The 43,920-nt window shown below is 42.1% G+C and carries 40 protein-coding genes and 4 pseudogenes; 30 read left to right on the top strand and 14 right to left on the bottom strand.

From position 1 onward, the window contains the following. The 4 genes and pseudogenes from ACGF5R_RS18490 to ACGF5R_RS18475 form a co-directional block, all read left to right on the top strand. Window positions 1–487: Rpn family recombination-promoting nuclease/putative transposase (locus tag ACGF5R_RS18490; protein WP_387692129.1), on the top strand; the 487-nt coding region annotated here is incomplete at its 5' end. Window positions 488–628: 141 nt separating this feature from the next. Beyond that, window positions 629–853 (top strand): annotated as a pseudogene (locus ACGF5R_RS18485) (ISNCY family transposase); the annotation flags it as partial. Between the two features lie 400 nt (window positions 854–1,253). Next, window positions 1,254–1,481 (top strand): hypothetical protein, encoded by a 228-nt coding sequence (locus ACGF5R_RS18480; protein ID WP_387692127.1) that lies wholly within the window; start codon window positions 1,254–1,256, stop codon window positions 1,479–1,481. A 52-nt stretch (window positions 1,482–1,533) separates the two neighbouring features. Continuing rightward, window positions 1,534–1,767: a hypothetical protein gene (locus tag ACGF5R_RS18475; protein ID WP_112876640.1), complete on the top strand. Its 234-nt coding sequence runs from the start codon at window positions 1,534–1,536 to the stop codon at window positions 1,765–1,767. 393 nt (window positions 1,768–2,160) lie between these two features. Here the strand turns inward: ACGF5R_RS18475 and pflA are convergent, their stop codons facing one another. The 4 genes from pflA to ycaO all read right to left on the bottom strand — a co-directional run bounded on the left by pflA (window position 2,161) and on the right by ycaO (window position 8,253). Beyond that, on the bottom strand, window positions 2,161–2,901 hold the full coding sequence (gene pflA, locus ACGF5R_RS18470) for a pyruvate formate lyase 1-activating protein (protein WP_387692125.1): 741 nt from the start codon (window positions 2,899–2,901) through the stop codon (window positions 2,161–2,163). Between the two features lie 73 nt (window positions 2,902–2,974). After that, window positions 2,975–5,257, bottom strand: coding sequence for a formate C-acetyltransferase (pflB, locus tag ACGF5R_RS18465; protein WP_112876638.1), 2,283 nt, complete (start codon window positions 5,255–5,257; stop codon window positions 2,975–2,977). Between the two features lie 55 nt (window positions 5,258–5,312). Beyond that, entirely contained in the window at window positions 5,313–6,170 is an 858-nt protein-coding gene (focA, locus tag ACGF5R_RS18460) for a formate transporter FocA (RefSeq protein WP_387692123.1), read from the bottom strand. A 319-nt stretch (window positions 6,171–6,489) separates the two neighbouring features. Then, on the bottom strand, window positions 6,490–8,253 hold the full coding sequence (gene ycaO, locus ACGF5R_RS18455; RefSeq protein ID WP_262981481.1) for a 30S ribosomal protein S12 methylthiotransferase accessory factor YcaO: 1,764 nt from the start codon (window positions 8,251–8,253) through the stop codon (window positions 6,490–6,492). Window positions 8,254–8,391: 138 nt separating this feature from the next. Between ycaO and ansB the strand changes: the two genes are divergently transcribed. From ansB to ACGF5R_RS18395, 12 genes and pseudogenes are all read left to right on the top strand, one after another. After that, complete coding sequence (gene ansB, locus ACGF5R_RS18450) at window positions 8,392–9,435, top strand: L-asparaginase 2 (protein ID WP_112876635.1); 1,044 nt, start codon at window positions 8,392–8,394, stop codon at window positions 9,433–9,435. Next, the gene (locus ACGF5R_RS18445) at window positions 9,432–9,830 is read left to right on the top strand and encodes a GNAT family N-acetyltransferase (protein WP_240000690.1); all 399 of its coding nucleotides are present in this window, start codon (window positions 9,432–9,434) and stop codon (window positions 9,828–9,830) included. Before ansB ends, ACGF5R_RS18445 begins: the two co-directional genes overlap by 4 nt. A 187-nt stretch (window positions 9,831–10,017) precedes the next feature. Further along, window positions 10,018–11,106, top strand: coding sequence for a 3-phosphoserine/phosphohydroxythreonine transaminase (serC, locus tag ACGF5R_RS18440; protein ID WP_112876634.1), 1,089 nt, complete (start codon window positions 10,018–10,020; stop codon window positions 11,104–11,106). Window positions 11,107–11,235: 129 nt separating this feature from the next. Continuing rightward, the gene (gene aroA, locus ACGF5R_RS18435; protein WP_112876633.1) at window positions 11,236–12,522 is read left to right on the top strand and encodes a 3-phosphoshikimate 1-carboxyvinyltransferase; all 1,287 of its coding nucleotides are present in this window, start codon (window positions 11,236–11,238) and stop codon (window positions 12,520–12,522) included. A gap of 179 nt (window positions 12,523–12,701) precedes the next feature. After that, the gene (gene cmk, locus ACGF5R_RS18430) at window positions 12,702–13,385 is read left to right on the top strand and encodes a (d)CMP kinase (protein ID WP_112876632.1); all 684 of its coding nucleotides are present in this window, start codon (window positions 12,702–12,704) and stop codon (window positions 13,383–13,385) included. A gap of 180 nt (window positions 13,386–13,565) precedes the next feature. Further along, a complete protein-coding gene (gene rpsA, locus ACGF5R_RS18425; protein WP_065390862.1) occupies window positions 13,566–15,239 on the top strand; it encodes a 30S ribosomal protein S1 in 1,674 nt (557 codons plus the stop codon). 65 nt (window positions 15,240–15,304) lie between these two features. Then, window positions 15,305–15,589, top strand: coding sequence for an integration host factor subunit beta (gene ihfB, locus ACGF5R_RS18420; protein WP_011145915.1), 285 nt, complete (start codon window positions 15,305–15,307; stop codon window positions 15,587–15,589). Window positions 15,590–16,045: 456 nt separating this feature from the next. Further along, window positions 16,046–17,706, top strand: a pseudogene (locus tag ACGF5R_RS18415) (S-type pyocin domain-containing protein). 1 nt (window position 17,707) lies between these two features. Then, the gene (locus ACGF5R_RS18410) at window positions 17,708–17,962 is read left to right on the top strand and encodes a bacteriocin immunity protein (protein WP_112876631.1); all 255 of its coding nucleotides are present in this window, start codon (window positions 17,708–17,710) and stop codon (window positions 17,960–17,962) included. A 157-nt stretch (window positions 17,963–18,119) separates the two neighbouring features. Continuing rightward, a complete protein-coding gene (locus ACGF5R_RS18405) occupies window positions 18,120–18,227 on the top strand; it encodes a hypothetical protein (RefSeq protein ID WP_387692132.1) in 108 nt (35 codons plus the stop codon). Further along, window positions 18,224–18,382 carry a bacteriocin immunity protein gene (locus ACGF5R_RS18400; RefSeq protein WP_112876630.1) on the top strand — a complete coding sequence of 53 codons (159 nt, stop codon included), beginning with the start codon at window positions 18,224–18,226 and terminating at the stop codon, window positions 18,380–18,382. The genes ACGF5R_RS18405 and ACGF5R_RS18400 overlap by 4 nt, the downstream gene beginning before the upstream one ends. Window positions 18,383–18,453: 71 nt before the next feature. Further along, window positions 18,454–18,600, top strand: a pseudogene (locus tag ACGF5R_RS18395) (bacteriocin immunity protein); the annotation flags it as partial. 39 nt (window positions 18,601–18,639) lie between these two features. On the opposite strand, the gene ACGF5R_RS18390 reads toward ACGF5R_RS18395, so the two are convergent. From ACGF5R_RS18390 to ACGF5R_RS18375, 4 genes and pseudogenes are all read right to left on the bottom strand, one after another. Beyond that, window positions 18,640–19,539 carry a hypothetical protein gene (locus ACGF5R_RS18390; protein WP_387692120.1) on the bottom strand — a complete coding sequence of 300 codons (900 nt, stop codon included), beginning with the start codon at window positions 19,537–19,539 and terminating at the stop codon, window positions 18,640–18,642. 62 nt (window positions 19,540–19,601) lie between these two features. After that, a complete protein-coding gene (locus tag ACGF5R_RS18385; RefSeq protein WP_387692118.1) occupies window positions 19,602–19,760 on the bottom strand; it encodes a hypothetical protein in 159 nt (52 codons plus the stop codon). Window positions 19,761–20,077: 317 nt separating this feature from the next. After that, window positions 20,078–20,242, bottom strand: a pseudogene (locus ACGF5R_RS18380) (IS630 family transposase); the annotation flags it as partial. Between the two features lie 22 nt (window positions 20,243–20,264). Next, the gene (locus ACGF5R_RS18375) at window positions 20,265–20,402 is read right to left on the bottom strand and encodes a hypothetical protein (protein WP_387692116.1); all 138 of its coding nucleotides are present in this window, start codon (window positions 20,400–20,402) and stop codon (window positions 20,265–20,267) included. 37 nt (window positions 20,403–20,439) lie between these two features. On the opposite strand from ACGF5R_RS18375, the gene ACGF5R_RS18370 reads away from it, so the two are divergent. Both ACGF5R_RS18370 and ACGF5R_RS18365 read left to right on the top strand, forming a co-directional pair. After that, a complete protein-coding gene (locus ACGF5R_RS18370; RefSeq protein WP_387692114.1) occupies window positions 20,440–20,730 on the top strand; it encodes a nucleotidyltransferase family protein in 291 nt (96 codons plus the stop codon). Between the two features lie 3 nt (window positions 20,731–20,733). Further along, on the top strand, window positions 20,734–20,982 hold the full coding sequence (locus tag ACGF5R_RS18365) for a DUF86 domain-containing protein (protein WP_387692112.1): 249 nt from the start codon (window positions 20,734–20,736) through the stop codon (window positions 20,980–20,982). Window positions 20,983–21,019: 37 nt separating this feature from the next. On the opposite strand, the gene ACGF5R_RS18360 is transcribed toward ACGF5R_RS18365, so the two are convergent. Then, a complete protein-coding gene (locus ACGF5R_RS18360) occupies window positions 21,020–21,655 on the bottom strand; it encodes a LysE family translocator (RefSeq protein WP_162120402.1) in 636 nt (211 codons plus the stop codon). A gap of 4 nt (window positions 21,656–21,659) precedes the next feature. Then, window positions 21,660–22,472 (bottom strand): 2OG-Fe(II) oxygenase, encoded by an 813-nt coding sequence (locus ACGF5R_RS18355; protein ID WP_387692110.1) that lies wholly within the window; start codon window positions 22,470–22,472, stop codon window positions 21,660–21,662. 602 nt (window positions 22,473–23,074) lie between these two features. On the opposite strand from ACGF5R_RS18355, the gene ACGF5R_RS18350 reads away from it, so the two are divergent. The 5 genes from ACGF5R_RS18350 (at window position 23,075) to kdsB (ending at window position 29,314) form a co-directional block, all read left to right on the top strand. Next, window positions 23,075–25,402 carry a ComEC family protein gene (locus ACGF5R_RS18350; protein ID WP_387692108.1) on the top strand — a complete coding sequence of 776 codons (2,328 nt, stop codon included), beginning with the start codon at window positions 23,075–23,077 and terminating at the stop codon, window positions 25,400–25,402. Between the two features lie 35 nt (window positions 25,403–25,437). After that, on the top strand, window positions 25,438–27,186 hold the full coding sequence (msbA, locus tag ACGF5R_RS18345) for a lipid A ABC transporter ATP-binding protein/permease MsbA (protein ID WP_112894785.1): 1,749 nt from the start codon (window positions 25,438–25,440) through the stop codon (window positions 27,184–27,186). Continuing rightward, window positions 27,183–28,178 (top strand): tetraacyldisaccharide 4'-kinase, encoded by a 996-nt coding sequence (gene lpxK / locus ACGF5R_RS18340; RefSeq protein ID WP_387692106.1) that lies wholly within the window; start codon window positions 27,183–27,185, stop codon window positions 28,176–28,178. Before msbA ends, lpxK begins: the two co-directional genes overlap by 4 nt. A gap of 203 nt (window positions 28,179–28,381) precedes the next feature. Continuing rightward, complete coding sequence (locus ACGF5R_RS18335) at window positions 28,382–28,561, top strand: Trm112 family protein (RefSeq protein ID WP_011145924.1); 180 nt, start codon at window positions 28,382–28,384, stop codon at window positions 28,559–28,561. Between the two features lie 3 nt (window positions 28,562–28,564). Then, window positions 28,565–29,314, top strand: coding sequence for a 3-deoxy-manno-octulosonate cytidylyltransferase (kdsB, locus tag ACGF5R_RS18330; RefSeq protein WP_387692104.1), 750 nt, complete (start codon window positions 28,565–28,567; stop codon window positions 29,312–29,314). 104 nt (window positions 29,315–29,418) lie between these two features. On the opposite strand, the gene elyC is transcribed toward kdsB, so the two are convergent. Further along, window positions 29,419–30,255: an envelope biogenesis factor ElyC gene (gene elyC / locus ACGF5R_RS18325; RefSeq protein ID WP_387692102.1), complete on the bottom strand. Its 837-nt coding sequence runs from the start codon at window positions 30,253–30,255 to the stop codon at window positions 29,419–29,421. A gap of 153 nt (window positions 30,256–30,408) precedes the next feature. Between elyC and cmoM the strand changes: the two genes are divergently transcribed. The 5 genes from cmoM to ACGF5R_RS18300 all read left to right on the top strand — a co-directional run bounded on the left by cmoM (window position 30,409) and on the right by ACGF5R_RS18300 (window position 38,193). Further along, complete coding sequence (cmoM, locus tag ACGF5R_RS18320; RefSeq protein ID WP_112876617.1) at window positions 30,409–31,188, top strand: tRNA uridine 5-oxyacetic acid(34) methyltransferase CmoM; 780 nt, start codon at window positions 30,409–30,411, stop codon at window positions 31,186–31,188. Window positions 31,189–31,198: 10 nt separating this feature from the next. Beyond that, window positions 31,199–32,521 carry a chromosome partition protein MukF gene (gene mukF / locus ACGF5R_RS18315; protein ID WP_112876616.1) on the top strand — a complete coding sequence of 441 codons (1,323 nt, stop codon included), beginning with the start codon at window positions 31,199–31,201 and terminating at the stop codon, window positions 32,519–32,521. Beyond that, window positions 32,502–33,224, top strand: coding sequence for a chromosome partition protein MukE (gene mukE, locus ACGF5R_RS18310; protein WP_112876615.1), 723 nt, complete (start codon window positions 32,502–32,504; stop codon window positions 33,222–33,224). Before mukF ends, mukE begins: the two co-directional genes overlap by 20 nt. Next, complete coding sequence (gene mukB / locus ACGF5R_RS18305; RefSeq protein WP_387692100.1) at window positions 33,221–37,669, top strand: chromosome partition protein MukB; 4,449 nt, start codon at window positions 33,221–33,223, stop codon at window positions 37,667–37,669. The genes mukE and mukB overlap by 4 nt, the downstream gene beginning before the upstream one ends. 272 nt (window positions 37,670–37,941) lie before the next feature. Further along, window positions 37,942–38,193, top strand: coding sequence for a type II toxin-antitoxin system prevent-host-death family antitoxin (locus ACGF5R_RS18300; RefSeq protein ID WP_262980963.1), 252 nt, complete (start codon window positions 37,942–37,944; stop codon window positions 38,191–38,193). A 68-nt stretch (window positions 38,194–38,261) separates the two neighbouring features. Here ACGF5R_RS18300 and ACGF5R_RS18295 read toward each other — a convergent pair whose 3' ends face one another. From ACGF5R_RS18295 to ACGF5R_RS18285, 3 genes are all read right to left on the bottom strand, one after another. Next, window positions 38,262–39,305: a fucose-binding lectin II gene (locus ACGF5R_RS18295; RefSeq protein WP_387692098.1), complete on the bottom strand. Its 1,044-nt coding sequence runs from the start codon at window positions 39,303–39,305 to the stop codon at window positions 38,262–38,264. Window positions 39,306–39,367: 62 nt separating this feature from the next. After that, window positions 39,368–40,150: a hypothetical protein gene (locus tag ACGF5R_RS18290; protein WP_387692096.1), complete on the bottom strand. Its 783-nt coding sequence runs from the start codon at window positions 40,148–40,150 to the stop codon at window positions 39,368–39,370. A 647-nt stretch (window positions 40,151–40,797) separates the two neighbouring features. Next, on the bottom strand, window positions 40,798–41,688 hold the full coding sequence (locus ACGF5R_RS18285; protein ID WP_387692094.1) for an N-acyl homoserine lactonase: 891 nt from the start codon (window positions 41,686–41,688) through the stop codon (window positions 40,798–40,800). A 183-nt stretch (window positions 41,689–41,871) separates the two neighbouring features. Between ACGF5R_RS18285 and ACGF5R_RS18280 the strand changes: the two genes are divergently transcribed. Both ACGF5R_RS18280 and ACGF5R_RS18275 read left to right on the top strand, forming a co-directional pair. Next, window positions 41,872–42,576: a LuxR C-terminal-related transcriptional regulator gene (locus tag ACGF5R_RS18280; RefSeq protein ID WP_387692092.1), complete on the top strand. Its 705-nt coding sequence runs from the start codon at window positions 41,872–41,874 to the stop codon at window positions 42,574–42,576. Between the two features lie 123 nt (window positions 42,577–42,699). Next, the gene (locus ACGF5R_RS18275) at window positions 42,700–43,569 is read left to right on the top strand and encodes a hypothetical protein (protein ID WP_387692090.1); all 870 of its coding nucleotides are present in this window, start codon (window positions 42,700–42,702) and stop codon (window positions 43,567–43,569) included. The last annotated feature ends 351 nt before the right edge of the window (window positions 43,570–43,920 follow it).

The raw sequence follows: 43,920 nt of genomic DNA, 5'->3' as shown, positions 1-43,920 counted from the left end.
GTTAGTGGACGTCAGTGTGCTCAGCGATGAAGAAATCCTGACACATAAAGGCGTTGCCCTGATGGAGCTGGTGCAAAAACACATTCGCTGCCGGGATATGCAGGAATGGGTCCCCCAATTGGTGGAACTCTTGAATGCGGGGTATAATACAGCCGAGCAGCGCAATGTTGTGTTAAGCTATATTTTACTGAATGGACATACGCTGGATCTCTCCCACTTTGTCCATCAACTGATTGAACAATCTCCGGAGCATGAAACGATGTTGATGACTATTGCAGAAGAGCTTGAACAAAGAGGGCGCGAGCAAGGTATCAAGCAAGGTATCAAGCAAGGTATTGAGCAAGGCCGAACAGAAGGCCGAACAGAAGGTAGAGAGGAAGGTAAACTGGAAACGGCTCGTGCCTTATTACGGCATGGCGTGAGTTTGGATATTATTGTCACCAGTACCGGACTGAGCCGGGATAAAATTGAAGCGTTAAAGCATTAAATTAATCTTCTGTTTCACAGTAAAATGCCGATATTCAAGATCGGCATTTTTGTTCTTATTCAAGGTGATGGCTGTACAGGGGACTTTTACGTTTGCCCGGCGAAGCTGAAACTGGTCAGACTGAAGCAACTATCTCCGAAGCATGAAACGATGTTGATGACTATTGCAGAAGAGCTTGAACAAAGAGGGCGCGAGCAAGGTATCAAGCAAGGTATTGAGCAAGGCCGAACAGAAGGCCGAACAGAAGGTAGAGAGGAAGGTAAACTGGAAACGGCTCGTGCCTTATTACGGCATGGCGTGAGTTTGGATATTATTGTCACTAGTACCGGACTGAGCCGGGATAAAATTGAAGCGTTAAAGCATTAAATTAATCTTCTCTTTCACAGCAAAATGCCGATATTCAAGATCGGCATTTTTGTTCTTACAGGATGATGACTATACAAGGGACTTTTACGTTTGCCTGGCGAAGCTGAAACCTATCAGACGGAAGCAACTTTATCGGGGCCCTAAGAGCGTGGGGAACGCGATTAAGTGAGTTGTTTGCGGAAACAAATGACTCATTCTGTTTCGTTAAAACCTCAATGTTCATGTGCCTGATGTGACCGTTTATTACTGATTTTGGTATCCAAACAGAGTTCATGAATTCCTTTGTTGTAAGGTATCAAAATTTACAAATTCTGGTACCGGGGAATTTGCTACATAATGCAATATTAAAAGCCATGATATTCTGAAGTTGTTATTGCGACTTTAAAATGTCACTTCTGGAATGAAAGAGTGGGGTGATTGGCTTTATCTTCTGAGGCGACCCCTTGTTGTTTTAATGGAGACTGTAATTAATCTTTATGGAGTTTTATTTGCTGTGGTTATTTCAATGCCTATTGCACTTTTCTTGATGTCAGTTAACTTATTTATATTTATGAAGAAATATAAAAATATAGCACATCGTGATAAATATTTTTCTGATTATGTGGATTGTTTTCTTTTTATATTATGATGAAATTTAGTGTATATTAATCAGATTGCTTACTTATTGGGATGTTTAGATAATGACAAAACAGAAAATAGAGGCATTATTAATGATAAAGAGTGGATTTAATTCTCGTGAGATAAACTTAATAAAATCAGTTGAAAAAAGAGATGGAATACCGATAGCAGATGAAATTAATTTGTTAGGGAATAGGTTTTATACCCTATGGATTTCAAGATGGATCGCGACGGCAAGGGAGTGCAGCCAACAAAGAGGCAATTTGAAAGATAACGGATATATAAGTCGTTTATAAATAAGGTTTCATAATTCCGCTACACGTAGCTTCCTTCAACCCATTGTTATACATAGGGTTGTTAGTAGATAAGGTGTAGCACCATTTTGGAAAGTTATTTATTTATGAAAAGATATAAACGACTTATACCTTAATCTTTTATTCGTTATATGAATCATATGCTGACTCGCTTATTGGCTTGACCGCAAGGTACCCCCATTTTGAAATAATAATCACTGCTTCTATTACGATCTCTGTTTAATATGAAGTCCATCTTTAATAAGCCATTTCATCCCAAATACTATATCCACTTGTGCGTGTAGTTTGATCCTGGCAAGCCAGAGTTTGATATTTAAAATGGTTTTTCCTACTGTTTTTAAACGTCATTTCAGAGATGGAAGTTAACTAATTTAATTAATAGACAACCTTATGACCATAACTTTCCAAAATGTTTTTCACTCTCTCCATTGTCTCTTTTGCTGGCGGTTTTACACCTTCCAACTGATATTTTTCCCCCATAGTTGTCCATTTATGTTTACCCAGTTCGTGATAAGGCAGAAGCTCGATTTTTTCAATATTTTTCATATCTTTGGTAAATTCACCTAGCTTATGAACGGATTCATTATCATCGGACCAACCCGGAACCACAACGTAACGAATCCAGGTTTTCTGGTTACGTTTAGCCAGATAGCGGACAAACTCCAAGGTGCGATGATTGGAGACACCGACTAATTTCTGATGAATCTCATCATTAAGTTGCTTCAAATCGAGCATAACGAGATCTGTGGCATCCATTAATTCATCAATAACCGGACCATAGCGGCGGACAAATCCATTAGTGTCAAGACAAGTATGAATACCTTCGGCACGACAGGCTCGGAACCAGTCACGTACAAATTCAGTTTGAAGAACGGCTTCACCACCCGATGCAGTAACCCCGCCACCGGATGCGTTCATAAAATGACGATAGGTTGTCGCTTCTTTTATCAATTCTTCAACAGTCACGTCTTTGCCGCCGTGGGTATCCCATGTGTCGCGGTTATGGCAATAGAGACAACGCATCAGGCAACCTTGAAAGAAAACAATAAACCGGATACCGGGGCCATCAACGGTGCCACAGGATTCGAAAGAGTGGATACGACCAAGTACGGACATAACAGGTTTACTCCAAAACTGGCAGGATAAACGAATAGAGGCCCTAAAATTCAGGGCCTTTGCTAACAAATTATTACATAGATTGGGTAAAAGTACGGGTAATTACATCCTGTTGTTGCTCTTTAGTCAGTGAGTTGAAACGTACGGCATAACCTGATACCCGGATGGTGAGCTGAGGGTATTTCTCAGGGTCTTCCATGGCATCGAGCAGCATGTCACGGTTCATCACATTGACGTTCAAATGCTGACCACCTTCAATTTCTGCTTCATGGTGGAAATAACCATCCAGCAAACCAGCCAGATTAGTTTTGCGTGTTTCATCATCTTTGCCTAACGCGTTTGGTACGATAGAGAAGGTATAAGAGATACCATCTTTTGCATAGGCGAAAGGCAATTTAGCCACAGAGGTCAAAGAGGCGACGGCACCTTTTTGATCACGACCATGCATTGGATTGGCACCGGGTCCAAATGGTGCGCCAGCACGACGTCCGTCAGGGGTGTTACCGGTTTTCTTACCATATACCACGTTAGAAGTGATAGTCAGAACGGATTGTGTCGGTACCGCGTTGCGATAAGTATTCAGTTTCTGGATTTTTTTCATGAAACGTTCAACCAAATCACAGGCGATATCATCAACACGTGAGTCGTTGTTACCGAATTGTGGATATTCACCTTCAATCTTGAAATCAACCGCTAAACCATTTTCATCACGAATCGGTGTCACTTTGGCATATTTGATGGCAGACAATGAGTCAGCGGCGACAGATAGACCGGCAATGCCACAGGCCATAGTACGGTAAACATCACGGTCGTGCAGTGCCATCAGTGCCGCTTCATAGCTATACTTATCATGCATATAGTGAATGATGTTTAGTGCAGTAACATACTGTTTTGCCAGCCAATCCATAAAGTGATCCATGCGGGCCATAACCTTGTCGTAATCCAGCACTTCATCTTTTATTGGCTCTTCTTTCGGGCCAACCTGCATTTTCAGCTTTTCATCTACACCGCCGTTAATAGCGTACAGCATCGTTTTAGCCAGATTTGCGCGGGCGCCGAAGAATTGCATCTGTTTACCCACAATCATAGGGCTGACGCAACAAGCAATAGCGTAATCATCGTTGTTGAAGTCAGGGCGCATCAAATCATCGTTCTCATATTGCAAAGATGAGGTATCGATGGAAACTTTTGCCGCGAATTTTTTGAAATTTGTCGGCAGTTTTTCGGACCATAGGATGGTCATGTTGGGTTCTGGTGATGGGCCCATTGTGTATAGGGTGTTCAGGAAGCGGAAACTATTTTTAGTCACCAGCGTGCGACCATCTATTCCCATACCTGCCAGAGATTCTGTTGCCCAGATTGGGTCACCGGAAAACAGTTCGTCGTATTCAGGTGTCCGCAGGAAACGAACCATACGCAGTTTCATCACCAGATGGTCAATTAATTCCTGAGCTTCAACTTCTGTCAGCTTACCCGCTTTCAGGTCACGTTCGATGTAGATATCCAGGAAACTGGAAACGCGACCGAAGGACATTGCGGCACCATTTTGAGACTTAACCGCTGCCAGATAAGCGAAATAAGTCCACTGTATCGCTTCCTTAGCGTCAGTGGCGGGGCCAGAAATATCATAGCCGTATTTAGCCGCCATCTCTTTAATCTGGCCCAGAGCGCGGTGCTGTTCAGCGATTTCTTCACGCAATTGAATAATCATTGCCAGATCTTCACCGTTTTCCAGTTTTTCCTGCAATGAATTGAACTGAGCTAATTTATCATCACGCAAGAAATCGATACCGTATACTGCAACACGACGGTAGTCACCAATAATGCGACCACGGCCATAGGCATCAGGCAGACCTGTCAGAACACCAGATTTTCGGCATTTAAGAATATCTGGTGTGTAAACATCGAAAACGCCTTGATTATGCGTTTTGCGGTATTCAGTGAAAATCTGTTTCAATTTAGGATCGAGTTCACGGCCATAAACTTTACATGATCCTTCTACCATTTTGATGCCGCCAAATGGGATTAGGGCACGTTTTAATGGGGCTTCCGTTTGCAGGCCAACAATGGTTTCCAGATCTTTTTCGATATAACCTGCGTCGTGGGAGGTAATAGTAGCAGCAACATCAGTATCAAAATCAACCGGCGCATGAGTGCGGTTTTCGATTTTGATACCTTCCATGACTTTTTCCCATAAGGTATCGGTCGCTTTTGTCGAACCTGCCAGGAAAGATTCATCACCCTCATATGGCGTATAGTTTTTTTGGATGAAGTCACGAACATTGACTGCGCTTTGCCAATCACCCAGGTTAAAACCTTGCCATGCTACAGAGAACTTTTTATTTAATTCAGTCATGATACTTCTACCTTTGTAATAATCGAACTTTTAAGAAATCAGGCGAGAGAGCTAATTAATGTTTTTGCTCACTACGCAGATAAATTGACCAGTAAGTTAAACCCACCAAAATGGCGCCACCGATAATGTTACCAATAGTGACTGGAATTAAATTGTTAGTAATAAAGTGTGCAATGGTGAGTTGAGAAAATTGTTCAGGCGTTGCCCCTACGTTAATCCAAAATTCAGTTGGTGCGAAATGTTTAATAGCAACACCAAGCGGGATTAAAAATATATTCGCAATACTGTGCTCAAAGCCGCTGGCAACGAACATACTTACTGGCAAAATCATGGCGAATATTTTGTCCATTAAACTACGTCCGGCATAACTCATCCAAACAGCGAGACAAACCATTAAATTGGCGAGAATGCCTAAAAATAGCGCTTCAATAAAAGAGTGATGCATTTTATGGTTTGCTGTTTGCAAGACATTCAAGCCCCATAATCCGTCGGCAACACGGTATTGACCGGCAAACCAGATAATGGCGACGAAAAATAGCGCGCCAATCAAATTACCGAGATAAACGTTAATCCAGTTTTTAATCATTTGATACCAGGTTATACGCCCGGTGGCTTTGGAAATAATCGTCAACACAGTAGAAGTAAATAAATCTGCTCCGCAAACGACTACTAACATTAATCCAAGGGAAAAACAGATACCGCCGACTAATTTAGCTAGCCCATAAGGGACAGATGTGGTTCCTGTAGTCGCGGTAATATAAAAGACGAATGCAATGGAAATAAAAATTCCGGCAGTTATTGCTGACAGATAGGTAATGGCAACAGGTTTAGTAGTTTTATAAACACCAATGTCATTGGCGATTTGTGTCATTATCGCAGGTGGTAATAGGTTAAAGGGGGTGTCAGCTTTCATACCAACATTCTCTTTATCATTAATAAGTTACGGTACGTAATGATAGTAACAAAGGCGTGAAGGGGAGAATTTGATATAGATCATAATTCCCTGAGAGTGGACTCTGTTTTGGGGAGTGAAAATGGTTTAAATTCAACTTAACCTGTTGATTTTAATAAAATAAAAAAATTTTAAAAATTATAATATTTTTTTATTTAACCCATTGGTAGGAAGTTTGGTAAGTAAAATTACAGGCCAAATTGTTATTTACTTGTTGTTGCAAATAAATTTAATTTAACCTGAATTTTACTTTTAATTATAAATTGTCTTTTCTACAATTTTATTTTGCGTTCCAGAAATCGCATTTTGCTTTTTGCAGCTTCTCATAAGCAGCCAATAAAGCCTGATGAGCGGGCAGTGATTTTAAATCTGCATCAACTGACCACAGACCATAAAAACAGTGTTCACCAGAAATAGCTGCTGATGCTGCTTCAACAGCATCTTGCCCATACATTTTTACGAATGCTTGATAATATTGTGTAGGCGCTTTATCCGCTTCCAGAGCAAGTAAAAGTAGTGTTTGCAAACAGCGATAATAATTAGCGCGTTCGGCCGTAAAGATTGAGGCGTTAAAATCTTGAGTCCATTCTACCCAAATTAAAGCCTGTTCCAAATCACCGCCAGCCAGCGCCAACATGGATTTTAGTTCACCAATCCGTAAATTGCTCCAGCCATTATCTTTACCCACCGCAATGCCAAACAACTCACGGATACGGGTAAAATCATCCAAACCTTCTTCATCTAATTGCTCAATCAGTGCCAGATATTCTTCGGCTTGCCACTGGCTATCCGGTAATGCTAATAAAGCTTCCCGCAAATGCGTTCCCATCGTGTTATTAGCAAGATGTAAATCTTCCACAGGATAAATATCAGACATTCCCGGAACCAAAATACGGCAGGCATAAACACCAAGGTGCTCGTAGTCAGCAATATAAACTTCGGCATCCAATTGTTTGAAGATAGCCATCAAAGTGGCGAACTCTTCTTCTGTCGTGCCGCTGAAATTCCAGTCATCGAACGCATAATCAGCATCTTGTTTGAATAAATCCCAACTGATTAAACCGCTCGAATCGATAAAGTGAGTTTCCAGATTGGTATGTTCTGCCACTTCTTCATTATCGAAAGTCGGCGCATTGAACACATCCAGATCTTTCAAACTGCGTCCTTGTAATAATTCGGTCACAGTACGTTCCAGTGCTACACCAAATTCAGGATGTGCACCAAAAGAGGCGAAACAAGTCCCGTTATTGGGATTAAACAGCACTACGCAAATAACCGGGAACTGTCCACCGAGAGAGGCGTCATAACAATAGAGTGGGAAACCTTCATCCTGTAATTTGCTGACTGCGGCGACAACGCCGGGATAACGGTTCATCACTTCCTGGGGAATTTCTGGCAGGCTGATGCCTTCGGCGATAATACGATTTTTCACATAGCGTTCAAAAATTTCAGATAATCCCTGAACTCTGGCTTCATTCATAGTGTTGCCAGCTGACATACCATTGGAAACATAAAGATTGCCAATAATATTCATCGGAATATAGACGGTATGATCATCAGACTGACGAGTAAATGGCAGCGAGCAGATACCACGCTCTTCATTACCTGATTGCAAATCGACTAACTGACTGGCGCATAACTCATTTTCAGGATTATAAAATTGGTGTAACCGGTCATCCAGAATGCCTGCTGGTAGAGAATCATCTTCCGGTAAAGCAAACCATTTTTCATTCGGATAATGGACAAAATCACCGTTAGCGATAGCTTCGCCTAAATAGAAGTCAGCAAAAAAATAGTTAGTTGACAAGCGTTCAAAATACTCCCCTAAAGCAGAAGCTAAAGCGGCTTTCTTGCTGGCACCTTTGCCATTGGTAAAACAGAGAGGGCAATCGCGGTCGCGGATATGAACCGACCAGACATTAGGAACCGGGTTCAGCCATGAAGCTTCTTCGATATTAAAACCAAGGTGTTGCAGTTTTTGCTGAAAACGGTTGATTGAGTCTTCCAGTGCGGCGTCTTTGCCGGGAATAAAGGTTTGCGTCATGGTATTCACTTATGAGTGCTCGTTATGGGGCGCTCATCATACGAGTTTTTTTTCAGTAGCTAAAGTCTGGTATGTATCACAGATTTATTGTTATCATCATCCATAATCTAACAGGATATTTTTTATTAAGGAAGAAGCATGAAAAAGATGAAACACACAGCTTTAGCCAGTTTATTGGCATTAATTAGTGGTTCTGCTTTTGCTTTACCAAATATTACGCTTTTGGCGACAGGAGGGACGATTGCGGGTGGTGGGAAGTCTGCAATCCAATCCAACTATGTTGCTGGAAGAGTTGCTATTGATGAATTAGTCAATGCTATTCCTGAGATCAAAGATATCGCCAACCTAAAAGGTGAGCAGGTGGTGAGTATTGGTTCGCAGGATATGAATGATCAGGTGTGGTTGACGCTAGCGAAAAGAATCAACGCTGATTGTGGCAAGACCGATGGTTTTGTTATCACCCACGGTACTGACACAATGGAAGAAACTGCTTACTTCCTCGATCTAACTACCCACTGCCAGAAACCGATTGTCATGGTTGGTGCGATGCGCCCGTCTACGGCGCTTGGTGCCGATGGCCCGTTAAATCTGTATAACGCTGTGGTGGTTGCCGGTGATCAAGCATCAGCCAAACGTGGTGTGTTGATGGCAATGAATGATGCGGTTATCAGTGGGCGCACTGTGGTGAAAATGAGCACCACCGAAGTTCAGGCATTCCAGCCAGTTAATGCGGGTGCTGAGGGCTTTGTTCATAATGGCAAAGTCAATTATTACGCTGACGCTAAGCCGAGAGCGAGTAAGGCGATTTTTGATGTCAGTAAACTGGATAAACTGCCTAAAGTAGGCATTGTCTATAACTATGCCAATGCGTCTGATCTGCCGGCGAAAGCTCTGTTGAGAGATGGTTACCAAGGTATTGTCAGCGCTGGTGTGGGCAACGGTAATATGTATAAGGCGATTTTCGATACTTTGGCTCAAGCGGCTAAAGATGGGGTTGTGGTCGTCAGATCAAGCCGTGTACCGGTGGGATATGTTACTCAGGATGCGGAAGTGGATGATAGCAAGCATGGCTTTGTCGCTTCTGAACGTCTGAACCCACAAAAGGCCAGAGTGCTTTTACAATTAGCTCTGACTGAAACGCGTGATCCGGTAAAAATTCACGAGATGTTTGTGAAATATTGATTTGTGATTCAGAGATAACAATAGAGCGCACAGGTGCAGCTTGTTTTGTTGCGCTTCATGATCACCGGGTAGTGGGATATTATACTCTGGCTGCTGCCGGTATCCAGTTGACCAACCTCCCTACGGTTACTATTAAGAAACTGCCACGATACCCAACAGTGCCGGCAGTACGGATGGGGAGGTTGGCCGTTGATCAGGCATTTAGAAATCAGGGACTCGGTGGAGCATTGCTAGCTGATGCTATTGAGAGGACCATTCGTGCCGAAATTGCGTCTTATGCGCTGCTTGTTGATGCAAAAGATGATAATGCAGTGCGATTTTACCGACATCATGGCTTTATTGCTTTACCCGATTCGTCATTTCACATTATTCCTTCCTCTCATAGCTGTAGATAAAAAAGGTAAAAAATAAGCGGCTCACCTGTAATAGCGCTGAATGAACAAGTTTATTGGCTATTTTTGCGATAGTTTTGTTCAACGTTTGAATAACCATTGCAGCAATGAAATGGGAATGGTACAACCGATATATCAGATTATTTATTGTTATCAATCATTGTTATTTCGTCAGAATAAGGTGAGGTAAATGAATCAGGTATATAATTTCAGTTCAGGTCCCGCTATGTTACCGGTCGAAGTATTGCGTAGAGCTGAACAAGAGCTCTGTAACTGGCATGGTATTGGGACTTCAATTATGGAAATTAGTCACCGAGGTAAGGAATTTGTCGCAGTGGCAAAGGAAGCTGAAAATGATCTGAGAGATCTATTGTCAGTGCCTGAAAACTATAAAGTATTGTTCTGCCATGGTGGCGCCCGTGGTCAATTTGCCGCTATCCCAATGAACCTGCTGGGTGATAATGTTAAAGCTGATTATATTGATGGTGGTTACTGGGCTGAATGTGCAGTCAAAGAAGCAGAAAAATATTGCACGCCGAATGTAATTAATATCAAAACCGAAATTAATGGCTTGAAAGGCGTTAAGCCAATGAGTGAATGGTTATTAAGTAATGATGCGGCTTATGTCCATTATTGCCCGAATGAAACCATTGATGGTATCGCAATTCATAAAGAGCCAGATTTTGATGATAATAAAATTATTATTGCGGATTACTCTTCCTCTATTCTTTCCGGGCCGTTAGATGTTAGCCGTTATGGTATGATTTATGCTGGAGCGCAGAAAAATATTGGTCCGGCGGGGCTCACACTGGTTATTGTTCGTGAAGATTTATTAGGCAAAGCCCGTAAAGAAACCCCGTCTATTCTTGATTATACGGTGCTGGCAGAGAATGACTCCATGTTCAACACGCCGCCAACGTTTGCCTGGTATCTCTCTGGTTTGGTCTTCAAGTGGATGAAAGAGCAAGGCGGGGTACAAGAGATGGCAAAACGTAACCGTGCTAAGGCTGAGTTACTTTATAATGCCATTGATAACAGTGATTTCTACCATAACCAAGTCGTCCTTGAAAATCGTTCCCTGATGAATGTGCCGTTCAAGACGGCTGATGCCTCACTGGACAGCAAATTTCTGGCAGAAGCAGATGCACAAGGGTTGCAGGCATTGAAAGGTCACCGGGTTTCCGGCGGTATGCGTGCTTCTATTTATAATGCAATGCCTGTCGAAGGGGTTCAGGCTTTAGTTGATTTTATGGCTGATTTTGAGCGTCGTAACGGCTGATTTGTCAACTTTACCGGGAACAATGGTTCCCGGTCTATCTCAGGGTAGAAAAAAATATTTCCTCAAACGTAACAATGACTCACTTATAATTAAAAATAACCTAATTGAGAATCGGAGAGCCTGTTATTTATGCAATCCCTGATGCTACAACCTATTTCTTCCATTAGTGGAACTATTAACCTGCCAGGATCAAAAAGTGTTTCCAACCGTGCGTTATTACTGGCAGCCTTTGCTAAAGGTACTACCTGCTTAACTAACTTGTTGGACAGTGATGATATTCGTCATATGCTCAATGCCTTGGCTGCGTTGGGTGTCAGTTATCGTTTATCTGATGATCGTACCCGTTGTGAAGTTGACGGTATTGGTGGATTGATTACCCATAAAGGGCCGGTAGAACTGTTTCTGGGTAATGCCGGCACAGCAATGCGTCCCCTAACCGCCGCGTTATGCTTGGGAAAAAATGACGTCGTTCTTACCGGCGAACCTCGGATGAAAGAGCGCCCGATTGGTCATCTGGTGGATGCTTTGCGCCAAGGGGGCGCAGAAATTGATTATCTGGAGCAGGAAAATTATCCGCCGTTACACGTCAAAGGGGGTTTTGTTGGCGGCAAAGTGACGGTAGATGGCCGGGTTTCCAGCCAATTTTTGACCGCATTGCTGATGGCTGTACCATTGGCGGAAAATGATTCTGAGATTCATATTCAAGGGGAATTGGTTTCCAAACCTTATATTGATATCACTCTGGCATTGATGAAAAGTTTTGGTATTACCGTAAATCACGATCAATATCAGATTTTCCATATTAAAGGCCAACAGCAATACGTTTCTCCGGGCCACTATTTGGTTGAAGGTGATGCCTCTTCTGCTTCCTATTTTCTGGCGGCCGCAGCAATTAAAGGTGGTACTGTGCGGGTGACCGGAGTTGGTAAAAATAGCCTTCAAGGGGATATCAAATTTGCCAATGTGCTGGAGAAAATGGGGGCGAAAATTCGTTGGGGTGATGACTTTGTTGAATGTGAACGAGGCTCTCTCACTGGCATTGATATGGACATGAATGAGATTCCTGATGCAGCTATGACCATTGCAACCACTGCGTTGTTTGCGGCAGGGGAGACCGTCATTCGCAATATATACAATTGGCGGGTAAAAGAGACGGATCGGCTGCATGCGATGGCAACTGAATTGCGTAAAGTCGGTGCAGAGGTGGAAGAGGGGAGTGATTACATTCGCATCACACCACCACCAAGATTGTTACCTGCTGAAATTGGTACCTATAATGATCATCGAATGGCGATGTGTTTCTCATTGGTGGCGCTGTCCGATACACCGGTTACCATTCTCGATCCAGGTTGTACAGCAAAGACCTTTCCTGATTATTTCAATCAATTGGAGAGATTAAGCCAGCGAAAGTCATAATTATCGATTATTATGATTTAATAAAGCGTATTTCTTTGATCAAAATCTATCTACATGGCATGCGCTTATTTCGTTCACTCTGTGAGTGCGTATAATAAACGGCAGATATTGATTATTTTATTGAGTAAATATTCAGCATCTGGTGAAGTGTTAACTTGCCATGCTAAAGGAGAACAATAATGGTGGCGATAGCCCCAGTAATAACTGTTGATGGGCCAAGTGGTGCAGGTAAAGGAACATTATGCCAGGCACTGGCAGAGGCCTTAGGCTGGCAACTGCTTGATTCAGGTGCTATTTATCGAGTATTGGCACTGGCAGCGATTCATCATCAGGTGGATATCCAGTCTGAAGACGCGTTAGTTCCTCTGGCTGCTAATCTTGATGTGCGCTTTGTCCCTAGAAAAGGGAAGCTCAGTGTGATGCTTGAGGGCGAGGATGTCAGTAATGAGATCCGGACCGAGACGGTCGGCAATACTGCCTCGCAGGCGGCTGCTTTTCCACGAGTTCGTGAAGCCTTGTTACGGCGTCAGCGTGCTTTTCGGGTTGCACCGGGCTTGATTGCAGATGGCCGTGATATGGGAACTGTGGTGTTTTCTGATGCCCCGGTAAAAATATTCCTTGATGCCAGTGCAGAAGAACGTGCGCACAGACGTATGCTACAGTTGCAGGAAAAAGGCTTTAGTGTTAACTTTGAATGTCTTTTGTCCGAGATACAGGAACGTGATTACCGTGACCGTAACCGGGCAGTTGCGCCGTTAGCGCCGGCTGGAGATGCATTAATATTGGATTCAACCAGTATGTCTATCGAAGAAGTTATCGACAAGGCGCTAAATTATGCGAAAAAAATTCTCTCAATTACCTGAGCGATTTTAAGTTTTTAGCTTATAATTGATGACGACCTACTAAAAACTAGGTACGCGGGTAGAGAATTTTTCCGCAAACCAGACAACCTTGTTACAGGGAATCGTAGCAGGGCATGTAAAACAACCCCATTCGGCGGGAAGCTAAATGGACGTTAAATTAAAATCTTGAAGATCATTAACATGACAGAATCTTTTGCTCAACTCTTTGAAGAATCCCTGCAATCTATTGAAACTCGTCCAGGTGCTATCGTTCGCGGCATCGTTGTTGCTATTGATAAAGACGTTGTATTGGTCGATGCAGGTCTGAAATCAGAATCCGCTATTCCTGTAGAACAGTTTAAAAATGTTCAGGGTGAGCTGGAAATCCAGGTCGGTGATGAAATTGATGTTGCTCTAGACGCTGTTGAAGATGGTTTTGGTGAAACTGTTCTGTCTCGTGAGAAAGCAAAACGCCATGAAGCGTGGCTGATGCTGGAAAAAGCTTACGAAGACGCAGAAACAGTTACCGGCATCATCAACGGTAAAGTAAAAGGCGGTTTTACTGTTGAACTGAACGGTATCCGCGCATTCCTGCCTGGTTCTCTGGTTGATGTTCGTCCAGTTCGTGATACAACTCACCTGGAAGGTAAAGAGCTTGAGTTTAAAGTCATCAAACTGGATCAGAAACGCAACAACGTCGTGGTTTCTCGTCGTGCTGTTATCGAATCTGAAAACAGTGCAGAACGTGATCAACTGCTGGAAAACCTGCAAGAAGGTATGGAAGTTAAAGGTATCGTTAAGAACCTGACTGACTACGGCGCATTTGTTGATCTGGGTGGCGTTGATGGCTTGCTACACATTACTGATATGGCTTGGAAACGTGTTAAACATCCAAGTGAAATCGTCAATGTGGGCGATGAAATCGCAGTTAAAGTACTGAAATTTGACCGTGAGCGTACCCGTGTATCTCTGGGCCTGAAACAACTGGGCGAAGATCCTTGGGTAGCAATCGCTAAGCGTTATCCAGAAAGTACTAAACTGACTGGTCGCGTAACTAACCTGACTGATTACGGTTGCTTCGTAGAAATCGAAGAAGGCGTTGAAGGTCTGGTACACGTTTCAGAAATGGACTGGACCAACAAAAACATCCACCCATCTAAAGTGGTTAACGTTGGTGACGTTGTGGAAGTTATGGTTCTGGATATCGACGAAGAACGTCGTCGTATCTCCTTAGGTCTGAAACAGTGTAAAGCTAACCCTTGGCAGCTATTTGCTGAAACTCACAACAAAAATGACCGTGTTGAAGGTAAGATCAAGTCTATTACTGACTTTGGTATCTTCATTGGTCTGGATGGCGGCATTGATGGCTTGGTTCACCTGTCTGACATCTCCTGGAACGTTGCTGGAGAAGAAGCAGTTCGTGAATACAAAAAAGGTGATGAAATCGCGGCTGTTGTTCTGCAAGTTGATGCAGAACGTGAGCGTATCTCTCTGGGCATCAAACAACTGGCGGAAGATCCATTCAATAACTACCTGTCTGTGAACAAGAAAGGTGCTATTGTGACTGGTAAAGTGACCGCGGTTGATGCTAAAGGTGCGACAGTAGAACTGGCTGACGGCGTTGAAGGTTACCTGCGTGCATCAGAAGCTTCTCGTGACCGTGTTGAAGATGCAACGCTGGTTCTGAATGTGGGTGATGCAGTTGAAGCCAAATATACTGGTGTTGATCGCAAAAACCGCGTTATCAACCTGTCTGTTCGCGCTAAAGACGAAGCTGACGAAAAAGACGCTATCGCTTCTGTGAACAAGCAAGAAGACGCAAACTTTGCAAACAATGCAATGGCTGAAGCTTTCAAAGCAGCGAAAGGCGAATAATTCAAGTGAATAACGGTGGATAACACGTAAGTGTTATCCAAGTGCGGTAGTTTAGGGAGGTACTCATGACCAAGTCTGAATTAATTGAAAGACTTGCTGGCCAGCAATCTCATATTTCGGCCAAAACCGTTGAAGATGCAGTGAAAGAAATACTCGACCATATGGCAATAACATTGGCAGATGGTGAACGTATAGAGGTACGCGGATTCGGCAGTTTTTCTCTTCACTACCGTGCTCCGCGCGTAGGTCGTAACCCTAAAACCGGTGATAAAGTGGAGCTGGAAGGTAAATACGTTCCCCATTTTAAACCTGGCAAAGAGTTGCGTGATCGCGTGAATATCTACGATTAAGTTTGAAGATAACAAGTTATTGCTTATTCTAAACAGTGTTTCGATGCTGTTTTAGATTCATCACAAAGTGCTGGCCTTTTGGTCAGCACTTTTTTGATCTAATCAAGACTCATATAAAAAGAGCTGATTTTTATACTGAGAAAACCTACCCCATGAATCCTGCTAATCTGATGTTGTGTCCTTAGAAACCATTTGCATGCAAAACCAATATCGTCATTGGTTGCAAATTTATTCGTGATATTTGCTTTTGATAAAAAATTGTATATAAATTTTTATAAATCATGAGGTATTATTAGCATCAGGCAACTTAATTTCGATAAATTTCGGAATATTCCTATATATCTTTAAGCGAAATCTATTGCATCATTGAACGCTTATTAATCCATAAGTGGTGAAAACATGATGATTTCAGTTAGAACCACTCTTCATACGGTGAATTAATGGAGAAGTGAATAGATGGCAATAGGATATTTCCTGCTGGTTGGTGATAAAACAACTTGTGGCGGCCAGATTATTACTGGTGACCACACTATGACATCTGACGGGTGAGCAACTGCTCGTGAAGGGGATAAGGTTACCTGTGGTAAACATCCCGGCACTTACATCATTAACAGATATGTTTGACATGGGGAGTAAGCTGGCGGGCACATTGGATAGCATTAGTACTTGTCCCTGTCGGGCCCGATTTATTAATTCAGTGATGGACAGTTACGAGAAACAGGAGCAGCTTCGTCAACAAGCACCTGCTCATATGGCAGCGCAAAACTTCTCATCACCGGTGAAGGAAATGGGAAATATCCAATCCTCACCACCGCCTGTAACCCAGGCTCCTCCTCCGATCCCGGTATTTGCCAAATCCCGTCAGCGAGGTAAAGGCTGTACCGATGCCGGTACAGAAACTGAACCGGTAAATAACTTTGGTAGGATGGCGATATGTCAGGTTCCGTTATCTCCTGCTCCGGTAATGGTATCAAAACCTGAACAGCCCCCGCAGAGTAATAAACACCCACCTAAACCGGATAAACCGCAGGATAAAAAATTACCGTGGTATAAACGGTGGCTTAGCGGCAGCAAAGATAAGGCCGAAGCTGCTGCTATCGCGGTGACTGCAACTACCCGTAGCGCTATAGCGGATAGTGAAGCATTGGTGATGCGTTACATTGGCGGTGGTATTACCAGCGCCGGGCGTTGGCTGGCGGTACCAAATCCGTTGACAGTCGGATTAATGGGGCTGTTTTATTCATCCGGGTTAAATGAAGGCGAGGAAGATTACTTAAACCAGCATCATCTTAGTGAGATTGCAGAACAGCTTGGTAAAGCGCCGACCCGTGTTCGTTTTCGCTGGATTAGAGATGGAAAAAGCGGCAGGATGACAGTTCAGGGGTATCACGTCAGCCCGGAGAGTGGTCTGGATAAAGTGCCGGTTCGTATGATGAAACTAAATCCGGCTACCGGTAATTACGAGTTCTGGGAACAAGGAGAAAATCGGCCAACGATTTTATGGACGCCAAACGAACAGGAATTTAAGGTTCCTCCCCATACTGGGAATGAGGAACAGCCGTTTATCTCGTCGCAGATAACGATATTACCGATTCCGGATAAAGTGGGTAGCGATATTGAATCGTTGCCGATACCGGAAGACAAGGATTTTCGCGATTACATTCTGGTATTTCCAGCCAATTTAGGTGTTAAACCGATCTATGTGATGTTTAATACCCCCCGAAATCAACCGGGAGTGGTGACTGGTCGAGGGCAAAAAGTTGAGGGTAATTGGTTAAGTCTTGCAGGACAAGATATGGGAGCGCCGATTCCCAGTCAGATAGCGGATAAGTTGCGAGGGAGGACATTTAATAATTTCGATGATTTTAGAAGAGCGTTTTGGAAAGAGGTTGGTAATGATCCTGAGTTGGTAAAGGATTTTTCTGATGTAAATAAAAAAAGAATTAGAGTATGCGCCATTTTCCATTCCAACTGAACAAATAGGTGGAAAGAAAAAATTCGATATCCACCATGTAAAACCAATTAAAGATGGTGGAGCTGTCTATGATATTGATAATTTACGAGTGGTAACACCGAAAAAACATATTGAACTCCATTCTAACAGAGAGGGTATGTAAGATGGAACTGAAAAATAAACTGGAAGATTATACTGAAGCTGAATTCTTATCCCTATTGAATAAAATATGGGCGGTGGATGTTTCAGAGGAAGAACATGATAATTTAATAGATCATTTTGAAAAACTTGTAGAACATCCAAACGGAAATGGACTAATTTTCTATCCGGAGAATGGAGTTGAAGATAGCCCGGAAGGTGTGCTCAAAGTTATAAAAGAATGGCGAGCCGAAAACGGTAAACCGGGCTTTAAAGAATAGCAGTCGAATAAGTGATGAAAAGGGTTTTTACAATCCTTTTCATCACGCAGATTAATACTTTGTGGATAATATACCAACATTGAATCGCTGCCGGTGTTGGAATTATATCTTAGTATTTCCAGCCGATTTTGGCATTAAATCGATCTAACAATATGAAATACATCATGTTCAGTTTATTAAAGATGATGGTTCTGTTTATGGACTCAATAACCTGCGAGTAGTAACTCCGAAGCGACATATTGAAATTCATAAAAATGGTAAATGAATATGAAAAAGATATCTGATTATACAAAAAAAGAGTTCCTTGATTTTGTCATAGGCATTTGTACCGATACATACTCCATAGAGAAAGATCATATATACCCGTTATCTTTCAAGTTGCCTCTTTGTTGGCTGCACTCGCTCACCCCGGTCACATAGTTTCCTATGCTCCCGGGGATTGACTCCCTTGCCGTCGCGATGCATCTTGAAATCCATAGGGTATAGTTGCTGTCATGGAATTTGAGCGTCTATCAGAACAGCCTGCTGGGTCTGATCTTCTATATTACCCAGAGTATGGGAAAAGTGGTCCTAGTGCCATAGTGCATGAAATAAAAGAATGGAGAGCTAGAAACGGTAAACCGGGCTTTAAAAAATAGCGGTCTGAAACACCCAATAGGGCGTTCGTTCTTATAAAGTTATTGGTCTAACTGTAAGTGAGATCTTAATCTAATATATTGATTTTTATGATGTTCAGCCATTCTTCTTAACTCTTCATCAAGAAACATATCCGGCAACTCGTAATCATCCCTGTGTTCAGAGAGATTAACTTGAAGTGATTCAAGAACTTTATGGAGTTCAATCCAATACTTCACAAGACAGTGATGCTGGGATCGTTCTTGTAGCAGATAACCAAAGTCTTCAACATATTTTCTGGCTGTTCGAAAATCTTCATGCTCAAGTCTTTCTAACAGAAAGTAATAAGCAGGGATCATCAGACTTCTGATGCGCTCTTTCTCGACCTCAATATCGTCTTTGACTTTATTCACAATGTTGGCGAGGCGAGATCGAATACAAGCGATAGGATTCAAAACGCGGACGAACTCATGAGAGCCTGGCGCTGCATTAATCATAAAACGTTCTGTATTTAAGTATAGTTTGTCGCCAGATAAATCGTCGTATTCAAAACCTGCTGGCCGGTCAATGATATCAACAAGGTTACATTCATCATTGTTATCAGGGTTAGAGAACAATCGGCCTTCATGCTCTTTAATCGTCTTTGTGTCCTTATCGGTCAGGAGGCATATTGCAATAGATGGGAGATCAAGTGGGTTGCTATAATGAGGTTCAACGTTGAATGCTCTGGCGATATTTTCAACATTGTTTCGTTTTGTTACATAATCGACATCAACAGAAGTTATGAAAACTTCGTTAGGTAAATTATTTTTCGAGTATTTATGAAGGTATGTATTTACCCAGTAGCGCACGGCTTGACCACCAACAGTGATTGCTGGCCCTGCTAAGCTATCAGCGTTTTGGATTAACTCTTGATTGAGCAAATAAATTTGCTCAGAAGGCGGTATGTGTTCAACAGTCATAAAAAAGAGCTAAATATTATAAACACTTGGCTCAATATATCATGTTCGGTACAGGGGAAGAATCAGAAGTTCGGAGCCATATCTGCAACGGAGCTACCTGATGGCACACTTAAAGCTGGCCTTTGTATAAAGGGCTGTGGAGTTGCATGACCACTCTTCTGCTCTTTTACACGTTGAGCGTAGGCAACATGTTGTGCTTTTTTGATATCAGGTGCATTCATCTTGAAGTTCTCCCTACGAGGGAATTAATTTAAGAGATCTTTGCACAAAATATATGCCAAAGTCACAGCAACTTCAACTAAGTTTGTTGGATCATGTTTTTAATGGCGTAAACGCCTTATCGGATAACACAACGGAACGGGGCAGGAAATTGAGAATATTCTAGCCGTAGTTCTTGAATTTAATGCGTGTGTCGAGAATCGTTACCGCTCCGGTATCCTCTGTTCAGTACGGATAAGATGTCCCATAGCTTGATACAACCCTTCTCGTTTAATTAACAATAAGTAATGAAACCAGAGCAGTTGTTTTGAATAAGGTTTCATAATAGTGCTACACCCATTTTTTGTCTTCCTGGTTTTTGCTGTGATGAAAACGATTTCAACAAGGCATCAACATAATTAAGCAACTGCCACATAAATTGACAACTATGATTTCGCGTTACTGTCTCATGGAGCGATTGCTATAACCGTTCTATCTTATTTAGTACTACAGCCGTACTTCTTTTTTCAACAGAAGAAACGCTGATAGGAAAGCTTCAATTCATGCGATTTTCCTGTGTCATGAACGTCAGAAAAAACACGGATTTTGGCACCGACATTGATGATGGAAAGCGGGCTTTGGTATTGCTTTCCTTTTGGTGCCACATATTATAAAACCAGATTTTGTTGCGGAGTTAATGGCATGAAACCATCAATAGTCTTAGCTGCCAATCGGGCGGCCATCCGTCGCGTAGTGGAATCTCATCGTGCTCGTAATGCCCGTGTTTTCGGGTCTGTTATACACGGTGATGATACCGAAGACAGTGACTTGGACATCCTGATTGACCCGACGCCGGAAACCACCCTCTTTGACATTGGCGCGATCCGGCACGAGTTGTTGCAACTGCTCGGTGTGCCAGTGGATGTGTTGACTCCGAAGGCACTACCAGAGAAATTCAGGGCGGCTATTCTTGCCGAGGCTGTGCCTGTATGAGCTGTGATCCGCAACTTCGAGATCATCGGCGAGGCCAGTAATAACATTGGGAAGCATTATCCCAATTTCGCTGTTGCTAACCCTGAATTGCCATTGTCGTTTGCTTACCAGATGCGTAATGCTTTGGCTCATGGCTACTTCAAGGTGGATTTTGAGATTGTTTGGAAAACGATCCACAGTGCTTTACCGGGGCTTGACCAGCAAGTTCTAGAAGTAATGCCTAAGGATCTCCACGAAATTTCGTTTGATTAAAAACGTTATTCGACCCTCAGGCATAGCATTTCCTGACTTAAGAAAATTTCAGATTAAATAATGTTATTGAATATGAAAAGAAATAGATTCCAAGCATAATAAGAACGACACCGCTGGTGTAATTAATAAACTTGATAACACGGTGACTGAGCATTTTCCTGGAGAAGAATATCACAGTATTAATAAAGGCAACCCAAACAATGACGCCAATAATTGTCCCTGCTGCACCAATAGCTAAACTATATTTACCTGATGCAATATTGTTGAGTTGTGCGCTGACAGACAGCCAAAAAATAACATTGTATGGATTTAATAGTGTCAACAATACACCATCAAAAAATTGTCTATGATAGGGTTTGGAGATGATATTGATATTTTCCTCATTTTTCTTATTTATGAAGCTGGTAATACCAAACCAAATGACCATCAATGCGCCTAAAAACCCAAAAATAGGCATAAAAATAGTATTGGAAAACAATTGTAATATACCAAAACCTAAAAGTAATAAATAAATTATATCGGCAAAACAAGCACCTAAGCCAAAAATTACTGCGTGAAGACAACTGATATTCAAGTGTCTACGCATAATTTCTATATTTATAGGGCCAACGGGAGCCGCAGCTCCCAATCCTAAAAGAAAAAATGTTCCTAATGTACTGATTACACCAACCATATAATTAATTCCATAACATGAGATGTTTATTTAGTGATAATCCAATGAAGCTTTGTAATGATATTCTGCACCCTTCGGAAAAACTACGAATAGCATGGGGTTTCCTGGTGTTTATTATAATCAAATCTCCTTGTTCTGGTTTAATAAGGATGGATGGCGGAAGTGTGCCTCGCCAATCGTTTTCTGCATTATCTTCGATTAACTCGGTAATAGGGATTTCAGGAACATCCCACAGCTCAAGCTCTCCTCCATTTGTAGGCATTTTTATATAGATATTCACTGAGAATTGGCCCAACAAATTGACCGATTGTTGTTGAAGGCCATCAAAATGGGGTTGTTTTTCAACCATAAAAGAGCGTTCCGGCCTGCTCATCACTCTGGCAATACCCGCATGCATCTTTTTACCTTCAAAGTTTGCAATGCTGGCCCCGGCGGACCATATCTCGTCCAGTTCTAAACGAAATTTATCGAAAGGAGCTAACATTGGAGCACAGAAATTTCTGACATTTCTGATGGCAGGTAACGCATTTTCAAAATATTTTTTATAGCTATCGCTATCTTTGGGGTGACCAAAAGTTGTATTGTAAGACGGACCAATTCTATCAACACCATAATCAACTAAAACAACTTCATCTCCTTTTTTCAAATCATGAGGATGGCATTCTAGATTTTCATGGGAGAGAAAAAAATCAGAAAGCTTGTTTGCGATATCGCTATCAACATATTTTTTTATATGGATTGCTAACACTTCGTCATTAAATAATTTAGTAAGATAATTTTCTTGTAGAGAGTCAGACACAATTATTTTGTTTTTCATAAAAACCACCTTATTGTATTTAACATGATTTTTTGATTATTTTCCATATAAAAATAGAATGGAAATATTAATTTAGTATCATTCAAGTTAAATCAATGCGATCTTAATCACAAAACAAAAATTGGATACTCATTTAAGTAGTTTCACTAATGCAGTGTTCAATAATTGAGGTAATCTCTGGTAATAATGATTTTTATTGTTTTACATATGATTAAGTTAATTGTTTTATTAATTTATAGGCTTGGTTAATAATTTCAAAAATGAATTTAGTGTTTAATTATAATAATAAGTGGATAATGTAACTTATCGTGAGTTTATAATGTTTATTTATGTCTGTAATGAGAATGCAGACAAAACATTACGAAATATTTTATTTGATATCAGTATCGCAATGTTGCATTTGCGATCAATATAACATTTGGTGGGTAATTAGCAGGTGGCAGTTTCTGTATTTGCGAAGCTGTTCGCATATATTTTTGAAATGACTGTTAACCTGAAATTAATCTGCGAAGATGTTTGATAATTTTTCTTGTGCTTCTGGCTGCTTTGTAAAAAATAAGGAATACTCTTCTGGAAAAATAAAAGGGTAAGGATGAATAAGGATGTGGTTTTCAGTTGTGATAAATAAGATAACAACAAATTGGAAACAACCTATACCAATCATTAGCGTGAATCAGGCTGCAATAGCTATTATTGTCGGTATTGTACCCTTGCTTTTTTTGCCTGAGTTACCACAGAAATGGCAGGTTATGACATTGCTATTACTGGCGCTATTCTGCTTATTCTTACCATTTTGTCTTTGCCGGATGGTTTCAATTTCGTTACTGGCATTTCTTATTGGGTGCTGGCAGGGAAATCATTTGCTCGAACAGATAATCTATTTTAGTGAAAAAGCGCATTTATCACGGGTTATTATTGAAAGTTTATCATTAGATAATGAAGAGAAAAGCAGGGTTATCCTGCGTATTATTGAGAATGAAAACAAAGTTATTTTTCCGCCACTGTATGTTTCCGCTTATTGGGATATTTCTCCTGAATCTCTGTGTGCTGGTCAAGAATGGCGGCTGAAAATGAAATTACGGCCAGTTCATAGTCAGCTAAATCAAGGTGGATATGATAGCCAGCGTAGGGCATTAGCTATCCGCCGACCTTTAACAGGGAAAGTCATTCATGCTGAATTAATTGACGGGAAATGTAACTTACGTCAGCAATTGGTCAGTCATATTGCACCGGATATTCGTGAATTGAAGCATAGTGGCATTGCGATGGCATTAGCATTCGGAGAGCGTCAGTGGTTAAGTAAGGAGGATAATTTATTATTACAACAAACAGGTACGGCTCACCTTATGGCCATTTCAGGGTTGCATATTACCGTTGCCAGTATGTTTGGTTGGGGGATGGCAAGATTATTGCAATTCTTTTTTCCTATACGTTGGATAGGGCACAGATTTCCATTGATTATCGGTTGGATAGTGGCAATAAATTACGTCTGGTTATCGGGTTGGGGCATTCCGGCTATTCGTGCATTACTGGGTTTAACGCTCTGGCTATATTTACGTTACAGAAATATTCTCTGTTTCCCTTGGCAGTGGGCATTGTGGACAGCCGCAATGATTCTCTTATTTGATCCCCTGACTGTGCTTTCTGATAGCTTCTGGCTCTCCTTCTTTGCTGTGATGGCGATAATGTTCTGGTTCTTTTGGGCGCCGTTGATTGAGCCATTTCGTTATGGTTGGAAATGGCTATGGCTGCGCGGGTTATATATGCAAATGGGTATGATGCTGATGCTTATTCCTCTCCAGCTATTATTATTTCATGGTGTCAATTTTGCCGCTTTATTTGCTAACTTCTGGGCCGTGCCAATCATCTCTTTTATTACTGTTCCGTTGATTATGCTGGCATTAATAAGTAATTTTTGTTCTCTTATTCATGCGTTATTATGGCAATTAGTCGATTACTCTGTAACCTTCTCTTTAATTCCTTTGCCAGTTTTGCAACAGTCATGGAGTGAAACGGGTCGTTTTCCTCTATTAATAACGTTTATTGGCTGGTTTGTTGTCATCATTTGGCGATTTGCTTGGTGGCAATCATATAAGTTACTGATTGGCATTTCTTTAGGGATAATGCTCTGCTATCTGAGGCGCAACGAAGAATATCTGTGGCGATTTTCTATGCTGGATGTTGGGCACGGGCTTGCGGTTATCATTGAAAAAGATGGCAAAGCACTGATTTTTGATACCGCTAATCGTTGGGAAACTGGCAGTATGGCAGAAAGGGTGATAATCCCTTATTTGCGTTGGCATCGATTAACGCCAGAACAGATTATTATCAGTCATGATCATCTTGACCATACCGGTGGGTTAGAATCCTTACAACAAAAATATCCAGGTATTGCTGTGAGAAGTTCTTTAATTAATCAGCAACATCTTCCATGTATACGCGGTGAACAGTGGCTCTGGCAGGGGTTGAGCTTCCGTGTATTATGGCCGCCGGTAAGATCATTACACGCAGGTAATGACGAATCTTGTGTCATTCGGGTAGAAGATGGCAAACATAGCTTGCTTTTAACCGGAGATCTGGAAAAGCAAGGGGAATATAAGCTATTGGGAATAGAAAAAGAGAATTTAAGATCGACCGTATTGCAGGTTCCACATCATGGTAGTAACACGTCATCTACAGCCGCTTTTATTCATACCGTCTCACCACAATATGCACTGGCCTCTGTTGCACGTTATAGCCCGTGGCGACTTCCTTCGGTTAAAGTGCAGCGACGTTATCGTAAAATTGGGGCAGAATGGCGTAGTACCGCAGTATCCGGGCAGATAACGGGTTATTTTTATGGCGATCACGTTGAAATGATGAGCTATAGGCAACAAATTATGTCACGTTGGTATCATCAGTGGTTTGGTATTCGTAGTGATCATGAGTAGAATAACCCGCTATTTCTTTTTGTGTTGGTAACTCAATAATGAATGATAAAGACCTTTCTACCTGGCAGACATTTCGCCGACTATGGCCAATTGTCTCTCCGTTCAGAATTGGGCTGATAGTTGCTGCGGTTGCACTGATCCTTAATGCTGCCGGTGATACGTTAATGCTTTCATTGCTTAAGCCTTTACTTGATGAAGGTTTCGGCAAAGCAAGCAGTGATGTACTGAAATGGATGCCACTGATTGTGATTGCTTTAATGATTATGCGAGGGCTATCCGGGTTTGTATCAAGTTATTGTATCTCTTGGGTCTCCGGTAAAGTGGTAATGCAGATGCGTCGCCGTCTGTTCAGCCATATGATGGGGATGCCGGTGTCATTTTTTGATCAGCAATCTACAGGGACGCTGCTTTCCCGTATCACTTATGATTCTGAGCAAGTGGCTTCCTCCTCTTCCAGTGCACTGATTACTGTGGTCAGGGAAGGGGCATCCATAATCGGCCTGTTTATTTTGATGTTTTACTATAGCTGGCAATTATCTCTGATCCTGATTGTGATTGCGCCGATTGTGTCATTGGTGATTCGTGTGGTATCGAAGCGATTTCGCAGTATTAGTAAAAATATGCAGAATAGCATGGGGCAAGTCACAGCCAGTGCTGAGCAGATGTTGAAAGGGCATAAAGAAGTGCTCATTTTTGGCGGGCAGAAAGTAGAAACTGAGCGCTTTAATAAAGTCAGTAACCATATGCGTCAGCAAGGCATGAAAATGGTTTCTGCTTCATCAATTTCTGATCCCATCATTCAGCTTATTGCCTCGTTTGCTTTGGCCTTTGTCCTGTATGCAGCAAGTTTCCCGGATATTATGGAAACACTGACAGCGGGTAAAATTACGGTCGTATTTTCATCAATGATTGCGTTGATGCGTCCATTGAAATCGTTGACTAATGTTAATGCGCAATTCCAGCGAGGCATGGCCGCTTGTCAGACTCTGTTTTCGATTCTGGATATGGAACAGGAAAAAGATGATGGTAAGCTGGAGCTTAAAAAAGCGAACGGTGATATTGAATTCCGTAATGTGACTTTCTGCTATCCAACCAAGGAATTACCGGCGTTACAAAATATTTCCATGTATATCCCGGCGGGAAAAATTGTTGCTTTGGTAGGGCGTTCTGGTTCTGGTAAATCCACAATAGCGAATTTGCTGACCCGTTTTTATGATGTCAACGAAGGTAATATTTTGCTGGATGGGCATGACTTGCGGGAATATACGCTCTCTTCCTTGCGTGGACAGGTTGCTCTGGTATCGCAGAATGTGCATCTATTTAATGACACGGTAGCGAATAATATTGCTTATGCCAGTGAAAACCGATACAGCCGTGAAGAGATTGAGAAAGCCGCTGAGATGGCTTATGCAATGGACTTCATCAGGAAGTTAGATAACGGCTTGGATACGATGATCGGTGAGAATGGTGTGCTACTTTCTGGCGGCCAACGTCAGCGTATTGCTATTGCACGTGCCTTGTTGCGTGATTCTCCGGTTTTGATTCTTGATGAGGCAACCTCGGCGCTGGACACGGAATCTGAACGGGCAATTCAGGCTGCACTGGATGAATTGCAGAAAAACAGAACCTCGCTGGTTATTGCACATCGTCTATCAACCATTGAAAACGCGGATGAAATTCTGGTGATTGAAGATGGGCATATTGTTGAACGGGGTAACCATCTCTCTCTGTTGGAGCGAAATGGTGTCTACTCACAACTACATCGGATGCAATTTGGTCAATGATTGAGCGCATATGGTCAGGCCGCTCATGGCTTTATTTGCTGTTATTACCTTTTTCAGCCCTTTACGGGCTGATAAGTGGCTTACGGTGGTTGAGTTATAAAACAGGGTTGAGGCAATCCTGGAAAGCGCCTGTGCCTGTTGTGGTGGTGGGTAATCTAACTGCCGGCGGTAATGGTAAAACGCCGGTGGTTATTTGGCTGGTGGAGCAGTTGCAGCAAAAAGGTTATCGGGTTGGTGTTGTTTCCCGCGGTTATGGGGGGAAAGCAGAAAATTATCCTCTGTTGGTGACTGAAAATGTCACCACGGCTCAGGCCGGTGATGAACCAGTATTAATTCATCGTCGTACTGGCGCACCAGTGGCTATTGCGCCAAAACGGGTTGAGGCGGTGAGAGCATTACTGGCAGACACGCCATTGGATATCATCGTGACTGACGATGGTTTACAGCATTATGCTTTGCAGCGGGATTTTGAAATTGCGGTTATTGATGGCATGCGCCGTTTTGGGAATGGTTGGTGGCTTCCGGCTGGCCCAATGCGTGAACTATCTGGGCGGTTGAACAGGGTTAATGCCATTATCACCAACGGTGGTACTCCTCAGCCAGGCGAATTATCCATGACATTAGCTGGCGAGTTAGCTGTGAATATGGTGAGCGGTGAAAAACGAGCCGTGAATCTGATACCTCGTGCTGTTGCGATGGCTGGAATCGGCCATCCACCTCGGTTCTTTGCGACCTTGCAGCAGTTAGGCGCTGACCTACAAAAGGAGTACGCATTTGCCGATCATCAAACGTACACCGAAGATCAACTAAACCACCTGACTGATGCAAACCAGAATTTACTGATGACAGAAAAAGATGCGGTTAAGTGTTTTAGTTTTGCTCAGCCAAATTGGTGGTATTTACCAGTAGATGCTCGGTTACCCCATGAAAAGGGAGAGATAATGCTGAACAAGATTTGTTCGTTATTGGAGATGAATAAAAATATTAAGTAAATATACCCTATGGATTTCAAGATGCATCGCGACGGCAAGGGAGCGAATCCTTGGGAGCATAGCTAACTATGTGACCGGGGTGAGCGAGTGCTGCCAACAAAGAGGCAACTTGAAAGATAACGGGTATAACAAGAGTTAACGATGATACCAAGCTTATGTTATTCTGAGTTGCACTAAATTAAAGCTCCATAATTGGAGGATGTATGGATCACCGTTTACTCGAAATTATTGCCTGCCCTGTATGTAACGGAAAACTCAGTTACGATAAAGAGAATTTTGAACTCATTTGTAAGTTGGATCGACTCGCGTTTCCTGTACGTGATGGCATTCCCGTCCTGTTAGAGCACGAAGCCCGTGAATTACCTCTGGATGAGGAAAAATAAGACATGTTCACCGTTATTATTCCTGCTCGCTTTGCTTCAACCCGTTTACCCGGTAAACCTTTAGCCGATATTCACGGCAAGCCGATGATTGTCCGTGTTATGGAGCGGGCGAAGTGTTCAGGTGCTGCACGCGTCATTGTGGCAACAGATAATCACGACGTTGTTGATGCTGTTGTGGCAGCCGGTGGAGAGGCTTGTCTGACCAACGAAAATCACCATTCTGGTACTGAACGGTTAGCTGAGGTTATCAACAAATATCAATTTTCCGATGATGAAATTATCGTTAATGTTCAGGGGGATGAACCATTAATTCCCGAAGAGATCATTAAACAGGTTGCAGAGAATTTGGCGGGTTGTAAAGCGGGAATGGCAACGTTGGCTGTACAGATTCATGATGCGGAGGAAGCTTTTAACCCTAATGCTGTGAAAGTCGTTATGGATAAACAGGGTTATGCGCTCTATTTCTCCAGAGCAACCATTCCCTGGGAGCGTGACCGTTTTATTCAATCACGAGAAACGATTGGGGATAATTTCCTGCGTCATATTGGTATTTATGCCTATCGTGCGGGTTTTATCCGTCGCTATGTGCAATGGGAGCCGAGCCCGTTGGAGCAAATTGAAATGCTGGAACAATTGCGGGTACTTTGGTATGGCGAAAAAATTCATGTGGGGATTGCATTAAAAGCGCCGGGAGTGGGCGTTGATACGCCGGAAGATTTGGCAGCAATCAGAAAAGTGTTTACTGAAATTTGATTGGTTGTTTGAACTTATTTTTTGATTAACGAAAGCGCGTCATTCATTGTTGTTTATTTCTATATTGTTTCTATCGCGCTTTCGTTTCTCCATCTATTTTTACTTTAAGAAGTCGCTTGAGAGTTGTTTCTCGGCTGAGAATGCTCTGATTTTTGTGGGTGTTCCAGATCCTTCGACGGCTTAATACGTTGCCAGAGGGTGCCTAAAGTTTCATACCACACTCGTTCTGAATGAGATAGAAAATAAGCTGAGGGCAGATATTTTTCCCAAGGATGTAATGGTGAAGTGATCGCTAATTGGTTAGCTGGGCCGGGAATGGGGTTCAACCCATGTTGTTTAAAGAAAGTGATTGCTCGCTGCATATGATTGGCGGAAGTTACTAAAATAAAGGGTTGGTTACCAATCAGTTTCTTAACTTCATTGGCTTCTTGCTCAGTATCCATTGGCTTTGTTAGTGCAATCGTATCTTCTGCTGACACGCCGAGCGATTGGGCTACGATAGCGGCAACTTCAGCGCTACTTTTAACATTCGCCCCTTTGCCGCCGGTAAAGACCATTTTAGAGCCGGGGTTCAGGTGATATAAGCGGATACCTTCTGTCACTCGTGGCAAGCTGTTATTAAGTAAGTTTGAACTGGGTGCCCAATTTGGGTTATAAGTGAATCCACCACCAAGAACGACGATATAATCAACCGGTGGATTGTGACCAGGATCAGATTGATTGCTTTTAGCATAAACCGATTCCAGTGGTAACAGCAGCTTATCGGCAACAGGTTGCAAACTTAGCAGAAGTAGGGCGAGCCAACTGAATGTCAGAATTGTTTTTCCTGTTTTTTGCCAACGGGTAAACCACAGCAGTAATAAAGCAGCAAGTGAAATTAGCAATATTAATGGCAGAGGCATTACCATTGCGCCAAGGTACTTTTTAAATAAAAATTGCATTTATTTGCCTTAATTTGGTTGAATTATAGCCATGTGGTTTACAGATTGTTGTCAAAAGTGGTTATATCAACGAATGCTGTGCCAAAATAGCAGTTAGCGTAATAAAATCTCAACAGATAAATCAGATTTATTCCATTAGTGAGGCAGTTTTTCATGCGGGATCGCAATTTCGATGATATTGCAGACAAATTCTCTCGTAATATTTACGGCACAACCAAAGGTAAAATCAGGCAAGCCGTTGTCTGGCAGGATATCAGCGAATTACTGGCTCAATTACCTCAACGTCCACTACGTATTTTAGATGCGGGTGGTGGTGAGGGAAATATGGCATGTCAATTAGCTGAATTGGGTCATCAAGTGATATTGTGTGATTTATCAGAAGAGATGATCCAGCGGGCAAGGCTGGCCGCGGAAGAAAAGGGGGTCAGCCAAAATATGCAATTTATACAAAGCCCGGTACAAGAAATTAGCCAATATATAGAACAGCCGGTAGATCTGGTATTGTTTCATGCGGTACTGGAATGGATTACCGATCAGAAATATGCAATAGAAATGTTAACGAATATCATTAATCTTGGCGGTGCGTTGTCTTTAATGTTTTACAATGCCAATGGTTTGGTAATGCGTAATGCTATTTTAGGTAATTTTCATTTGGCGACACCCAATATACAACGTCGCAGAAAACGTTCATTATCGCCTCAGAATCCATTGGCGCCGGAGCAGGTATATCAATGGCTTGATGAATTAAATATGACGATTACCGGCAAAACAGGCGTGCGTGTTTTTCACGATTATTTGCAAAATCGCCAATTACAGAGTGAAAACTTTCCAGCATTGTTAGAATTGGAACAGCGTTATTGTCGCCAGGAACCTTATATCAGTCTGGGGCGTTACATTCATGTCATGGCACGCAAGCCAGCTTTAACAGTTTAAAGGACAAATTATGAGTGAATATTCCCAGACTGTCCCGGAACTGGTGTCTTGGGCCAGGAAAAATGATTTTTCCATCTCCTTGCCTGTAGAAAGACTGGCTTTTCTGATGGCAATTGCGGTGTTGAACAGCGAGCGTCTTGATGGCGAGATGAGCGAAGGGGAGCTGGTTGATGCTTTTCGTGAAGTTTGCAAAGGATTTGAGCAGACCACAGAATCTGTCGCTGTGCGGGCCAACAATGCTATCAATGACATGGTGCGTCAGAAACTTCTTAACCGTTTCACCAGTGAATTGGCCGATAACCATGCAATCTATCGCTTAACCCCGCTTGGAATAAGTATCAGTGACTACTACATTCGTCAGCGGGAATTTTCTACCTTACGTCTTTCGATGCAACTTTCGGTGGTGGCGAGTGAGTTACACCGGGCAGCAGAAGCGGCAGAAGAAAGGGGGGATGAATTTCATTGGCACCGTAATGTTTTTGCGCCGCTGAAATATTCTGTGGCGGAAATCTTCGACAGCATCGACATGTCTCAGCGCGTAATGGACGAGCAGCAAAACTCGGTTAAAGAAGATATTGCGGCGTTGCTGAATCAAGATTGGCAGGCAGCCATTGCCAACTGTGAGCAACTGTTATCCGAAACATCGGGTACGTTGCGGGAACTCCAGGACACACTGGAAGCGGCTGGAGATAAATTACAGGCTAATTTGTTGCGTATTCAGGAAGCCAATATGGACAGTGGCGGATCAGAACTGGTTGATAAACTGGTGTTTGATCTGCAAAGCAAACTGGACCGTATTATCAGTTGGGGTCAACAGGCGATTGATTTATGGATCGGCTATGATCGTCACGTTCACAAATTTATCCGTACTGCGATCGACATGGATAAAAATCGTATTTTCTCTCAGCGTTTACGTCAGTCAGTTCAACACTATTTTGATAATCCGTGGACCCTCACCATTGCTAACGCCGAACGGTTGTTAGATATGCGGGATGAAGAATTGGCGTTACGTAATGAAGAAGTAACGGGTGAACTGCCATTAGCGCTGGAATATGAAGAATTCAGTGAAATAAACGAACAACTGGCGGAAATGATTGAAAAAGCGCTGTTGATATATCGGCAGGAACAACGCCCGTTGGATTTGGGCGCCGTATTAAGGGACTACCTTACTCAGCATCCGCTTTCTCGTCACTTTGATGTGGCGCGTATTCTGGTGGATCAGGCTGTACGATTGGGTGTGGCAGAAGCGGATTTCTCTGGGTTGCCAGCGGAATGGTTAACGATTAATGATTACGGAGCCAAGGTACAGGCACATGTCATCGACACATATTGAACAATTTATGCCAGTTAAACTGGCACAGGCGTTAGCCAATTCACTTTTCCCAGAACTGGATAGCCAACTTCGCGCGGGTCGTCATATCGGGATAGATGATCTTGATAACCATGCTTATCTGATGGATTTTCAGGAGCAATTGGAGGAATTTTACGCCCGCTATAATGTGGAGTTGATCCGTGCGCCGGAAGGTTTCTTCTATCTGCGGCCCCGTTCAACCACATTGATCCCGCGCTCGGTATTATCAGAGCTGGATATGATGGTAGGAAAAATTCTTTGTTATCTCTATCTCAGCCCGGAACGTCTGGCTAATCAGGGGATTTTTACTGCTCAGGAGCTGTACGAAGAGCTGATCTCACTGGCCGATGAGGGCAAGTTGATGAAATTTGTCAACCAGCGCTCCTCCGGTTCCGATTTGGATAAACAGAAATTGCAGGAAAAAGTGCGTACGGCACTGAACCGTCTGCGCCGTTTGGGCATGGTCTATTTCCTGCCGAATGACAACAACAAATTTACCATTACTGAGGCGGTATTCCGTTTTGGTGCGGATGTACGCAGTGGCGACGATCCTCGTGAAGTCCAACTGAGGATGATCCGTGATGGTGAAGCAATGCCGGTTGAAGGCGGCTTGTCGCTTGATGACAGTGAAAATGATGAAACACCGGATAACTCAGCAGAAGGTGCGGGAGATGAACAACCATGATTGAACGCGGTAAATTTCGTTCACTGACGCTGGTTAACTGGAATGGTTTTTTTGCCAGAACATTTGATCTTGATGAATTAGTGACCACCTTATCAGGCGGTAATGGGGCGGGTAAATCCACCACGATGGCGGCTTTTGTCACCGCGCTAATCCCTGATTTAACCTTGTTGCATTTCCGTAACACCACCGAAGCTGGTGCAACTTCCGGTTCTCGTGATAAAGGTTTGCACGGCAAGTTGCGTGCGGGGGTCTGTTACTCAACGCTGGATGTCATTAACTCTCGGCATCAGCGGGTCATCGTTGGGGTGAGGCTGCAACAGGTAGCGGGGCGTGACCGTAAGGTCGATATCAAACCTTTTATGATTCAAGGGTTGCCAACCGCTATTCAACCTACGCAGTTATTGACTGAAAATGTGGGTGAAAGACAGGCGCGAGTATTGCCACTGAATGAACTGAAAGATCGCCTTGATGAAATGGAAGGCGTGCAGTTCAAACAATTTAACTCCATCACCGATTACCATGCGCTGATGTTTGATTTGGGTGTGATCCCCAAACGCCTGCGTTCAGCAAGTGATCGCAGTAAATTCTATCGTCTGATCGAAGCTTCCTTATATGGTGGTATTTCCAGTGCCATTACCCGCTCCTTGCGTGATTACCTGTTACCGGAAAACAGTGGTGTTCGGAAGGCATTTCAGGATATGGAAGCGGCGCTGCGTGAAAACCGTATAACACTGGAAGCTATCCGGGTAACTCAATCTGATCGCGATCTGTTTAAACATTTGATCACCGAAGCGACTGCTTACGTTTCCGCTGATTATATGCGTCATGCCAATGAGCGTCGCACTCATTTGGATCAGGCACTGGCATTGCGTGGAGAACTGTTTGGTAGCCATAGGCAACTGGCAACCGAACAGTATCGCCATGTCGAAATGGCGCGGGAACTGGCGGAGCAGAGTGGAGCTTCTGTTGATTTAGAAGCTGATCATCAGGCCGCCAGTGATCATCTGAATTTGGTGCAGACAGCCATGCGCCAGCAAGAAAAAATTGACCGTTATCAGGGAGATCTGGAAGAACTCTCTTACCGTCTGGAAGAGCAAACTGAGGTTGTTGAAGAAGCAGCGGAACTTCAGGCTGAATATGAAGCCAGAGCGGAAGCGGCAGAACAGGAAGTCGATGAGCTGAAAAGCCAGTTGGCGGATTACCAGCAAGCACTGGATGTTCAGCAAACCCGCGCTATTCAGTATCAACAGGCATTACAAGCGCTGGAACGCGCCCGTGAGCTTTGCCGGTTACCGGATCTTTCCGCTGATAATGCAGAAACATGGTTGGAAACTTTTCAGATTAAAGAGCAACAGGCGACAGAAGCCCTGTTGGCGTTAGAGCAGAAATTAAGTGTTGCGGATGCGGCTCATAATCAGTTCGAACAAGCGTATCAATTAGTCAAAAGTATGGTTGGTGAAATCAGCCGTAGTGAAGCATGGCAGAATGCTCGTGAATTACTGCGTGATTGGCCGGGGCAGCAACATCTGGCGGATCGGGTGCAGCCATTACGGATGCGATTGGCTGAACTGGAACAGCGGCTGAACAACCAACAGGATGCTGAGAGTTTATTAAGCGAGTTTTGTAAGCGACAGGGACGGCAGTATCAAGCCGAAGATCTGGAAGCGCTGCAAAATGAACTTGAAGCCCGGCAGGATGCGCTGAGTCTGAGTGTCAATGAAAGCGGTGAATGCCGTATGGAGATGCGTCAGGCGCTTGAACAACTGAAACAGAAAATTCAGTCATTGACTGCCCGTGCGCCGGTTTGGTTGGCTGCGCAGGATACCCTGAACCAACTGTGTGAACAGAGTGGTGAGGTACTGGCAAGCAGTAATGACGTGACTGAATATATGCAGCAATTGCTTGAGCGTGAGCGTGAAACCACGGTAGAGCGTGATGACGTTGCGGCACAAAAACGTGAGTTGGAAAAACAGATCGAACGTCTCAGTCAGCCAAGTGGTGCGGAAGACAGCCGAATGATTGCATTGGCGGAACGTTTCGGCGGCGTTTTGCTGTCAGAAATTTATGACGATATCACCATCGATGATGCACCGTACTTCTCCGCCCTGTATGGGCCAGCGCGTCACGGCATCGTGGTGCCGGATCTTTCCTTGGTACGTCCACATCTTGAAACGTTGGAAGATTGCCCGGAAGATCTCTATTTAATTGAAGGTGATCCGCAATCCTTTGATGACAGCGTATTTAATGCCGAAGAGCAGACACATGCGGTATTGGTCAAATCTTCTGAGCGCCAGTGGCGTTATTCCCGTTATCCTGAACTGCCGCTATTTGGTCGTGCTGCCAGAGAAAACCGCTTAGAAGCTTTGAATCTGGAGCGCGATACCTTAGCAGAGCGTTATGCCACGCTCTCTTTTGATGTGCAGAAAATCCAGCGTGCTCATCAATCGTTCAGTCAGTTTGTCGGTAAACACCTCTCTGTCGCATTTGATACCGATCCAGAAGCGGAAATCCGCGAACTGAAACAGCAGCGTACAGAGTTAGAGCGGGAACTATCCCGGTTTGAAGAGCAGACTCAACAACAGCGCCAGCAATATACTCAGGCTAAAGAGAGCCTGACGGCATTAAATCGCCTGCTCCCCCAAATCACATTATTGTTGGATGAAACCTTAATCGATCGCGTAGAAGAAATACGTGAAGAATTGGATGAAGCGCAAGAAGCCGCTCGTTTTCTGCAACGGCATGGTTCGGCGCTGGTGAAGTTGGAACCGATGGTTGCTGTTCTGCAAAGCGATCCACAGCAGCATCAACAGTTGCAACAAGACTATGAAACCGCCAAACAGAGCCAGCATCAGGCTAAACAGCGGGCTTTTGTGCTGGTGGAAGTGGTACAGCGTCGTGCGCATTTTAGCTACAGCGATTCTGCCGGTATGCTCAACGAAAATGCGGATCTGAATGACAAACTGCGTCAGCGTCTGGAACATGCAGAATCGGACCGCAGCCGCGCCCGCGAACAATTGCGTCAACAGCAAGCGCAATATTCCCAATTTAACCAAGTGTTGGCATCTCTAAAGAGCTCTTACGAAACCAAACAGGATATGTTGAAAGAGCTGGAACAGGAGATGAAAGAGATTGGTGTTCAGGCGGATGCTAATGCAGAAGCGCGTGCTCGTGAACGTCGTGATCATCTGCATGAAGCGCTTAGCGCTAACCGTTCCAGAGTCAATCAGCTTGAGAAACAGATTGCCTTTTGCGAAGCGGAAATGGATAGCTTGCAGAAAAAACTGCGTAAACTGGAACGCGATTACTATCAAATCCGTGAGCAGGTGGTTTCAGCCAAAGCGGGTTGGTGCTCAGTGATGCGCATGGTGAAAGACAACGGTGTTGAGCGTCGTCTGCATCGCCGTGAACTGGCGTATATGGAGGGGGGCGCATTGCGTTCCATGTCGGATAAAGCACTGGGGGCATTACGTCTGGCAGTAGCTGATAACGAACATCTACGTGATGCGTTGCGTTTATCCGAAGATCCAAAACGCCCTGAACGTAAAATTCAGTTCTTTATTGCTGTTTATCAGCACCTGCGTGAACGTATTCGTCAAGATATTATTCGCACTGACGATCCGGTTGATGCCATTGAACAGATGGAAATTGAGCTGGCCCGTCTGACGGAAGAGCTGACTGCCCGCGAGCAAAAACTCGCTATCAGTTCGAAGAGTGTGGCGAATATTATCCGCAAAACCATTCAGCGTGAGCAGAACCGTATCCGAATGCTAAATCAGGGATTACAAGCGGTCTCCTTTGGTCAAGTGCGTGGTGTACGGTTGAATGTGAACGTGCGTGAAAGCCACGCGATATTGCTGGATGTGCTGTCTGAACAGCAAGAACAGCATCAGGATCTATTTAACAGCCAGCGATTAACCTTCTCGGAAGCAATGGCAAAACTGTATCAGCGCCTGAATCCTCAAGTAGATATGGGGCAGCGTTTGCCGCAAACCATAGGTGAAGAGTTGCTGGATTATCGCAACTATCTGGAACTGGACGTTGAGGTTAACCGTGGATCTGATGGTTGGTTAAAAGCAGAGAGTGGGGCGCTATCGACCGGTGAAGCGATTGGGACCGGCATGTCGATTCTGGTGATGGTGGTGCAGAGTTGGGAAGAAGAATCCCGCCGTTTGCGTGGTAAAGATATTTCCCCTTGTCGGTTGTTATTCCTTGATGAAGCGGCGCGTCTGGATGCCAAATCCATTGCCACTCTGTTTGAATTATGCGAACGCCTACAAATGCAGTTAATTATCGCCGCGCCCGAAAATATCAGCCCTGAAAAAGGGACCACCTATAAACTGGTGCGTAAAGTATTTAACAACCACGAACATGTTCATGTGGTTGGGCTGCGAGGATTTGGGCAGGATGTGCCGGCAACTCAATTGATTTCAGATGCTATCGCTTAATTAAATGGATGGTTTACGGTCATTATAAGTTGGGAAAATAAAGAAAGTGCGCCACGGATGGCGCAATAGATATGTAGCTTGAAAAATTGTACCATTATTTTCTGCTTATTAAGATTCGGTATTATTGATACGGGAAAAGGACATATTATGCGGAAGACAACATATATACCTAATAGATTTCGAGTTGCAGCGAGGCGGCAAGGGAGCGAATCCCCGGGAGCATAGATAACTATGTGACCGGGGTGAGTGAGTGCAGCCAACAAAGCAGCAGCTTGAAAGATGAAGGGTATAGCGTTGCAAAGGGAAATCTTGCTTCAATTATGGACCAAGCCGTTCAGGATGGTGCGCCAATATTGATCACCAGACAAAACGGTGGAGATTGTGTCATTATTTCAAGTGCAGAATATGCAAGTCTTGAAGAAACCGCTTATTTATTACGATCACCAGCTAATGCAAAACATTTACTTAAATCATTAGAGCAGGTGAGTGGTGGGAGTTTGCAGGAAAGGCAGTCAGATAAATAAACGCTTTAATAAAGAAAATGCGCCAAGGGTGGCGCAATAATTATTCTAATCTAGCAACTATTTTTAGTTTATGTCAGAGGCCAATTCAAGAACACCACGCTATCATTGTAATGACTATTGGTACCATTTTCAGCACCGATAATAGCGGTTCCCGGATTTCCATCAAATGTATTATCGAAATAACGAAGCTTACATGGTTTGCCATCTCCTGCAATCTCAATACAGATTTTGCCTGTACCTGATGTGTAGGCTTTAGTCGCCATGAGATTATTTTGTCCTTTACCGGTTAATGTATCTACCAGAAGATCATCAATATATACTTTTACAGTTTGCGAAATATTTGTATTAGCGTAGGCTATCAGGCCGAATCGAATACTTTGAGGTAACTTGAAACAATATTTACCTGTGTCATTAGTACCACATGTTCCATTACAGACTTTACTATTGCCTCCATTATTGTCTCGGTGACTGTCTAATAAATCAGTATCGATTGATACTGCCGATTGAATATTTTTGAAGGTTAACCCTCTCCAACCCTCATTATCGCTGGAGATGATGATTGGCCCGGCATCAAGTGCATTCAAATTTGGGTCGAACCGAATAAAAGAATCACCTTTGAAAAAATAAATAAAATTTCCATCGATATCTGGCCATGAAATAACAGCACCCAGATTGCTACTAAATGCTGCATATTTCTCGGTCATTCCCCACCGATCTGAAATAGTGCTGATCTTAATTGTGTGTAAATCGATGGTGTAATCTACACAATGTTCACCTTTAAAGAAACAGACAGTGTTTGTAGTCAATTCTATGGCTGCATCTATTCCATTTTCCAGTTCTGTTCCTTTTAATCCAGGCCACCCATCTATAATGAAATTCGGTCCATCAACGACCTGTGCTTTCGCGATATCGAATTTAAGATATAGTGAACCTTTAAAAAAATATAAAAAACCATTTAAATTAATAACATCGTCAATATATCTTTGGAACCCGGTAGGCAGGTTGGGCCAATCTTTACCGATGGGTTGGGGGTAACCCATGTGTGTATTTAAACACTGATTATTGAACTTAATGTTTTCTTCATTCAGGAAGAAATAACTAGATATATTCATTGTTATATATCCTTTGTAATTAGAAAATAAGAGGTAATTTAAATCTTTTCGGTGCAACGGAATTAAAGTTTCATAATAAAAGCCAGTAAATAATAAGGTGGAATAATATCAACACTATGATTATGTTCAGGGGACGATGCTGTTGCTGGGTGATTATGTCCTTCTCCACCTCCTGTGCTTGATGTATATGCGTAACGAGGGGAGCCAGCAGTACCCATTACTGTGTCATAATTACGTATTTGCATAATATTGGTGCCGCCAGGGTAATCATGACCATATCTCATTCCAGATTCAGACCAAAAAGCCATCCCCCCAATATGTTTATGACTAGGTATTTGTGACTCTGTTAATATTGTATCTTCCACAGTAACATTTACCGAAACCGCAGTTGATGTTGTATTTTTGGAAAAGATTTTTTCGGTGCCACTACCATTAGCTTTACTACTGCTTTGCCCTGTTTCAGAAAGAGTTTCCCCGCACATGACAAAACGACTTCTTAAATCTGGGGTTCCATTATTACCATCACAAAAAGCCCAGCCTGTAGGAGCATCCATACCGGAGAACATCATAATCATGCCTTTTGGCAGTACATTATTGGGATCAATACTGATGCCGTTACTGTCTACTTTAATACCATTACCAGCTTTTACATTTAGTCCATCTTTATCTGCTTTTAAGCCGCCGTCAGGGTTAATTTTTATTGCTTGTGTATAGTCATCACCCGGTTTTAGCGCTGAATGTGGATTATCAGTCCGACCGGGTGTTTTACCAACTGTATGGCGATCCAGAGTATTGGTATTCTCTGTGTTGGATTCTGAAGTGGACCGGTTATATTTTTTTTCCATTTTTATCACCTTGTATATGATATTGAGTTGTTTTGTTCAACAATGAAATTGATGATTTTTTCCTTTATTTACTATACCCAATAGATTTCAATTTGCAGCGCGGCGGCAAGTGAACGCATCCCCAGGAGCATAGATAACTATGTGACTGGGGTAAGTGAAAGCAGCCAACAAAGCAGCAACTTGAAAGATGAAGGGTATTTTGCATTTAAAATATAAAAAGTGTTTATTGCTTTGTCTTCATTAGTTTTGATTCAAGGGTATAGCTACCGCAATAACATGATTTATAGATGTTATTGTTTATATTTAAAAATTTATCCAATAGTTATTTAAATGAATTTTCGTGAAACAAAACAATTATAGGGGGAGGATTTTTAGACACAACATCAATTAATAACAGAGATTGTTAATCGATATGTATTTTCTCTGGTTGTTCAATTTTAAGCATGACAGGTCGGGGATAATGAATAGGGTTATTTTTATTGCTTGGGATAAGTGGATTGGTTTTATTTTCAATGCTGGCCTTTTGCGACACCCTCTTCAGGGTGAGGAGGATGTCAAAGCAGAGTTCTGTTTCATCACGAAGAGCGAAGGTGGATTACAGGTAAGCTCAGTATGAAAAATAGAGCTTACAGTAATCCAATAATCGTTTATGGCTTAATAACTTGATCTTCAATTTTAAATTTGAATAATGCATCCTCATTTAAAGTTCTTGGTAGTAGCATTTTAACAATAGGCAAAAATTTACCTGTTGCGTCTTTATAATCACGCTGATCTTTTTGCGCATCAGCTAAGCCTGAATTTTCTGAATAAAAAAGGGCTTCAATAGGTAATTTATTAGGATCATTTTCTTCCCAGGTTGACATTCTGATTTCATTCTGTTTTGGTGGAGTATTAGGAGTACGTGGAAGTTTTTTGATACTTTCTAACATTTGATAGAAAGCTATAGCTGGATTATTTACATCTTTAGTAACATTAAATCCACATTGAAAAAGATCTTGAGAGTTTACTCTCCTATAATTTTTTATCCAATCATCGGAATTCATCACATTTTGTTCTTGGCAAGATTTACCTTTACCTGTCGCCTTAGTAATATTTTCACCACAACCTTTATTCGTTCTCTCATTTGTATAGCCATCAATAGGAAATGCACACAATACAGAAAAATCGACGCTATCTTGAGGTGCTATATGTTCAGGGAAAACAATAAATCCATTTTTATATCCATAAGCTAAGCGTTTAAACTTAGCGTCTTTCCTTAAATATGAAAAAGAAACACCACCACTTTTTATAGATGATGGGCTAGGTTGCCAAAATTTATGATTATTTGAATGTGTAGTGCCACGCAATATAACGCCAGAGCAAAGAAAAGCAGGTGATTGAGCATCACCACAATCTTTAACGGTATTATTATATTGTTGAGTTAATATACTCGCAATATTATTTTGTACCTCGGTTTCATTTTCCGTTTGAGTGAAAGCAAAAGTATTTGCTGAAAAAAAGACAATACTAAGGAGCAAACCTACGATAGGCTTTTTCATAAAATCCTCACTTAATTTAAAGTGTATTAATTGAAATTAAATTGTTCCTCGTTCACTTCCTAGTAAAGTCTTTCACTGTTTTGTTTATATCACAACTATCAGATTTGATAGTTGTTCTAGTCAATTATTGGACTAATCTTAGTATTAACATTTTGAAATATTTAACAATACCCAGGTTAAATTATGATTGACTTGTATGAATTTTATTCAGATTGTGTTGTTGAGGAATTTAATGATCTTCATTTTGTTATTAAAACCATTCAATCTATTACTGATATAGAATGGTACTCTCTCTTTTACTCTTCAACTAAAAATAATATTAAAGAAGCAAATTTCATTACCAATAATGATAAATTAGCCTTAACATATCAAAAAGAAAAATATATCAATAACAATCCCGTTTTTGAATATTGCATAAAAAACACTATCCCTTTCATATGGGATTGCAATAAACTAGAAGAAAAATCACTTTTTTTACATGAAATTAAAGATTATGGAATAAACCATGGCATATCTTTTCCTATGCATGGTATTAATCATGATTTTGGAATTTTAACTTTATCTTTTTATTGCAAAGAAGATGATTATACAACGACAATAAATAAAAATTTTAATCAACTAATGGCATTAAGAGATATAATACTACATTATTTAATTATTTTAAAAAACAAAAAAAATAAAAAAGACAACATTAAATTAAGTGAAAGAGAAAAAGAAGTTTGTTCTTGGTATTTAATTGGAAAAACAACATGGGAGATATCACGCATACTTAATTGCTCAGAAGCAAATGTTAATTTTCATTTTAAAAAAATTAGAGAAAAATTTAATGTTAACTCTAGAGGTGCAGCCATAATAAAGGCCATTGAAAATGGCCAAATAGAATTATGAAGCCTTGTTTTACTATCAAATCTGATAGTTGTGATATAAACAAAACAGTGAAAGACTTTACTAGGAAGTGAACGAGGAACAATTTAATTTCAATTAACATACTTTAAATTAAGTGAGGATTTTATGAAAAAGCCTATTGTAGGTTTGCTCCTTAGTATTGTCTTTTTTTCAGCAAATACTTTTGCTTTCACTCAAACGGAAAATAAAACCGAGGTACAAAACGATATTGCCAATATATTAACCCAACAATATAATAATACCGTTAAAGATTGTGGTGACGCTCAATCACCCGCTTTTCTTTGCTCTGGAGTTTTGATGAGAGGGACTCGTCCTGGATTTAAATTTTGGAAGTTAAATCCATCTTCTATAAAAAATAATGGAGTTTCTTTTTCATATTTAAGAAAAGATGCTAAATTTGGCAATACATTTGCTAGCGTTAATGGTTTTATTCTTTTTCCTGAACAGATGGCCCCTGAAGATAAGGTTAAAGTTCCTGTATTATGCTCCTATGTTCTTGATGCAAATACTTGGGGGCGTCAGGGAAATTATTGTGGTGCACCGCCTAAACCTTCAGATGGGAAATCATGCCAAGACTTTGGTGTTTTCACGGCTCATCAATTAAATAAAGCTATTGTAAGAAAATCCGCATGGGGAATCTGTGCATTTGATGTTAGACCGACGGCTAAAAATCCAGCAGATGCTTTTTATCAAACATTACTTGCAATGCCTTATCATGGTAATGGTTTAAATTATAATGAGATAGTCGTTCAACCTTGGGATGAGAATAAGCCACAAACATTACCTATTGAAGCCCTTTTTTATTCAGCAAATTCAGGTTTAGTTAATGCACAAAAAGATCAACGTGATTATAAAGATGCAACAGGTAAATTTTTACCTATTGTTAACATCGAATTACCTAAAGGTATAAATGTAAAACAGGCAACAGATGCTGTATTTACATTTAACCCTAAAGATCAAGTTGTGAGTCAGTAATATAACATTTTAGTTATATACCCTATGGATTTCAGATGCATCGCGACGGCAATTTATTTTACGGCATTAATGAGTAGAAAATAAAAAATGCGCCACGGATGGCGCATAGATATTTAGTCTGAGATTGTACAGTTTATTTTCTGTTTATCAGGTTGAATGTTATTAATACGAAAGTTGGAAGAGCATGTTTTAATTTGTTGTTATTCTCGCGTGGGTATTCTATTGAATAAATAATAATTTTAGGCAGATTCGACTAATAAGTGCAATTTTTCAGAAGGGCGGTCAGTTGCTATAGTAGGCATCTTTCTCGCCAAAGGAAAATGCACTATGGCCTATACACAACTGACCGAA

It is taken from the genome of Photorhabdus sp. RM71S, from assembly GCF_042879355.1.
In the GTDB taxonomy this organism is placed as follows: Bacteria; Pseudomonadota; Gammaproteobacteria; order Enterobacterales; family Enterobacteriaceae; genus Photorhabdus; species Photorhabdus kayaii.
This window is presented reverse-complemented; position numbering and strand designations above follow the sequence as displayed.

Coding starts and splice junctions, on each gene's coding strand:
- ACGF5R_RS18410 (WP_112876631.1), top strand. CDS start 17,708: ATGGAACTGAAAAATAAACTGGAAGATTATACTGAAGCTGAATTCTTA.
- ACGF5R_RS18290 (WP_387692096.1), bottom strand. CDS start 40,150: ATGGAAAAAAAATATAACCGGTCCACTTCAGAATCCAACACAGAGAAT.
- mukF (WP_112876616.1), top strand. CDS start 31,199: ATGAGTGAATATTCCCAGACTGTCCCGGAACTGGTGTCTTGGGCCAGG.
- ACGF5R_RS18350 (WP_387692108.1), top strand. CDS start 23,075: ATGTGGTTTTCAGTTGTGATAAATAAGATAACAACAAATTGGAAACAA.
- mukE (WP_112876615.1), top strand. CDS start 32,502: ATGTCATCGACACATATTGAACAATTTATGCCAGTTAAACTGGCACAG.
- ansB (WP_112876635.1), top strand. CDS start 8,392: ATGAAAAAGATGAAACACACAGCTTTAGCCAGTTTATTGGCATTAATT.
- ACGF5R_RS18285 (WP_387692094.1), bottom strand. CDS start 41,688: ATGAAAAAGCCTATCGTAGGTTTGCTCCTTAGTATTGTCTTTTTTTCA.
- ACGF5R_RS18360 (WP_162120402.1), bottom strand. CDS start 21,655: ATGGTTGGTGTAATCAGTACATTAGGAACATTTTTTCTTTTAGGATTG.
- serC (WP_112876634.1), top strand. CDS start 10,018: ATGAATCAGGTATATAATTTCAGTTCAGGTCCCGCTATGTTACCGGTC.
- focA (WP_387692123.1), bottom strand. CDS start 6,170: ATGAAAGCTGACACCCCCTTTAACCTATTACCACCTGCGATAATGACA.
- kdsB (WP_387692104.1), top strand. CDS start 28,565: ATGTTCACCGTTATTATTCCTGCTCGCTTTGCTTCAACCCGTTTACCC.
- rpsA (WP_065390862.1), top strand. CDS start 13,566: ATGACAGAATCTTTTGCTCAACTCTTTGAAGAATCCCTGCAATCTATT.
- lpxK (WP_387692106.1), top strand. CDS start 27,183: ATGATTGAGCGCATATGGTCAGGCCGCTCATGGCTTTATTTGCTGTTA.
- elyC (WP_387692102.1), bottom strand. CDS start 30,255: ATGCAATTTTTATTTAAAAAGTACCTTGGCGCAATGGTAATGCCTCTG.
- ACGF5R_RS18385 (WP_387692118.1), bottom strand. CDS start 19,760: ATGAATGCACCTGATATCAAAAAAGCACAACATGTTGCCTACGCTCAA.
- pflA (WP_387692125.1), bottom strand. CDS start 2,901: ATGTCCGTACTTGGTCGTATCCACTCTTTCGAATCCTGTGGCACCGTT.
- ACGF5R_RS18280 (WP_387692092.1), top strand. CDS start 41,872: ATGATTGACTTGTATGAATTTTATTCAGATTGTGTTGTTGAGGAATTT.
- ACGF5R_RS18400 (WP_112876630.1), top strand. CDS start 18,224: ATGAATATGAAAAAGATATCTGATTATACAAAAAAAGAGTTCCTTGAT.
- ACGF5R_RS18370 (WP_387692114.1), top strand. CDS start 20,440: ATGAAACCATCAATAGTCTTAGCTGCCAATCGGGCGGCCATCCGTCGC.
- ACGF5R_RS18390 (WP_387692120.1), bottom strand. CDS start 19,539: ATGACTGTTGAACACATACCGCCTTCTGAGCAAATTTATTTGCTCAAT.
- ycaO (WP_262981481.1), bottom strand. CDS start 8,253: ATGACGCAAACCTTTATTCCCGGCAAAGACGCCGCACTGGAAGACTCA.
- ACGF5R_RS18335 (WP_011145924.1), top strand. CDS start 28,382: ATGGATCACCGTTTACTCGAAATTATTGCCTGCCCTGTATGTAACGGA.
- ACGF5R_RS18355 (WP_387692110.1), bottom strand. CDS start 22,472: ATGAAAAACAAAATAATTGTGTCTGACTCTCTACAAGAAAATTATCTT.
- pflB (WP_112876638.1), bottom strand. CDS start 5,257: ATGACTGAATTAAATAAAAAGTTCTCTGTAGCATGGCAAGGTTTTAAC.
- ihfB (WP_011145915.1), top strand. CDS start 15,305: ATGACCAAGTCTGAATTAATTGAAAGACTTGCTGGCCAGCAATCTCAT.
- cmoM (WP_112876617.1), top strand. CDS start 30,409: ATGCGGGATCGCAATTTCGATGATATTGCAGACAAATTCTCTCGTAAT.
- cmk (WP_112876632.1), top strand. CDS start 12,702: ATGGTGGCGATAGCCCCAGTAATAACTGTTGATGGGCCAAGTGGTGCA.
- ACGF5R_RS18275 (WP_387692090.1), top strand. CDS start 42,700: ATGAAAAAGCCTATTGTAGGTTTGCTCCTTAGTATTGTCTTTTTTTCA.
- ACGF5R_RS18295 (WP_387692098.1), bottom strand. CDS start 39,305: ATGAATATATCTAGTTATTTCTTCCTGAATGAAGAAAACATTAAGTTC.
- ACGF5R_RS18480 (WP_387692127.1), top strand. CDS start 1,254: ATGAAAGAGTGGGGTGATTGGCTTTATCTTCTGAGGCGACCCCTTGTT.
- ACGF5R_RS18475 (WP_112876640.1), top strand. CDS start 1,534: ATGACAAAACAGAAAATAGAGGCATTATTAATGATAAAGAGTGGATTT.
- mukB (WP_387692100.1), top strand. CDS start 33,221: ATGATTGAACGCGGTAAATTTCGTTCACTGACGCTGGTTAACTGGAAT.
- aroA (WP_112876633.1), top strand. CDS start 11,236: ATGCAATCCCTGATGCTACAACCTATTTCTTCCATTAGTGGAACTATT.